We start from the raw sequence: 56,524 nt of genomic DNA on the forward strand, positions 1-56,524 counted from the left end.
AACGTACACTTGTGGCCCCCGGGAAGCGCTTCCCGGGGGCCACAAGTGTACGTTCGCGCTGGAGCGGTCCTGCACTGCGGGGCCATAAGCGGTCGGTTCGCATTTCAGCCACCGGCAGGGGACCGTCAGTGGGCGCGGTGGTCCTGGATGGTCATCCGCGGGCCGAACGTCGGTTTCCGGAAGCCGCTCAGGCCGAGCATGCGGACCACCCGCTGCCGGTGCCCCGCCCACGGTTCCAGCAGGGCCAGCATGCCGGCGTCGTCAGTGCGCCGTCCGGTCAGGGCCGCGCCCACATAGGCGGCCAGGTGGTAGTCGCCCACCGCGATGGAATCGGGGCAGCCGTGCGTCCGCTGCACCACCTCGGCTGCCGTCCACACTCCGATTCCCGGGATGGTCTGCATCTTGGCGGCTGCCTCCGCCGCCGGCAGTGCGGCCAGGCGTTCAAGCGCGACGGCGGACCGCAGGGCGCGCATGACGGTCGCCGAGCGCTGCGGGCCGACACCCGCCTTGTGCCACTCCCAGGAAGGAATGCGGAGCCAGCCCTCTGCGGTGGGCCGGACCAGCAGTCCGGGAGGTGCGATGGTACCGGCACCGGGGGCGGGCGTTCCGTGCCGGTACATGAGGTACCGGAAACCGCGCCGCGCCTCAATGACGGTGACCTTCTGCTCCAAAATGGTGGGCACGAGGGAATCAACCATCCGCCCGGTGGACGGCAGGCGGACGTCGGGGTTCCGGCGTCGGGCCTCACGCACCATGCGGGGGAGCGTCGCGGCGAAGGAAGGCTCGTCGAAAGCAGACCAGTCGTCATCGGCGCCGAGCAGCCGCGGGAGTCCTGCGAGGGCAGCGCCGGAGCCGGGACCCCAGGCCTGGGCATCGACGCAGGGGCCGCCGTCATCCGGGCCGCCGCTGCTGTCCGCCCCCGGTGAGGCGGCCCGGCCACCTGCCACGGTGAGCCGCAGCGTCACCGGGCCATCCGGCGTCGTGAAAGCCATCCACAGCCCGTCCGGCCGCAGGGAGAAGGAGGGGTCGCCGTTGCCGCGCATCAGGATCCCCAGGGTACGGCGCAGGTCATACGGGCCGCCCGGATGCCACCTCAGGGACGCGTCCGCCGCGGCAGCGAGCCGGGCGGGGGCGTCAGCAATGGTCATACAAACATCGTCCCACGCCGGACAGACAAAGCTGCCGCCGGGCCCGCGCGAGGGTTTCGCCGGGCCCTTAACCGTGGACCGTGCCGGGACTACAATCCCCAGTGTGGCGCGGGTGGGCCGCGTCCCTTCCTTCGAGTTGTAGGTGAGCGCAATGGGTGGAGTGGTGCATTTTGAAATCCCCGCAGACGACCAGGACCGGGCAAGAAACTTCTACAACCAGGCGCTCGGCTGGCGGATCGACCCCATGCCGGAGATGGACTACAACGTGGTGATCACCACGCCCATGGACGAAAAGACCGGCCGGCCCACGGAGCCGGGGGCCATCAACGGCGGCATGATGGCCAGGGCGGGGGAGCTGACCACACCCGTCATCACCGTGGACGTGGAGGACATTGACGCGACACTCAGGACGGTCGAGCAGCTTGGCGGTTCCGTGGTGAAGCCGAAGGAGACCATCCCGGGCATGGGCCACTATGCCTACTTCAAGGACACCGAGGGGAACATCCTGGGGCTCTGGGAGAACCTGCCCGCCGATGCCGGCGGTGCTGCCGGCTGAGGTCCGGGCCTTCAGCGGCTGGCGGCTGGCCCACCGGCGGCTGGCCGGACCGGCGGGGCCCGGCTACTCCCCGCCGAAGCGGCTGCGGGCCTCCACCGGGATCAGCGGTTTCTGGGCGCGGATCCTGAGTTCCTGCACGGCCCAGGTGTTCCCGTCCGGGTCGCTGAACCCGAAGAAGGTGCCGCCGTCGCGCTCGTCGAAGACGGTGATCCCGCTCGCCTCCACGCCGCGGCTGAGCAGTTCGTCGCGCGCGGCCCGGGCATCCGCCACCACAAGCTGCAGGCCCCGCATGGAGCCGGGGGCCATCTCGTTCTGCGAGGGCAGGTCGCCGATCACGATCGAACATCCCGAACCCGGAGGCGTCAGCTGCACCACGTGCATGTGCTCGTTCTGCGTGTCGTGGTCCAGATTGAAGCCGACCTTGTCCCGGTAAAACTCCACGGCACGGCCGATGTCACTCACGGGCAGCACAACAACTTCGAGGGTCCAGTCCAAGGCACAGTTCCTTTCAACGAGGCGGTGGCACCCACCCGGCGGCGGGCGCGTAGCCAGCTTGCCTTGCCCGCCCCGGCCCTGGCTAGTACTTCGCAGGCCCCGGCTGAGGCCTGTGGCCCTCAGGGCATCCCGTTGCCCAGCCAGAGCGCCAGGACCGCCAACGGAAGCGCAACCACAACCGCGACGGCTCCGGCAACCACAAAGCCGCCCCAACGCACACGGAGGTTGAGGCTCTGCAGCCGCTCGTGCCACAGCAGCGTGGCGAGGGATGCCCACGGCGAAATGAGCGGACCCAGGTTGACCCCGATCAGCAGTGCGGCCAGCCTGAGCGGGGAGCCGGCCGCGGGCTCGAGGGCCAGATAGGCGGGGAGGTTGTTGGCGACGTTGGCGGAGCCAGCGCCCAGTACCGCGAGGCGCAGCAGGTCCGGGAGACTGTCGCCGGTCCCGGCGGCTGGCGCCAGGGCCTCGGTGAGGCCATGCGAATGGAGGGTTTCCACCACCATGAACAGCCCGGCGGTGAGCATCAGCGGACGCCAGGGCAGCATCGACCAGCGCAGGGATCCCGGACGCCGCCGGAGGAACAGGGCCACCAGGAATACTGCTGCGAGTGCGGCGGGAACAACCACGGGAATCCCCGAAACCAGTGCAGGAAGCAGCACCAGGAGCGTGCCCCCCGACGCCCGCAGAAGCGTCCGGTCCCTTGGCATGTGGACCGGCTGCTTCCCGTAGCGGCCACGCAGGTCCCGGTGGAAGGCCAGCCACAGCAGCAGCGCAGGCACCAGGACGCCGACGGCGGCGGGCGCCCACATCAGTTGGGCGAATCCCAGCGGACTCAGGGATAGGTTTCCCTGCGCCAAGAGGTTGGTGAGGTTGGAAACCGGCAGGAACAGCGACGCGGTGTTGGCCAGCCACACAGTGGTCAGTGCGAATGGCAAGGGCGGGATCTTCGTGTGGACGGCGAGCAGCACCACCATGGGAGTCACCAGGACGGCGGTGGTGTCCAGCGACAGAAAGGCCGTGGCAACGAAGGACAGGGCAAGCACAAAGAGCCACAACAGAAAGACGCTGCCCCGGCCCAGCACCGCAATCCGGTCCGTCACCACATGGAACAGCGCCGCGTCATCAACCAGCTCCGTGACGACGGTCATCGCCACCACGAAGGCCAAAATGGGGACTGTGCGCCCCGCCAGCTCCCCGAACGCGGGCCACGGGAGCAGGCCCGCGGCGAGGCAGGCGGTTCCGGCCAGCAGCATGAGGCCCGGCAGCAGGTAGCCCTGCACATTCTTCGGTATCCGGAGGGGTGCCACGGCCCAATCTTCGCACCGAACGCCGCCGGGGCGTGCACGCAGCACCAAGACGGTAAGTTGGTACCCATGAAGTACGCCCAGTCAGTCCTGGACCTCATCGGCAACACCCCGCTCATCAAGCTGAACCACGTCACGGAGGGCATCAAAGCCACCGTCCTCGTGAAGCTGGAATACGTGAACCCGGGCGGATCCATCAAGGACCGCATCGCGGCAAAGATGGTCGAGGAAGCCGAACGCGACGGCAAGCTCAAGCCCGGCGGCACCATCATCGAACCCACCTCGGGGAACACCGGCGTGGGCCTGACTCTGGTGGCACAGCAAAAGGGCTACAAGTGCATCTTCGTGGTCCCGGACAAAGTGGGCGAGGACAAGCGCGCGGTCCTGGAGGCGTACGGCGCCGAAGTGGTGGTGACGCCCACCGCCGTCGAGCCTGACAGCCCGCAGAGCTACTACGGCGTGTCCGACCGCCTGGTCACCGAGATCCCCGGCGCCTACAAGCCGGACCAGTTCTCCAACCCCGCGGCGCCGCTGAGCCACTACGAGAGCACCGGCCCCGAGATCTGGCGCGACACCGACGGCAAAGTGACGCACTGCGTCATCGGTGCCGGCACCGGCGGCACCATCACCGGCACCGGCCGCTACCTCAAGGAGGTTTCGGCGGACCGTCCGGAGTCCGACGGCGGCCGGGTCAGGATCATCGGGGCCGATCCCGAAGGCTCTGTCTACTCGGGCGGCACGGGGCGCCCGTACTTCGTCGAGGGCGTGGGCGAGGACATGTGGCCCGCCAACTACGACAAGTCGGTTCCGGACGAGGTCCTCGCCGTCAGCGACGCCGACTCCTTCGCCATGACCCGGCGGCTTGCCCGCGAGGAGGGCCTGCTGGTGGGCGGCTCCTCCGGCATGGCCGTGGTGGCCGCGCTCCGCACCGCCAGGGACCTGCCCGAGGACGCGGTGGTGGTGGTGATCCTGCCCGACTCCGGCCGCGGCTACCTCGCCAAGATCTTCAACGACCAGTGGATGCGCTCCTACGGCTTCCTCTCCGGCGGCGAGGAAGCGTCCGTGGGCGAGGTCATCAAATTCAAGACGGGCGAACTGCCGGACCTGGTGCACATCCACCCGAACGAAACCGTCCGCGACGTCATCAACATCATGAACGAGTACGGCGTCAGCCACATCCCGGTCCTGTCGGCTGAGCCGCCGGTGGTGATGGGCGAGGTCCTCGGGGCCGTCGATGAACGGACCCTGACCGCCAAGCTGTTCCGCGGCGAGGCCAGGCTGACGGACAAGATCGCCGAGCACATGGGGGAGAAGCTGCCGGTGATCGGCTCGCTCGAAACCATCTCCGCCGCCCGCGAACTGCTCTCCGACGTCGACACCGTGATGGTGACGTTCGTGGGCGCACCCATCGGCATCCTGACCCGCCACGACCTCCTCGCCTACCTCAGCAACTGATCCAAGGAGCCCCCATGCCTGAAGAGAACCAAGGATTCAACACCCGCGCCGTGCACGCCGGCCAGGCTTTCGAGCCGCGCACCGGGGCCGTCGTGCCGCCCCTGCACTTCAGCTCGACATATGCCCAGGACGGCATCGGCGGGCTGCGGGACGGCTACGAATACGGCCGCGGCGGCAACCCTACGCGGGACGCCCTGCAGCAACAGCTCGCGGCGCTCGAGGGCGGCACGCATGCCTACTCCTTCAGCTCGGGACTCGCGGCCGAGGACTCGCTCATCCGCGCCCTGCTGCGCCCCGGCGACCACATCGTGCTGGGCAACGACGCCTACGGCGGGACCTACCGGCTGATCAGCCGCGTGCTCGGCGAATGGGGGATCGGCAACACCCCCGTGGACATGTCCGACCTCGCCGCCGTCGAGGCCGCCGTCACCGCCAACAGGACCCGCTTCGTCTGGGTTGAGACCCCGTCCAACCCGATGATGAAGATCACCGACATCGCGGCGCTCGCCAAGGTGGCGCACGACGCCGGGGCCCTCCTGGTCGTCGACAACACCTTCGCGTCGCCCTACCTGCAGACCCCGCTCGCCCTGGGTGCCGACGTCGTGGTCCACTCCACCACCAAGTACATCGGCGGCCACTCCGACGTGGTGGGCGGCGCGATCGTGGTCAAGGATGCCGGGCTGGCCGAAAAGATCGGCTTCGTGCAGTTCGCCGTGGGGGCGGTCTCCGGACCGATGGACGCCTTCCTCACCACTCGCGGGCTCAAGACCCTGGGCGTGCGCATGGACCGGCACAGCGACAACGCCCAGGCCGTGGCCGAATGGCTCCTGGAGCGCCCCGAAGTGGAGGCCGTCCTGTACCCGGGCCTGCCCTCGCACCCCGGCCACGAGCTTGCCAAAAAGCAGATGATGAAGTTCGGCGGCATGATCTCGGTGCAGTTCAAGGGCGGCGAGGCCGCTGCGCGCAAGGTGGCCGAATCGACGTCGGTCTTCACCCTGGCGGAATCGCTGGGCGGCATTGAGTCGCTGATGAACTACCCGTCCGAGATGACCCACGCCTCGGTCAAGGGCACCGAACTGGCCGTCCCCGTGAACCTGATCCGGCTCTCCTGCGGCATCGAGGACGTCGAGGACCTCATCGCCGACCTTGAGCAAGCCTTCACGCACATCCAGTGACGGCCTCCCCGCAGACGCAGGAAGGCGCCGGCGCCCGGCAGGAACCCCGCAGTCCTGCTAACGCGCATCGTGTCCTCGGGTGGCTGGCGACGGCCGGCGGTGCTGCCGCACTCGTCGTCGCCCTGGCATGGCTGTACGCGCAATACGCGCCGGTCATGAACGACTTCGAGGTCTACTACTACGGCGGCACCAAGGTGCTGCAGACCGGCGAAGCAGGCATCAACGAGCTGTATGCGCCCCGGGACGGCCTGCCGTTCACCTATCCGCCGTTCGCTGCGCTGCTGTTCGCCGGCCTGGCCACCATGACCCTCGGCCAAAGTGGGCAGCTGTTCATCTGGGCCGCGCTGGGCGGGGCTGCCGTGGTTTCCGCATGGCTCGCCCGGCACTACTTCGGGATGACCCGCTGGCGCGATGCCTTTGCCGACTGGCGGTTCCGGACCGTTGCCCTGGCAGGGACAGGGGCCATCGTCCTGCTGGGGCCGTGGCGGGACACCTTCGTGTTCGGGCAGATCAACATCATCCTGATGGGCCTGATCCTGGCCGACTTCGCGCTGCACGGAAAATCCCGGGCGGGTGAGATCCGCTGGCCTGCCGGGCTGCTGATCGGCCTCGCTGCCGGCATTAAGCTGACTCCGCTGGCGTTCGGCCTGTACTTCCTGGTGCGCCGGGATTTCAAGGCCCTGGCGTGGATGGCCGCAGGCTTCCTCGGCTCCATCGCCATGGCCTGGGCAGTGCTGCCCCAGGCATCGGCGATGTTCTGGACCAGGATCCTGCCCAACACCGGGCGCATCGGCGATCCGGGGTACGTGGACAACCTGTCGCTGAAGGGGCTGCTGCTCCACTTGGGACTGCCTGACTCAGGGTTCACCAGCCTGATCTGGCTGGTGCTCGCGCTGGGCCTCGCCGGCCTCACTGCACTGGTGATCCGGTGGGCGGTGGCGGTGGAGGAAAACTTCGTGGCCGTGTCCGCGACCGCCGTGCTCATGCTCCTGGTCAGCCCGGTCTCGTGGTCGCACCACTGGGTGTGGATCGCGGTGGCGCTGCCGTCCATGGCCTTCGCCATGCACCGGGTTCCCTCCCGGACCGGCCTGATGCGGCTGGGCGGCTGGGTGGTGGTGGCGGCGTCGGCCGTGGCCTTCTACCTGGCGCCCAAGGACCTCGCGATGGCGGCCGGGGCCGAGGTGTGGGGCGTGAATCCGCGGACGCAGTGGCCGCTGATGGTCTCCAGCCTGGGCGTGGTCTCCGGGATGGCGCTCCTGGTCTACTGGGCTGCCGCGTACCGGCCCTCGCGGACCGCGATCCGCCCGCCACGCTGAGGAGCTAGCTTTCTTCAAGAAAGTCAGCTACGGTCGGAGCATGGCTCTCCGCTCCGACTGGTCCCAACGCAACTGCAGCATGGCCCGCGGCCTGGACATTTTCGGCGACCCCTGGGGCATGCTGGTCCTCCGCGAGGTCTTCTTCGGCAACGGCCGCTTCGACACGATGAAAACCCGCCTCCAGGTGGCCGACTCGGTCCTCACCCGGCGCCTTGCCGCCCTCGTTGAATCCGGGCTGCTGGCCAAGCAGCCCTATGACGACGGCGGCCGCACCCGCCACGAGTACGTCCTCACCGCCAAAGGCGAGGACGCGCTGCCGGTGCTTAACGCCGTCGTGATCTGGTCCGAGAAGCACCTGCAGGCGCCGTCGGAGCGGGCCCACATGTACGTCATCCATGCAACGTGCGGGCAGCGCACGGGGTCCGCGGACAGCTGCACCGAGTGCGGGGAACAGCTCACCGCCGGGAACACCAGCTGGCACAGCCTGACGCGCAGCGAGGAGCCGGTTCCGCTGGCGACCGCCCCGAAGCACACGGACAAACCGACCAACCGCGTTCAAGGCGGCGGAGAAGAAGGAACAGCCGCATGAGCACTTCCGAGGAGCCCCGAGTTTTTGTACAGATATCGCGCCCTGAGGGGGCTTTAGAGGACGATATCTGTACAAAAACTCCAGAGGACACGCCTAAGAAGAAGCGCCGGCTGCACCCGGCCTGGACCGTAGCGGCGGTCGCGTTCCTGGCCTTGGTGGGGGCAGCCGGGTTCCGTGCCGCGCCCGGCGTGCTCATGGTGCCGCTGCAGCAGGAGTTCGGGTGGTCCACCACGGTGCTGTCGGCCGCGGTAAGCATCAACCTGGTGCTGTTCGGGCTCACGGCCCCCTTCGCCGCGGCCCTCATGGAACGGTTCGGGGTCCGGGCCGTCACCGCCGTCGCCCTGGCACTGATCGGCGCCGGCAGTGCCCTGACGGTGCTGGTCAACCAGTCCTGGCAAATCCTCCTCACCTGGGGCCTGCTCATCGGCCTGGGCACGGGATCCATGGCCCTGGTGTTCGCGGCGACCATCGCCAACACCTGGTTCACCAAGAGCCGGGGCCTGGTGATCGGCATCCTGACGGCAGGCAGCGCGGCCGGGCAGTTGGTCTTCCTGCCGTTCATCGCGGTGCTCGCCCAGGACCCGGGCTGGCGCCAGGCCTCGCTCCTCATCGCCGCCGGGGCCCTGGCCGTGGTTCCGCTGGTGCTGAAGTTCCTGAAGAACTCACCGGCCGACGTCGGGGCGTTGCCTTACGGTGCCGGGGAACCCGCCGCTGCCGCCACCGCCGGGACAGCTGCCGCCGGCAAACCGGCCGAACCCCGGCGCAACGCCGCGGTCCGGGCACTGCAGGTGCTGCGGAGCGCCAGCAAGAACCGCACGTTCTGGGCGCTGGCAGCCGGGTTCGCCATCTGCGGCGCCACGACGAACGGGCTGATCGGCACGCACTTCATCCCGTCCGCCCATGACCACGGCATGCCCGAAACCACCGCGGCCGGCCTGCTCGCCGTCGTCGGGATCTTCGACATCGTCGGCACCATCGCCTCCGGCTGGCTGACCGACCGGTTCAACCCGCGGATCCTGCTGGCCGTGTACTACCAGTTCCGCGGGATCGGGCTCCTGGTGCTCCCGCTGCTGCTGGGATCCTCCGTGCAGCCCAGCATGATCGTGTTCGTCGTGATCTACGGCCTCGACTGGGTGGCCACCGTTCCGCCTACCGCCGCGATCTGCCGCCAGGTGTTCGGCGCCGACGGCAGCGTGGTGTTCGGCTGGGTGTTCGCCGCGCACCAGCTGGGTGCCGCCGCGGCCGCCCTGGCCGCCGGGGCCATCCGGGACGCCACCGGCCACTATACCTACGCCTGGTTCGGAGCGGCCGCGATGTGCACCATCGCCGCAGTGATCAGCGCCACCATCCGCAAGCACGCCGAACGTCGGCAGCCCGCAGCGGTGGCGGCCGCTTCAGCAGACCAGGCGCTTCAGTAGACTGAGCGGGCGCCGCGGCCCGTCCCGGCGCACACTGCCGGACGACAGCTGGGGACGCAACATGGGACAGACCGCCAACAAAACCGCACTCGTGACCGGCGTCGGGCGCCTCGCCGGAATCGGTGCGGGAATCGCCCGGCAGCTGGCCGCCGATGGCTGGGACCTGGTGCTGACCTACTGGCAGGACTACGACGCCCGCATGCCCTGGGGCGTCCAGCCGGACGACGTCGGGCAGCTGTCCGCCGAATTGGAGGCCACCGGCTCCCAGGTGGTGGCCCTGCCCGCCGACTTTCAGGACCCGGGCGCCGTGGACCGGCTCATGGCTGAGGCGGCAGCGCAGGCAGGAACGTTGCACGGGATGGTCCTCAGCCACGCCGAATCCGTCGACTCGGGCATCCTGGACACCACCCTGGAAAGCTTCGAGCGGCACTTCGCCGTGAACACCCGGGCCGGCTGGCAGCTCGTCCGCGCCTTCGCGCAGCAGGCAGCGGACGACGGCGGCGCTATCGTCGCGCTGACCAGTGACCACACAGCGTTCAACCTGCCGTACGGCGCGTCCAAAGGGGCGCTGGACCGGATCGTGATCGCTGCGGCGCGTGAACTGGGACCGCTTGGCATCAGCGCCAATGTGCTGAACCCCGGGCCCGTGGACACCGGCTGGATGGATGATCAGCTCCGTAAAGGGCTGGCCCGGCAGCAGCCCGGCGGGCGGCTGGGCACGCCCGCCGACGTTGCGGGAACCGTGGCTTTCCTGCTGTCCCCGGCAGGCCGCTGGGTGTCCGGCCAGCTCATTAAGGCCGACGGCGGGTTCTCGGCTTGAGGCTTTTCGGTCGCCTGTTGCTTGCCTAGAAGGGGGTAGTGCCGCGCATCCGGCGGGGGCGGCCGTCCGGGTCCACGACAACGCGGTTTGCAGCGTCCGCCCAGAAACGCTGCAGCGGCGGCACGGGTTCTGGCGTGTGGTGCCGCACGTGTCCCTTGGGCCGGGGCGGGCGGCGGCCGGTTCTGTGCCAGTGGTCCAGGGCACCGGCGGCGGCGTTCCACAGTTCGAGCCCGGCCGCCGGGTCGCGGAGCCGGGGGTCGTCCTGGTCCAGGCCCAGGTGCTCGGCCCAGAGCTGGAGCCGCAGCCCGTGGGCCAGCCCGGAAGCGCGGGCGCTGGCAGCGGTGTCGATGACGGCGCAGGTGAGCTCGCTGTCCGTGGTCCAGGACCGGCGGTTGAAATTGTCCGATCCGCAGGTGAACCACGTGTCGTCGATGATGCAGATCTTGGCATGGACATAGATCGGAGTTCCGGCCGTGTTTTCCAGGTCAAACACCCCAACCCTGTCCGGCGCTGCGCGGCGCATCTTGCTGATGGCACGTATTTGCCCGACCCGCTTGGGCGGCCCTCCGAGAATGCCGTCAGAGTCCGGGTAGCGGGGTACGACCGCGATCACGTTCAACCGGGGGTTATGTTCGAGGGCCGCCGAGATTCCGGCGGCGACCTCTTCCGACCACAGGTACTGGTCCTCGATGTAGATCAGCGAGCGGGCCTGGGCGAAGGCTTTCGTGTAGGCACGGGCAATGCTCCGCTCACCGCCGGGTGCGAACGGGAACGGCGGATGCTTCATGCCGTAGGTGCGCAGCAACTGCACGGCGTGCGGCCCTGCAACCGGCGGGGGCGGCGCGGTGTCTGGGAGCGGTTCGGGGTGCCGGGGCATATCGGCCAGACGCTGCAGCAGCATCCGGTACGGGGTGCGGCGGTCCAAGGGGTGAGGGTCATTCCACCGTTCGGCGAACAACTCCAGCACATCCGCCACAACCGGGCCGCGCAGTTCGAGCGCGGCATCGTGCCACGGCGGCCGTTTCCCGTACCGGGAATCCATGGCCACCGCCTGCGGGTCTCCCTCGTGGTCGGCATCGTCCCGGCGGCTGTGGGAAAGGTCGATCCCGCCCACGAACGCGACGTCCAGTGAGGGGTCGTCCCGCCGGCGGATGACGAAGAGTTTCTGGTGATGGCAGCCGAAGAGGCGCACACGCTGGTCCAGCAGCACCTCCCCGCCGGCGTCGTTGATCTTGCGGCTAAGGAGCTCGTTGGACCGCCAACTCATCGGTGCCGACACGCGCTCGCCGTGGGACCGCCAAATCAGGCCGCGCACTTCCACTCCCGCCCGGGCCAACCGTGCCAGCAATTCACCGATCGCCGGTCCGTCCGCCGTCAGCTTCTCGTCGGAGTCCCCACGCCAGTCGGTGAACCACACCCGGTCTCCGGCGTGCAGGGCCGACAGCTCCTCATGGAGCCGGGCGAAGTAGGTCGCCCCATGAATCAGGGGCCGCACGAGGTTGCCCTCCGACCACGACGGCGTTCCGGCGCCGCCCGCGTGCACGTCGGTGGCTGCGTTCCCCCGTTCAGCGCCACTCAGGAACCAGGCACCGGCACTGCTGTCCACCCGGTGTTCCCCGGTCCGTCCCAAGGCCAGGGAATCGTCAGCGTCAGCCATGTGCCCAGTATGCTCCCGACAATGCGGCCGCGGCGAGGGGTAGGCCCGGGCCGTTCAGCGGAACGCGGAGAGCCCGGTGATGTGCTGGCCGAGGATGAGGGTGTGCACCTCGTCCGTCCCTTCGTAGGTGCGCACCGACTCGAGGTTGGCGGCGTGCCGCAGCGGCGGATAGTCCAGGGTGATGCCGTTGCCGCCCAGGACGGTCCGGGCTTCCCGCGCCACCTTGATCGCCTCGCGGACGTTGTTCAGCTTGGCCAGCGAGATCTGCTCTGGCCGGAGGTGGCCGGCGTCCTTAAGCCGGCCAAGGTGCAGGGCGAGCATGGTGCCCTTCTGGACCTCGAGCAGCATGTTCACGAGCTTCTCCTGCGTCAGCTGGTAACCGGCCAGCGGCTTGCCAAACTGCTGGCGCTCCAGCGCATACCGCAGCGCCGCCTCATAGGAATCGCGGGCCGCGCCCATGGCGCCCCACGCGATGCCGTACCGTGCCTCGTTGAGGCAGCTGAACGGGCCGCTTAGTCCCCGCGCACCCGGCAGCAGTGCCTCCGGACCCAGCCGGACGCCGTCGAACGTTACATCGCACTGGATGGAAGCGCGCATGGACAGTTTCTGCCCGATCGGCGTGGCGCTGACGCCCGCGGTGCCGGCCGGCACCAGGAAGCCGCGGACGCCGTCGTCGGTCCTCGCCCAGACCACCAGAACGTCGGCGACGGAGGCGAGCCCGATCCACCGTTTGGCGCCGTCCAGGATCCAGCCGGCATCCTCTCCGGTCCCGTCCTGCCGTGCAACGGTGGTCATCGATGACGGGTCCGACCCCGCCGTCGGCTCCGTCAGCGCGAAGCAGCCGATCACCTCACCGGCGGCCATCCGGGGGAGCCACTCCTGTTTCTGGTCCTCGGAGCCCCATTTGTGGATGGCGGTCATCGCCAAGGAGCCCTGGACCGAGACGAACGTGCGGATCCCGGAATCGCCGGCCTCCAGCTCCATCGCGGCCAGGCCGTACTCGACGGCGGACCGGCCCGGACAGCCGTAGCCCTCCAGGTGCATTCCCAGGACGCCCAGCTCGCCGAGCTGCGCGGGCAGGTGCAGCGGGAAGACGCCCTGCTCGTACCAGTCGGCGATGTCGGGGCGGATCTGCTGGTCGGTGAAGTCCCGGACCCGCTGCCGGAGGACCAGCTCGTCGGGAGTCAGCAGGGAATCGAGCGCCAGGACATCCGAAGGGTCCGGGAGGCCGTACTCGGCCGAGGCTTCCGCAGGATCAAGGGCGTCGTTGCTCATGCCAGCATCCTACGTGCCCCGTCTCCCGGTCAGGTCTATCGGTCAACGGGCACCCGTTTCCCGTCCCGGAAGTACCCGCGGGTGGAGGGCAGGAACCGGCACACCGCGGCGAGCACCACGCCGAGGGCCAGCAGCACCACGCCGCTGACAAAGGCCCCGCCGACGCCGAAGATCTCCGTGTTCCCGTAGCCCGGGCCCCACATCTGAGCCGCCGAGACGAAGAACCCCGCGGTCAGCAGCAGCGCCCCGAGCAGCGGGAGGACGCCGCGGAACCACAGGTTGCGGGCGGATTCCGTCAGGGTGCTCCGGAAGTACCAGGCGCAGGCGAAGCCGGTGAGGGCGTAGTAGAACGCGATGAAGAGGCTGATGGAACTGATGGAATCGGAGAGCAGGTTCTCGCTAAGGAAGCTCATGGCCACGTAGTACCCGATCGCCGCGGCGCCCATCACCTGGGTGGAGAAACCGGGGGTCTGGTTGCGCTGGTGGACCTCGCCGAACTTTGGCGGCAGGGCCCGGTGCACGCCCATGGACAGGGTGCCGCGGGCGGTGGGCAGGATGGTGGTCTGGGTGGAGGACAGCACGGATGCCAGGACCGCCACCACAATCAGCCAGCCCCACGGACCCAGCACCACGTCCTTCATCGCCAGGAACACGTCGTCCTGGTTGTCGGCGTTGGCCAGTCCGATTCCCTCCGTCCCCACCGAGGCGTACATCATCACGAGCAGCGCCACGGAAACGTAGATGGCCACCAGCACGAAGGCCGAAATCACGGCCCCGCGGCCCGGCGTGGTGGCCGGGTTTTCGGTTTCCTCGTTCACCGCCAGGCAGGTGTCCCAGCCCCAGTAGATGAACAGGGCCAGCAGGATGCCGTGGACCATCGCGCCGGGATCGGCGAACGCCCCGGCCGGGTTGAACCATTCGACGTCGAACGGCTGGCCGGCCGGCGGCTCACCGGTCAGGCCTGCGATCCGGAGGATGATCGCTACGGCGAAGATGCCCAGGGAGATGTACTGGACGTATGTCAGGGTCCGCTGCACATGCTCACCCAGCCGGATCCCGCGGTAGTTCACGAGGGTCATGAAGGCGATGAAAACGACGCCGGTGGCCGTCACCACCGCCTTGTTCCCCGCCAGGGACCCGTCGCCGATGAGGAGCCAGAGGTACTGGCCCGCCACCTGTGCCAGGTTTGCCAGGACCACGGTGCCGGCCAGGGCCACGCCCCAGCCGCCCAGCCATCCCGCCCAGGGGCCAAACGCACGGCGGGCCCAGATGAAGGTGGTGCCGCAGTCCGGCATGGCGCTGTTGAGCTCGCGGAAGGCGTAGGCGATGAAGAGCACGGGAATGAAGCCCAGGACGAGGATCAGCGGGGTGTGGGTTCCGTTGACGGCCACGATCAGGCCCAGTGTTGCGGCCAGCGAGTACACCGGGGCGGTGGAGGCCAGGCCCAGCATCACCGAGTCGCCGAGGTCCAGGATCCCGGCCCGTAGCCCCTTGCCGGGGACGGCGGCGCCGGGTTGGCCCCCGGCGCCGCCGGCCGCCGTCGTCGTTCTGGTTTTCATAGCGCAATACCTGCCTTGTGTGCGTTGGCCTGGGCCGCCTGGACGCTCAGCGGCGCCGGCGCGTCAATGGTGTTCGGGACGAAGCGGCAGAAGTAGTCGGTGACCGGGCCGTCGGACTCGCGGATGCCGCAGCCCACCGATTCGCCGTCCACCACCCACAGGCCCAGCACCGGGTGGTTGCCGTCGAAGTCCGGCAGGGAGTGGTACTGCTGGTAGCACCAGCCCTCGCGGCCGTAGCCACCGGGCTTCTCCAGGCTGATGCCCTCCGCATGGATCCGGATGTTGTCGCCCTCGCGGCCGTGCAGCGGCTTGGCCACCCACTCCCGCAGCGGGCCCGGACCATTGAGGTATGCGGGCAGCAGGTTCGGGTGGTCAGGGTAGAGGTGCCACAGCGCGGCCAGGAGCGCCTTGTTGGACAGCAGCATTTTCCAGGCCGGCTCCACCCAGCGGGGATTGTGGGCACGCTGCAGCAGGCGGTGGCCGAACGGCTCCTTCATCATCAGCTCCCACGGGTAGAGCTTGAAGATGGTGCTGATCATGAAGTTGTCCAGGTCCACGAAGCGCTTGAGGTTCGGGTCCCAGCCGATGTCGGACATGTTGATGCCAATGGTGGTCCACCCGGCCTGGCCGGCGACGTCCCGCATGTAGGCGGCGGTCATCCAGTCCTCGCCGGATTCCTCGGCCTCGGAGTGGGCCACGTGCAGGGTGCTCATCCCGGTGCGGTACTGAAGTTTCTTCCACTGCCGGATCAGTGCCTCGTGGATTCCGTTCCACTGGTCCTTCTCCGGGAAGACGTCCTGCAGCCAGAACCACTGGGCCACGGCCGCCTCGATGAGGCCGGTGGGCGTGTCCGCGTTGTACTCGAGCATCTTGGCGGCGCCGCCCTGGCCGTCGTAGATGAAGTCGAACCGGCCATAGATGTCCATGTCACCGGCCTGCAGCGACTCGGCCGCCAGTTCGAGCGCCTGCGGACCGATGCCGATGGGTCCCATCGCGCCGGTGGCCAGGAACTTCGCGGCCTCGATGCACATCCTGTGCATGTCCTCGGCCGTGACCTCCAGTGCCTCCACCTCGTCCATGGTGAATTCGTAGTAGGCGGCCTCGTTCCAGTACTCGATCGTCTTGCCGCCTGGCAGCGTGGTGGTGGAGAACACCAGGCCCTGTTCCTCGATCTTCTGCTTCCAGTCCGGCCGGGGTTCCGAGAGTAACCGCTTCACGCCTAGCCTCCCGTGCTTCCGCCCTTGGAGCTGCTGCCGAAGCCGCCCCTGCTGACCGTGCCGCCCTTGCTGCTGTAGCCCGTGGAGGTCTTGGCCCCCTGCGGCACCGTCCGGGTGAAGTTCGGATAGGCGGTCCTGTTCTGGCCAATGCCCGGCACGCTGGCCCCGCGCGCATAGAAGTACCAGGCGTAGAGGGCCCCGCCGCGCCCGGCCGAGCTGTTGCACTGCGTGTCCTCGACGCGTTCGCCCGTTTCCTCGTTGAAGCAGACCTGGGCGTAGTCGGGATCCTGCTCGTTGCTTGCCACGATGGCCGTGATGGTGCCGGCCAGGAGCGCCGTGACGCCAAGACCCACCACCACCGTGCGGCGCTGGGACCGCTTCTTCCGCGCCGCCGCATCGCGCTCACGGTCACGGGCGAAGGGGTCAAAGACTGGGCTGGGCTGGGGGAAACCGGGTTCCGGGCCCTGGGTGCCCTTGCCGGGCTTTCGCTGGCTGCCCTCGCCCGGCGTGCCGGGGGTCAGCAGTTCGGGGTGGAGTTCGGGCTTGGGCACCTGCCATGGCGGCGGCTTGGCCGGCCCGCCGGACCGGTCCCCGCCGGACCGGTCCCCGCCGGACAAGTCGTCGCCGGACAAGTCGTCGCCGCCCGACCGGTCCTTGCTCCGGCCCCCGTCAGCGTCCTTGCTCGGATCCCGTTCCGGGTCCATGCTTCCCCCTGTTGCTCCATGCTGTTTGGTACTGCTGTTGGCTGTTTGGCGGTGCTGTTGGCGGCCGGACCGCGTGGCCGCGGCCGGGCTCGCCGGGCACCCGGAAATACTGCAGCAAGCCTAGTGGCTGGAGCGTCCCGCGGTGAATAAGCTGCCGCGCGCAACGCCCGCCTGAAAAACGGTTTCCTGAAAGCATCAAACGCGCTGGTCAGGGCCAGAACCTAGACTGGTGCCATGCACACAGCCACGCTTCTTGCCGTTTGCCGGGTCCACCAGCTCCTTCCCGATGAGGGAAGCGTGGGCGTCACCGCCATCGACAAGCGTCCCGTGGACGGGCCGGTGAAGGTGCACAAGCTCGGGTTGCACGGTGACATCCAGGCCAGCCGGATCCACCACGGGGGAGAGGACCAGGCGCTGTACGCCTATTCCCAGGCTGACGCCGACTACTGGGTCGGGGAGTTGCAGCGCGAACTGCCGCCGGGGATTTTCGGGGAGAACTTCCGGGTGGCAGGGATCGAAACCACCGGCGCCGTCATTGGTGAGCGCTGGCGGATCGGGCTGGATGTTGAAGTTGAGGTCACCTCACCGCGCGTTCCGTGTGCCACCTTCCAGCGGCGCATGGACGAGCCCCAGTGGGTCAAGCGCTTCACGGAGGCGGGCCGGGTGGGAGCCTACCTCCGCGTCATCAAGACCGGCTCCGTGCAGGCCGGCGACCACATCCACCGGCTGTTCGTGCCGAAGCACGGCGTGACCATTGGCCAGTGGTTCAGCGAGCCCGACGTCGATGCCATCGAGGCCCTGCGCGACGCCGAGGCCGACGGCGAAATCCGCCTGCAGCCCGAGTACCACGAGCGGTTCGAGAAGATGCTCCGCCGGGTGGGCCGGTAGCAAGCCGCCCCTGCCGCATGTCTGCACGGCTTTAGGCAGCCTGCGGTGGACGTGAGCCCGGATCGGCGCGGGCGCAGGCCCCGGCCGGCGTGAAAACCGGCCCGGAAATGCCGGGTGTGCCCAAGCTCACCGCCTCCGCCGGTCCCCCGGTTCGTCCGCAGGCGGTGTCATGCCCTACACTGGATACATCCCCCACTCCGGAAATCCCTTATTCCTGCCCAATTTTTGAGGCAGGACTGGCAAGTGTTGGGGCCCGCAAATGTGATGCGGGCAGTTTCATAGGGAGAGCCGGCTGAAGAAAACGCTGTACAGACTGCTGGGATAGCAGCCAAGAGATGCAGTGTGAAGTCCTGCCACGGGATTGCGAAAGCGCCGGACTTCTACGTGACCGGCCGGTCAATGTATGCCCGGCGCCCACGGCACATGTACTGCGGCTCCGCTCACCTCGGGTTGTGCCGCCTGGCCCCCTATGGATGAGGAATATTTCCCTATGCCCGAAAATCACGCCGACGCCACCGAGACGGCAACCGCCGAAACCGCCAACATCGAATTCACCGAGGCTGCTGTCCCCGCAGCCGAGCCCGCCGAGGCCGCAGCCCCCGGTGAGACCGCCGCCGCCGCTGAGCCGGAAGAAGAAGGCGTCCGCTTCACCGACCTTGGCCTCGACGGCCGGGTTCTCGCCGCCCTGCAGGACGTCGGCTACGAAAAGCCCTCGCCCATCCAGGCAGCCACGATTCCGCTGCTGCTCGAAGGCCGCGATGTAGTAGGCCTGGCCCAGACGGGTACCGGTAAGACTGCAGCATTCGCAGTACCGGCACTGTCCCGGCTGGCCGAGCTCCACGACCTCAACGGCCCGTCCCGCAAGACGCAGGCCCTGGTTCTCGCGCCGACCCGTGAGCTGGCGCTCCAGGTTGCCGAGGCTTTCACCTCCTACGCCAAGCACATGGACGACTTCACTGTCCTTCCCGTTTACGGCGGATCCGCCTATGGTCCCCAGCTGGCCGGCCTGCGCCGCGGCGCCCAGGTTGTTGTCGGCACCCCCGGCCGCGTGATCGACCACATCGCCAAGGGTTCCCTGGACCTCTCCGAACTGCAGTACCTGGTGCTGGACGAGGCCGACGAAATGCTGCGCATGGGCTTCGCGGAAGACGTCGAGCAGATCTTCCAGCAGACCCCGGAATCCCGCCAGGTGGCGCTCTTCTCGGCCACCATGCCGGGCCAGATCCGCCGGATGTCCAAGCAGTACCTGAACAACCCTGCCGAGATCTCCGTGAAGTCCAAGACCTCCACGGGCACCAACATCAAGCAGCGGTACCTTCAGGTCATGGGCCCGCACAAGCTCGACGCGATGACCCGCATCCTCGAGGTGGAAGAGTTCGACGGCGTCATCGCCTTCGTCCGTACCAAGATGGCGACCGAGGATCTTGCCGACAAGCTGAAGTCCCGCGGCTTCCAGGCTGCCGCCATCAACGGCGACATCCCGCAGCAGCAGCGTGAACGCACTGTTGATGCGCTGAAGGAAGGCCGGATCGATATCCTGGTGGCCACCGATGTGGCCGCCCGCGGCCTCGACGTCGAGCGCATCAGCCACGTCGTCAACTACGACATCCCGCACGACACCGAGTCCTACGTGCACCGCATTGGCCGCACCGGCCGTGCCGGCCGCGCCGGCGATGCGATCCTGTTCATGACGCCGCGGGAGAAGTACCTGCTGCGCGCCATCGAGAAGGCAACCCGCCAGACGGTGGAGCAGATGCACCTGCCCACGGCAGAGACGGTCAACTCACTGCGCCTGGGCAAGTTCGCCGAGCGAATCACCGAGACCCTGGAGTCCGAGGACGTTGCCGTGTTCCGCGACCTCATCGCCTCCTACGAGGAAGAGCACAAGGTGCCGGCGGCAGAAATCGCCGCGGCACTGGCGGTCATGGCCCAGGGCGGCCAGCCGCTCCTGGTCAAGGAGCTGCCGGCTGCTCCGGAGTTCCAGAAGCGTGAGCGCGGCAAGGACGGCTTCGGCTCACGCGGCCCGACCCGTGCACTGACCGAGGGCAACGCGACCTACCGGATCGCCGTAGGACGCCGCCAGCGCGTCATGCCGGGTTCCATCGTGGGCGCCATCGCCAACGAGGGCGGCATCTCGTCGTCGCAGATCGGTGGCATCGACATCCGCTCGGACCACTCGCTGGTTGAGCTGCCGGCTGACCTGAGCCAGGAGCAGCTGCGCGCCCTGTCCCGCACGCGGATCGGCGGCGAGCTGATCCACCTCGAGCTGGACTCCGGAAGGCGCCCGTCAGGCGACCGCGGCGACCGCGGTGACCGGGGCGGCTACCAGGGCGGCCGCGGCGGCAACTTCAAGGGCAATGGCGGCTTCAAGAAGGAATTCCGCAAGAACGACGGCGAGCGTTCCTCCGCTGACCGCGGCGGCCGCGCGTACAGCGAGCGTTCCGAGCGCGGCTTCGGGGGCGACCGGGGCCAGTCCAGCGACTCCCGCTTCGGCGGGCACGGTGATGGCGCACGCAAGCCGCGCCACGGCAACGAAGGCGGCCACCGCGACTTCAACCGCAAGGGCAAGTGGTAACCACCCTGTCGCGATAATTCGCATGACGAATGACGCTGTGGTGAACTCCGCATCCGAATAGAAACAGGCCGGCTGATCCGCCGGCCTGTTTCTATTTAAGTCCGCCTCCATGGCCGCCGTGTATGCTTCGTCACATCGAGGCTCCAAAGTGCCCCTGGAAGCCGCTCTGAGGACGCCCACAGCCCGCTTTGGGCCCGTATTTCCGGGGTTTTTGGCCGCGGGGAACCCCGTTCGGCCGCCGATTTGTTGAGTGCCAAATCTTCCGGTAGAGTATTTACTCGTTGCCCCCCTAGCTCAGTGGTAGAGCGCGTTCTTGGTAAGAACGAGGTCACCGGATCGATTCCGGTGGGGGGCTCGGAATGAGGGCCTGTGTCAAGGCGGTCTTGACCGGCTTGACACAGGTTTTTCTCATTCGTGGCGGTGTAGCTCAGTTGGTTAGAGCGCACGACTCATAATCGTGAGGTCGGGAGATCGAGCCTCCCCACCGCTACAGAGACTGCAGGTCAGAGGCATTGAGCCCCTGGCCTGCTTTTGTTTTTAGACTTGAGAGCGCCCAGGCCGTCGCGGGGCGCTTTGGGGCTGTCGGCGTCGTAATAACGACGGAGGTCGGCGTGTCCCGTGCCAAAGTGCCCCAGTTTGGACTGGCCCTAAAGCCTGGCTTAGACCTTGGTGACGCTGAGGCGCACGTTCGGGCAGGAGTCTGCGTAGCGGATCAGGGCCGCCTTCTCGGCGCTGTCCACCCGCAGGCCCCAGCGGATCTTCACCGCGATCCAGTTGCCGACGTACTCGCAGCGGTTGGCCGGCGGCATCCACGCCTCCGGGCCTTTGGCCTGCTTGGCAGAGTTCAGAGCCGCCGTCTGCGCGTTCAGGGAGCGGGTGTCGCCGAGGTCGTTGTAGAACGCCACACGGCGCGCCTGCGACCAGTAGCGGGCACCTGAGCCCCACGCCTCGTGGACGGGAACGGTGTGGTCGATCTCCACAGCCGACGCCAGGGTGTGCGTGCGGTTGTCCCACCGGGTCACCCAGCGGGCCGCACGCACGGTGCAGTGGCGCGCAGTGGTGTACGTCGCGGCTGCCTTTGCCTCCTGGAGCAGGACCTCGGCCCGGGTGTTCTGGCAGTCACGGTTGGTGTCCAGCCAGGTGCCGAAATAGCGGTCCCTGTCGTAGCCGGCGTTGTTCTCCGCGGCCACCGGAAGGGCGCGGGCTGCGGTGCGCAGCGGCGCGGAGTAGTAGGTGGCTGCCTCGGCTGGCACAGCCAGCCCGGTGAACAGCAGGCCGGCGGCCACGGCGGCAGCGGACAGCGATTTGACCCAGAGGCCGGACGTGACCGACGCAGCGGCGGCGGCCACCCGGCGTCGGGCGTGATTGAACGTGCCTGGCGGCATGATTCCCCCATGATGATTCCTGGAACGGTACGGATTGCTTGATGCGTCAATCAGCATGTCAGCCGGAACAGGGGAGAACCGGAACCTTGACCAGGTCTTGATCCAATCCTTGCGCAACGCTGCGAATGCCACCCGAAACAGCGGAAACGTTGCCATCAGACCGGCGTGAACCTAGGGTCGGACTGCACGAGTAAGGCAAACAGGCAGGCGGACAACAGGAGCCGGCAATGGCCAGACTGATCTACGCGGGGCTCATGTCCCTCGACGGATATATCGCGGACCGGGACGGCAACTTTAACTGGGCTGAGCCGGATGCCGAGGTGCATTCCTTCGTCAACGAGCTGCAGCGGCAGGCGGGAACCTATCTGCTCGGCCGCCGGATGTACGAGGTGCTGGCCGTCTGGGATCATCCCGAAGAATTCGGCGAGATTCCCGACTACGTCCGGGACTATGCCGAGCTGTGGAGGGCATCGGACAAGGTGGTCTTCTCCCGCACACTGCAGGACGTGACCACAACCAGGACACGGATCGAACGGGAGTTCAGCGCCGGCGCCGTCGGGCGGCTCAAGGCGGACGCCGGCCGGGACCTGACAATCGGCGGTGCCGAGCTCGCCGCGGAGGCCATCCGGGCGGGGCTGGTGGACGAGTTCCAGATGTTCCTCACCCCGGTGGCGGTGGGCGGCGGCAAAAGCTTCCTCCCGGACAATATCCGCCTACAGCTGGAACTGCTCGAGGAACGGCGGTTCGGCAACGGCACCGTCTTCCTCCGCTACGCCAACCGGACGGCCTGACCGGACGGAACGGGCGGTCTGGGACACAATGGGGGCATGACCCGCATCGCAATCATCGGCGGCCACGGCAAGGTGGCCCTGCAACTGTCCGCCCTCCTGACGGAACAGGGACACAGCGTCACGTCCTTCATCCGCAACCCGGACCACGCGGCGGACGTCGCCGCCACGGGCGCATCACCGTCGGTCCTTGACATTGAAAATTCGACGACGGCGGACATCGCCGCGGCGCTCCGGAACCACGATGCCGTGGTCTGGTCAGCCGGGGCCGGGGGAGGGAACCCGGCCCGCACGTACGCGGTGGACCGCGATGCCGCCATCCGCTCCATGGACGCGGCGGCGGAGGCCGGCGTCCGGCGGTATGTGATGGTGTCCTACTTCGGTGCCGGCCCGGACCACGGGATTCCGGAGGGGCACAGCTTCCGCCCGTACGCCGAGGCCAAGGCCGCCGCAGACGAGTACCTCCGCGGTACCACGCTCGACTGGACCATTCTGGGGCCGGGCACTTTGACCGCGGGGCCGGGCAACGGGCTGATCGACGTGAACCCCGCTGACACCAGCGCCGGAACACAGACGTCCCGCGCCAACGTGGCCATCGTGGCCGCCGCGGTACTGGACCTGCCGGGAACTGCCCGGCAGACGATCGAATTCCGCGACGGCACCCAGCCGGTGGCGGCCGCGCTGGACACCCCGCAGTAGCCGGCAGGGATCAGTGCAGCCGCCTGGCCTGGCGCCCGGCTGGTGCAGGAGGCCGGGGCTCAGGCCGGGACGTTGAGCTCCAGATCCAGGCTGTTCGTTTCCACGTAGTCCAGGGCCCGCCGGACGGCGCCCACGGTCACGATTGAATCGCCCAGCGGCGAAACCGCCACACGCGGCGGGGTGGCCGTAAACTCCGGCAGCCGGGCGGCAATCGGCTCGAGCAGGACCCCTGCAGAATTGGCGACGGCGCCGCCGATCACCACGAGTTCGGGGTTGACCATGGTGGCCAAGGATCCGATCACCCGGGCCATCCTGTCGGCCAGCCGGTCCAGGATTTGCAGCGCCACAGCGTCACCCGCGGCGGCCGCGGCAAAGACGTGCTCCGCCTCTGCCCCCGTGGCAGCGTGTTCGCGAAGGGACGTCTCAGCAGAACCTTCCAGCGCCTCCGCGGCCCAGTTCCGCGCCAGCATGGCGATGCCGTAGGTGTCGCCGACGCCTTCCACCAGATCCAGGTACGCGAGTTCCCCCGCGCCGCCGCCGCTGCCGTGCAGCAGGCGGCCGCCTTCAATGACGCCCGAACCGAAGCGTTCACTGGCCAGGATCACGACGACGTCGTCCACGCCCGCCGCCGCACCCCGCCACCGGTCCCCAAGCGCGGCGAGGTTGGCGTCGTTCTCCAGCAGCACCGTCCAGCCGTGCAAGTCGTCCAGCGCGGACTTGAGGCCGACGTCGAACAGCCCCCAGAAGTGCTGCGACGCCAGCACGTTGCCCTTCCTGTCCACCGGCGCGGCGATGCCGGCGCACACGGCCAGTACGGAGCCGGGGGAGGCTCCCACGCTGTCCAGGGCCAACCCGGCGGCCCGGTCGATGACCGCCACGCGTTCCCCGGCGGACATGTCCTCTATCTCAAAGGGCTGGCTGGCCCTGCCAAGGGCTTTGCCGCGGAGATCCGAGACCACCACCGTCGCCTTGGAGAAGCCCACGTCCATGCCCAGGACGTAGCCTGCCCGCTCGTTGAGTTCGAACCTCCGGGCGGGGCGCCCCTTCTGGTAGCCGCCAAACGCGCGCTGGTTCTCCAGCTCGGTGATCCACCCGCGCTGCATGAGGTCCTCGCACACGGAGATGGCGGTGGCCCGCGTCAGGCCGGTGGCCTGGATGACATCGGTAACCGTCACCGCACCCGAGGCGCGCATGAAGTCCAGGACCGCCCCGGCACTCACGCGGCGCAGCAGCTGGGGCGTCGCCGCCGTCATCTCGGACATGGTGTTGACCTCCTTGTGCTCTGCCCCACATAATACTTGAGGAACTAAATTTAGATTCCATATAAACTCGCCGCGTGGACCGGACGGCCGCCGGCCCAGCGGATCTTCCTTCCAGCTTTTTCCTCAGCCCTTTTGCAAAGGAGCAACTGTGAACAGCCCTTCGTCTTGCCTCTTCCGTGTCCCGCAGGGACCGGCCATCCGCCTGCACCCGGCCCCTGCCTCCGCACTGTGAACGCAACTTCGCTTACCCGCCGCGCGCTGTTCAGGGCCGCCGGCCTTGCGGGCGCGGCCGCTGTCCTTCCGCTGGCCGGCTGCGGTTCCGTGCCCGGTAGTTCCGTGCCCGGCAGCCAGGACGGCGTCACCACGCTGCGCTTCATGCAGAACAAGCCCGAGGTGGTGGCCTACTTCAACCAGGTGATCAAGGACTTCGAGGCGCTCAACCCGGATATCCGCGTCATCCAGGACTTCAACGAGGGCAACTTCGTGCCCGGCCTGGTCCGCAACGACCCGCCCGACGTCGTGACCCGCGGCTTCGCCCAGGCCACCGCCGACTTCGTCCGCAAGGGCGTCTTCGCGGACCTCTCGGACCTGCCCGCGGCGGCCACCATCGACCCCAAGGTCCAGGATCTGGTCAGCTCCTGGGGCCAGTACAACGGGCACGAAACCAGCGCCCTGCCGTTCTCCCTGGCCGCCGCCGGGGTCATCTACAACCGCGACATCTTCGAAGCCCAGGGCGTGCAGGTTCCCGCAACCTGGGACGATTTCGTCGCCGCCTGCGGGAAATTCAAGGCTGCCGGCATCACCCCGATTTACGGCACCTTCAAGGACAACTGGACCCTGGGGCAGGGCATGTTCGACTACGCTGCCGGCGGCTCCCTGGACGTCGCGGATTTCTTCGCCAGGCTCACCGCCAAGGGCGCCGCCATCCGCGCGGACGCCAAGGAGTCGTTCGCCAGCAACTTCGGCCCGGTGCTGCCCAAGATGCTTGAGCTGGCTGCCTTTTCGCAGAAGGGCGCCACCAGCAAGAACTACTCGGACGGCAATGCGGCGTTCGCCAAGGGCCAGGCCGCCATGTACCTGCAGGGCCCGTGGGCGCTGTCCCAGCTGGTGGCGGCGAACAAGGACATCAGGCTCGGCAGCTTCCCGCTGCCGGTCACCAACAACGCTGCCGACACCAAAGTCCGGGTCAACGTGGATATGGCCCTGTCCATCACGCGCAATACGCCCAACATGGCTGCGGCACGGCGGTTCGTCAGCTACCTGCTGGACCCCACCGTTGTGAACGCCTACAACGAAAAGAACGCGGCGTTCTCGCCGCTCAAGGGGGCACCCGCCGTCGACAACCCCCAGATCACCGGCCTCGCCGCCTCTGTGCGGGAGGGCCGGTACTACCAGGGCGCCACCACCTACTTCCCGCCGTCGGTACCGCTGTACAACTACGTGCAGTCCTTTGTGTACGGCAAGAACGGCCAGCAGTTCCTTTCCGCCCTCGACGACGAATGGCGCCGGGTCGCCGAGCGCACCGCGGTCTGACCCCCAGAATCCAGGAGCCCCCATGACTACAACCTCAGAGCTGCCGCAGGCAGCCCCGCCCGCCGCCGCAACAGTTCCGCCGAAAGCCCCGCTGCGGGCCGGCAGGTCCAAGAACAAGATCGATCCCACCTACTACTGGATGGTGGTGCCGGTCCTGGCACTGTTCGCCTTCTTCATCACGCTGCCCGCACTCGTGGGCGTGTTCTTCAGCCTCACGAACTACGCCGGCTACGGTGACTGGGAGTTCATCGGACTGTCCAACTACGTCAACATCTTCCGCGACCCGGCCATCCTGCAGTCCTACATCTTCACGTTCGTCTTCGCACTGACCACCACCGTGGTGGTCAACATCGTGGCACTCGCGATCGCCCTGGGCCTCAACGCCAAAATCAAGTGGCGCACCGGCATCCGCACCGTCTTCTTCATCCCCATGGTGCTCTCGGCCCTGGTGGTGTCCTTCGTGTTCAACTACCTGTTCTCCAACACCCTGCCCGTGCTGGCGGACCGCTTCGGCGTGACGCCGCTGGCCACCAGCATCCTGGCCAACGAGAACCTCGCCTGGCTGGCGATCGTGCTGGTCACGGTCTGGCAGGCGGCCCCCGGCGCCACCATCATCTACCTGGCCGGGCTGCAGAGCGTCCCGTCCGAGGTGTACGAAGCGGCGGACCTCGACGGCGCCGGCAGCTTCCGGCAGTTCGTGAGCCTGACCCTGCCGCTCATCCTCGGATATCTGGTCATCAACGTGATCCTTGGCTTCAAGGGCTTCCTCGGCACGTACGAAATCATCGTGGGCCTCACCGGCGGCGGGCCCGGCATGGCCACCCAGTCCGTGGCCATGCGCATCTTCTCCGGCTTCACCGGCGGGGACTACTCCTACCAGATGGCGAACGCGGTCATCTACTTCCTGATCACCCTGCTGATCTCCGTCATCCAGCTGCGCCTCATCCAGCGCCGGGGGGTTTCACTCTAATGACTGCTTTTCCGCTGACAGGCCGCCCCAGCTCCAACGCAACCCGCCCAGCCGCCCCGGTCCGCCGCAAGAACCGCGCCGGCCGGGAGGGCTACAGGGTCAACTGGTGGCTCACCGCGCTGATGCTGGTGGCCTCCCTGACCGTGCTGCTCCCGCTCTACTTCACCGTGGCCATGGCACTGAAGTCCCCGGACCAGATCGGAACCGGCACGGGCCTGGCCTGGCCCAGCCCCGTGAACTGGGAAAACTTCGGCGCCGCCTATGTGGCAACGAACTTCCCGCGGGCGTTCATGTCGACGGCGTTCGTCACCGTGCTGAGCGTCCTCGGTTCGCTGGCGTGCAGCTCGCTGGTGGCCTACGCCATCGCCAGGAACTGGAACCGGAAATTCTTCCGGGGCTCCTTCGTGTACCTGCTCTCCGCCATGTTCATCCCGTTCCCGGTGATCATCCTGCCCCTGATCAAGCAGACGGCCCTCCTCGGCCTGGACAACCCCGGCGGCGTGGTGTTCCTGCACGTGCTGGGCGGGATCTCCTTCAACACGCTGCTGTACATCGCCTTCGTCCGCTCCATTCCGGTGGAGCTCGAGGAATCAGCCAGGCTCGACGGCGCCACCACCTGGCAGGTGTTCCGTAAGATCATCTTCCCGCTGCTGGCCCCGATGAATGCCACCGTAGGCATCTTCGCCTTCCTCGGCTCGTGGAACGACTTCCTGCTGCCGCAGATGATGATCGCCGACCCTTCGCTGCAGACCCTTCCAGTGGTGCAGATGCTCTTCCAAGGGGAGTTCAACACCAACTACAGCCTCGCGTTCGCGTCGTACCTGATGGCCATGGCACCCACTTTGGTGGTTTACATCCTGGCCCAGCGCTGGGTACTGTCCGGAGTGATGCGCGGGGCCGTTAAGTAGACCCATCAAAACCAGTCCAGCAACAACCCCAACCACAAGAAAAGGATCATCCCTTTGTCCACCACCGCCACGCTGGCAACCCTGTCCGATTCCGACCACATGGCCGATCCGAACTGGTGGCGCCAGGCGTCCGTCTACCAGATCTACCCCCGCAGCTTCTCCGACTCCAACGGGGACGGCCTGGGCGACATCAAGGGCATCACGGCCAAGGTCCCGTACCTGAAGAGGCTCGGAATCGACGCCGTCTGGCTCAGCCCGTTCTACCCGTCGGCGCTCGCCGACGGCGGCTACGACGTGGATGACTACCGCAACGTGGACCCGAAGCTCGGCACCCTCGAGGACTTCGACGAGATGGCGGCCGCCCTCCACGCCGCCGGCATCAAGCTGATCGCGGACATCGTCCCGAACCACTCCTCGGACCGGCACGAATGGTTCAGGGAAGCCCTCGCCTCCCCGAAGGGCTCCCCGGCGCGGGACCGCTACATCTTCCGCGACGGCAACGGCCCCAACGGCGAGTTCCCGCCGTCGGACTGGGACTCCGTGTTCGGCGGACCCGCCTGGGAGCGCATCACGGAACCGGACGGCACCCCCGGCCAGTGGTACATGCACATCTTCGCCAAGGAGCAGCCGGACCTGAACTGGGCCAACCGGGAGATCCGCGACGACTTCCTCAAGACCCTGCGCTTCTGGTCGGACCGCGGCGTGGACGGCTTCCGCGTTGACGTGGCGCACGCGCTCACCAAGGACCTCACCGAGCCGCTGCTCTCCAAACTGGAGCTGAGCGCCGCCAATACCGGCACGGACGGATTCGACGACGGGTCGCACCCGTTCTGGGACCGCGACGAGGTGCACGAGGTTTACGCCGAGTGGCGCGAGGTGTTCAACGAGTACAACCCGCCGCGCACCGCCGTCGCCGAGGCCTGGGTGCACGCCACCCGCCGTGCCCGCTACGCCAGCCCCGAGGGCCTGGGCCAGGCGTTCAACTTCGACCTGCTGCAGGCCGACTTCGACGCCGAGGAGTTCCACGAGATCATCACCCGCAACCTGGCCGAGGCCGCCGCCACCGGTGCCTCCTCCACCTGGGTTTTCTCCAACCACGACGTCGTCCGGCACGCCACCCGCTACGGACTGCCCAAGGGGTCCGGGGGCAAGCACGCCAAGGGCCAGGACGGCAAGGCCTGGCTGCTGGCCGGCGGTCCCAAGGAGGAACTCGACGTCGAGCTCGGCAAGCGCCGCGCCCGCGCCGCCACCCTCCTCATGCTTGCGCTGCCCGGCTCCGCGTACCTGTACCAGGGCGAGGAACTGGGCCTGCAGGAAGTCGCGGACATCCCGGAGTCCGAGCGCCAGGACCCGTCGTTCTTCCGCAACAGGGGAGTGGAAGTGGGCCGCGACGGCTGCCGCGTGCCGCTGCCGTGGCTGGTGGAGGGCACGTCCTTCGGGTTCGGCGACGGCGGTGCACACCTGCCCCAGCCCGACTGGTTCAGCGGCTACGCCGTCGAAGCCCAGGACGGCACCCAGGGCTCCACGCTGGAGCTCTACCGCACCGCACTGAAGCTCCGCGGCGAGCTGCAGGCCGCCGAAGAGCTGGAATGGATCGAAACCGGAAACCCGGACGTCCTGCACTTCAGCCGCCCGGGCGGCTGGCAGGCCGTCACGAACTTCGGGGCCACCGCCGTCGACCTTCCCGCCGGCACGGTGCTGGTGAGCAGCGGACCGCTGGACGGCGGCAAGCTGCCGGCCAACACCACGGCCTGGCTGCGCTGAGCACTGACTGAATAACACGCCGCTGGCGGGCCCTGGTCTTGACGGACCGGGCTCCGCCAGTGCCCGTTTAACCATGAAAGAGTGAAGCCATGACTGAACAGACTGCAGCACCCTACGGCCGGCTGCTTTACGGATGCATGGGCCTGGGCGGGGACTGGTCCGCGGAACCGCACGAGATCGCCGACGTGGAGGCTGCCGCAGCCGCCGTCGAGGCCGCGCTGGACATCGGCGTCACGCTGTTCGACCACGCCGACATCTACCGGCACGGAAAATCCGAGGCCGTGTTCGGGGAGGTCCTGGCCGGCACCAGCGGTCTGCGGGAGCGCATCCAGCTGCAGACCAAGTGCGGGATCCGCCTCAACGAGCGGGGCCTGGAGACCCACTACGACCTGAGTTCGGACGCCATCATCGAGCGGGTGAACGGCAGCCTCGAACGGCTGCGCACCGACTATGTGGACATCCTGCTGCTGCACCGCCCGGACCCCCTGATGGACCCCGCGGAGGTGGCAGCCGCCGTCGGGAAGCTGATGGCGGAGGGGAAGGTGCGGGCTCTGGGCGTGTCCAACATGTCCGCGGCCCAGATCGAATTCCTGCAGGACAGCCTCGAGACGCCGGTGGTGGCCAACCAGCTGGAGCTCAGCCTGCTCAAGCGCGACTGGCTGGAGAGCACCGTCCTGGTGAACCACCCCGATGCCCACAGCTACAGCTTCCCGCACGGGACGGTCGAGTACTGTGCAAGGCGGGGGATCACCCTGCAGGCCTATGGCGCCCTGGCCCGCGGCCACTACACCGGCAACCCGCCCGAGCGGCCCACACCGGCCGAGAGCGCGACGGCGGCGCTGTTGGCGGAGATGGCGCGGGAGCGGGACACCACCGTGGAGGCGGTGCTGCTGGGTTGGCTCATGAAGCACCCGGCCGGGATCGCTCCGGTCATCGGTTCGGCCAACCCGGACCGGATCCGCGCCTGCGCCGGGGCCGCCCGCGTGGCCGAGACCATGACCCGGCCCGAGTGGTACCGGCTGTGGGTCACGGCCCGGGGCAGCAACATCCCTTAAACCCGATTGGGTCGCAGTTGTTGCGGTTATGAACGTTCAAAACCGCAACAACTGCGACCCGGTTTGGGCTGGACAACCCTACAGCGGGGCGATCTCCGAGTACGTGGAGGCATCACCCTTCAGGGCCTGGCTCTGCTTGCCGTCCACGCCCACCGGGATGTCGCCGGCGATGGTGACGCGGTTGAGCTTGCGCGGCTGGCCGTCGTAGTTGTCCGGCGCGTAGTGCTGCGTGATCCGGTTGTCGAACAGCACCAGCTGGTTCGGCTCCCAGTTCACGCGGACCACGTTCTCGGGCCGGGTGACGTAGGCCTGGAGCAGGCGGATGATGTCCTTGGATTCAGTGTTGGACAGGCCCACGATCCGCAGGCGCTGTGCGAAGCCGCCAATGAACAGTCCGCGCTCGCCGGTCAGCGGGTGGACGCGCACCACAGGGTGGGCCGTCTCGAACTTCAGCCGGGTGAACTCCTTGCGGCGCTCTTCGGAGTTGGCGTGCTCAAGGTTCTTGGGCACGGAGTAGTCGTAGTCGTTGGTGTGGATGGCCCACAGGGTGTCGGCGAAGTTGCGCAGCTCGTCCGGCAGGTCGCTGTAGGCACCGGCGGAGGAGGCGATCAGGGTCTCGCCGCCGTAGGCCGGCAGGTCGATGCTGCGCAGGGTGGAGGCCTGCGGCGGGTTGACCACGAACGTGACATCGGTGTGCCAGTTGTTGGCCGACCCGTTTTCGCTGTCCACGGGCAGGACGTTCTCCTCGCCTTCAACGGACGCCACGGTGGGGTGGGCCTTGGTGAGCGGGCCGAAGTGGCTGGCGAACTTCACCTGTGCCTCGTCCGAGAGGATGTTGGCTTCACGGAACACGAGGGCCTTGTGCTCGTTGAGGGCCGCGCGGATCCCGGCAACGGTCCCGGCGGAGAGGTCCCCGCTGAGGTCCAGGCCGCGGATCTCGGCGCCGATGCGGGAGCCCAGCTTGGAGAATTCGAGCTTTGTTTCGGTAATGACGGTCATCGTACTTTCCTCACTTCGTGCTGTGGTTGTTTTGAATCGGGCGGTTACTTGGTGCTGGTTTACTTCGAACCCGTCAGGAGTCCGTTGAACTCGTTGGTGTACAGGCTCTTGGCGTCCAGGCCGGACTTGATGATGCCGGCGGACTTCAGGTACTCCTCCCAGCGGGTGAAGTCCTCGTCCTTGATTTCGCCCTTGGCCGGGACGCCGACGCTCTTCCAGTACTGCAGGGCTGCGGGGTTCTCGTTGCGGCCGCGCTCCTGCAGGATCTTTGTGAGCCGGGCAATGACGTCCTTGCGTGGCGTGGTCCGCTCCCACTCGATGGCCTTGGCCACGCCAGTGGTGAAGGTCCGGACCGTGTTGGGGTTCTGGGCGATGAAGTCTTCGCGGAAGACGTAGGGTCCGCCGGCGAAGGTGCCGAACAGCTTGTAGTCGCTGAAGACGGAGCGCAGCCCGCCGTTGGCGACGGCCTTGTCCTGCAGGATGCCGCCCAGCGAGCCGGCGTCAACCTGGCCGCGGCGGATGGCTTCCTCCGTGTCGTTCGGCGGCACCACCACGAGCTGGACCTGCTTGATCTCCTCGGCGCTCAGGCCGTTCTTGCGGAGGTAGGTGTTGATGACGGCCTCGGAATGTGCGCCGAGGGTGTTCACGGCGATCTTCTTGCCGATGAAGTCCCGGGCGGTCTTGATCGGGCTGTCTTCCTTCACGTAGTAGCCGTTGAAGGTCTTGCTGTCCTCGCCGTAGTAGTTGATGACGGCCTTCACTGGCGCGCCGGCTTCCTTGAGCTTGACGACGGCGCCCGCGAACGCGCCGCCGAAGTCCGTCTGGCCGGTCGCTGCCGACTGGATGTCCTGCGGGCCGCTGATGGTGTTGCCTACCCAGTTCAGCTTGACGTCGCCCAGGTAGCCGAGGTCCTGCGCCAGCTCGGGAAGGGTGACGTTGTTGGCCCAGCCCTGGTAGCGGAGCTCTTTGACTTCGCTGGCGCCGGAGGCTCCGGTGCCCGCCACCGAGGGGCCGCCGCAGCCGGACACCGTCAGGGCGATGACGACGGCGGCCGCAGCACTCAGGATGGTCAGGTGTCGTTTCATTGGGGGTTCCTTCGGGGGATTGGTTGGCCGGTGAGCCAGGATCGTGGCGGCCGCTGCAACGGCCGATGGATCGATGTAAGCGCACCCGGACAGCGCAGGAAAGTGCGCTGGTCACGGCGGGAAACCGTTGGAAATCCGCGGAAATACGGCGCAACAGCAGGTCATGAGGCGCCCCGTTGCGGCGGGTGTTGCCCCGTGACGGAGGGCAGCGGCGATCCGCGGCCGAGGCGTTACACTGTGGCTTTTGTTCGTATTGGTCTGCCCTGCGGAGCTGATCTGCGTCGCGCATACGGGCGTGCGCCCGATACGGTAGAAGCATGACGTCTATTTCCACCGCCGAGATCACCCGGCAAGAACGCAACATCCCCGCCGAGATCGCCCGGTCGTGGCTGCTCGTCAACGCAATGAAGACCGAGCTTTTCGACCAGTCTGCCGTGTCCCGCGCGGACTCGATCATCCTGGACATTGAAGACGCCGTGGACCCCTCGCAAAAGGACGTCGCCCGCGAGAACGTCGTCAACTGGCTCGCCGGCGGCGGCCAGGCCTGGGTGCGCATCAACGACGCCACCAGCAAGTTCTGGGCTGATGACCTCGCCGGCCTGCGCGGCACCCCCGGGCTGCTCGGCGTCATGCTGGCCAAGACGGAGTCCGCTGACCAGGTCACCGAGTCCTTCCACCGCATGGACGGCAAGACGCCCGTCATCCCGCTCGTGGAATCCGCGCTCGGCATCGAGGAGGCCAACCACATCGCCCGGGCCCAGGGTGCATTCCGCCTCGCGTTCGGCTCCGGCGATTTCCGCCGCGACACCGGCATGGCAAACACCCAGGAGGCCATGGCCTACCCGCGCGCCAAGCTCGTCGTCGCCAGCCGCGTGGGCAACCTGCCGGGCCCCATCGACGGACCCACCGTCGGCACCAACCACCCGATCCTGCGCGAGCAGACCGGCGTCACGGTGATGATGGGCATGACTGGCAAGCTGTGCCTGGCCATCGACCAGACCAGCGTCATCAACGAGGTCATCAGCCCCACGCCGTCGGACGTCGCCTGGGCCACCGACTTCATGTCCGACTTCGAGGCCAACGGCCGCGTCATCCGCGACGGCTCGGACCTGCCGCGCCTGGGCCGCGCCGAGAAGATCATGAAGCTCGCGGTAGCTTTTGGCGTGCAGCCCGCCCCGTAACCGGCACCAGCACTACCAGGAGGCCCCGTGACCGATACCCGCTATCTGGTGCACGGGGTCTTTTGGGATGGGCCGCCGGCCCTTTCCGCAGCGTCCGACGGCGGCCGTCCGGTTCTGCGCCTCCAGCACCTTTCCGGCGGGTTCACTGAGATGACGCTCGACGCCGGCACCCGGCTCGGGTTCCGGGTAGCGGACGGCGCCAAGCACTGCCTCGGGCACACCAGGGTTTTCTCCGCCGCCGAACGCCGGCACTTTCCGTGCCCGGACAGTGCCGGCGCCGTCCGCGGGAGCCAGTGTGAGACCTGCCAGCTGGCCGACGATACCCGGCTGATCCACGACTTCCACCGCGGCGGCCGGGTCCCGGCGGGCCTGCGGGACTACCTGATGCAGCCGCACTGGCTCTATGTGGCCACGTTCGCCAACGGTGCCAGCAAGATCGGCACCGCGTCGCAGCCGCGCAAGTGGAACCGGCTGGCCGAGCAGGGCGCCGTCGTTGCCCGCTACGTGGCCCTGGCCGGGGACGGGCGGGTGGTGCGCATCCTGGAGGATCTGGCCACGGGCGAGCTGGGGTTTGCCCAGCAGGTGCGCGGGGCGGCAAAGGCCGCAGCCCTCACGGACCCGGGTCCCGGCGTCGAGCTTGACCTCCTCAACCGGCGCCGCGCGGAGGACGTCCGGACCCTCTTGGCGAGAACCGCCGTCGGGGGTTTTGCCGTTGTGGACGAGCAGTGGATCCGCCCGGCCCAGGCCGCGCCGTTATGCGCGGGCGCTGCCCGGCACGCTTACCCGCACGGGATGGTCGGCGGAAGCCACGGCTTCACCCTCGGTGCCCTGTGTGGCAGCCATGGACTGGCGCGCCTGGATGGCTCGGAGCTGGACTTCGTGGTGAACCTGGGGCTGCTGAAGGGCCGGCTGGTGGAGCCGGGGGAGTACAGTTCCCAGGTGCCCGCGGTCCAGGAAGCACTCTTCTGAGGAAGCGCTGTTCTGAGGAAGCCCTGTTCTCAGAGGGGCGGCCGCGACTGGGTAAACTGGACCGGTGCTGCACGAATTCTGGGTCACCGCGCCCACGTCCTACAAAATCCTGGTCTTCACGGCGATGGGCCTCATCGCCGTCGGGCTCATCCTCACCATCGCAGGTAACGCCGCCGGCAACCCGGGCCTGATGGTCGCCGCGTTGCCCGTCATCGGCCTGGGCCTGGTGCTGCACATCGTCGGCCTGGTGGTCCGCGGGCAGAGTATCCGGAAGAACCTCCGCAAATAACGACACGAATCCGGCCCGCACGCCGGCCCCGATAGGCTTGAACCCATGACTATCAATCCGGACCTGCAGGGACGCAGCTACCCTGCCGCAGAGGTGTATGACGTCGGCCGCGAGAAAATCCGCGAGTTCGCCCGCGCCGTCAAGGCCACCCACCCCGCCCACTTCGACGTCGACGCCGCCCAGGGCCTGGGCCACCCCGATCTGGTGGCACCGCCCACGTTCGCGATCATCATCGCGCAGCGCGCCGACGCCCAGCTGATCGAGGATCCGGAGGCCGGTATCGACTTCTCCCGCGTCGTCCACGCCGACCAGCGCTTCACCCACCACCGCCCCATCTTCGCCGGCGACCGGCTCGTGGCCGAACTGCACGTCGACGGCGTGCGCGCGATGGGCGGCGGCGCCATGATCACCACGCGCAGCGAGATTTTCGCGCTCACGGACGGGGACGGGCGCGAGCCGGTATCCACCACCAAGTCATCCATCCTGGTCCGCGGAGAGGGACAGTAGCCATGAGCCCCACATTCGAAGAACTCAGCGTCGGCCAGGAGATCGGAACCCGCAGCATCGAGGTGACCCGGCAGGACCTGGTCAAGTACGCCGGCGCCTCGGGCGACTTCAACCCCATCCACTGGAATGAGGCCTTCGCCACGGGCGTTGAGCTTCCCGGCGTCATCGCGCATGGCATGTTCACCATGGGCGCCGCCGTGCAGCTGGTCAGCGACTGGGCCGGCGACCCGGCCGCCGTCGTCGACTACCAGACCCGCTTCACCAAGCCGGTGCTGGTCACCGACACCACGGGAACCGGCGACGCCGGTGCCGTGATCGACGTCAGCGGTGCTGTCGGTGCGCTGGATGCCGACGCGCGGACGGCGCGCGTGGACCTTTCTGTGGTGTTCGACGGCCAGAAGGTCCTCATGAAGGCCCAGGCCCTCGTCCGGTTGGCGTGACGTGATGCTGTCTTGAGTTCTGCCGCCGTCCAGGCGCGGGAAGTCACGCTCTGGCGGAACGCCGTCGTGGTGGCCTACGCCGCCAGCGGGCTCGCGTTCGCGTCCTGGGTGTCCCGGCTGCCCGCGATCCGCGACGGCCTGGACCTTACGCCCGGCACGGTCGGCCTGCTGCTTCTGTGCATGACGGCGGGGTCTTTCCTGTCCGTGTCCGCGTCGGGGCTGATTGTGCTCCGGCTCGGTTCCCGGCGGACCATCCGGACCGGGAGCATCATGGTGGGCTGCGGGCTGGTCCTGGCCGGCTTCGGCACCTCGGTCCTGTCCAGCCCCGTGGCGGTTGCCGCGGGCCTGGCGGTTGTTGGCCTGGGAACCGCCAGCTGGAACATCGCGTCCAACGTGGAGGGCGCCGCCGTCGAACGGGCCATGGGCCGGCACATCATGCCCCGGCTGCACGGCTCGTTCAGCCTGGGCACGGTTGCCGGCGCCGGGCTGGGTGCCTGGGCCGCAGGTGCTGGCGTGCCGGTCCTCTGGCACCTGGCCGCCGCCGGGCTCGTGGTGGCCGGTTCGGTCACGACGGCGGCACGCTGGTTCCGTGCCGACGCCACCCCCGTGGAACGCTCGGCTCCGTACCGGCCGGACAACTTCGAGGACCCCTCCACCGGGCCGATCCCCGTCATCCGGGCAGGCAGTGACGGCGGCGAGGCCCCGCTGGACAACAAGCGCAAGATCGCCCAGGCCTGGCGGGACCGGCGGACGCTGCTGCTGGGCGTCATGGTGCTGGGCCTGGCGCTGGCCGAAGGCGCGGCGGGGGACTGGGTGGCCCTGGCCCTGGCCGACGGGCACCACCAATCGGACGCTGCCGGAGCCGCCGGGTATGGACTGTTCGTCACCTTCATGACCATCGGCCGGTTCGCCGGGACGGTGGTGCTGGACCGGTTCGGGAGGGTTCCCGTGATGCGCTGGTGCTCGGCCATGGCGGTCCTGGGGCTGGCATTGTTCGTGTTCGCCCCGGTCCCGTGGCTGGCCTATGCTGCGCTGGCCGTCTGGGGGCTCGGCGCCTCGCTGGGCTTCCCCGTTGGCATGTCCGCCGCGGCTGACGATCCCGCGTTGGCCGCCGCCCGGGTGTCCGTGGTGTCCACCATTGGGTACGCAGCCTTCCTGTGCGGCCCGCCGCTGCTGGGGCTGCTCGCCGAGCACATCGGAATCCTGCACTCGCTGCTGGCCGTCATGGCGGTGCTGGCGGTGAGCTTCCTGCTGTCCCCGGTGGCCTGCAAGCTGCCCTGACTTTCCGCTGCTTCCCCAACTTCCCCTACGCTGGACTGGTGACCCCTCCAATGCTTTCCGATCTGACCACGGCCGCCGTCGGCGGTCCCGCCGGCAATTACGTCGAGGCCCGCACCGAGGCCGAGATCATCGAGGCGGTGCGTACCGCTGATGCGGCCGGCGAGCAGCTGCTGATCATCGGCGGAGGCTCCAACCTCCTGATTTCCGACGACGGGTTCCCCGGAACCGTCCTGAAGATCGCCTCCCAGGGGTTCACCGTCAACGCCGAAGACTCCTGCGGCGGCGTATCCGTGGTGGTCCAGGCCGGCCACAACTGGGACGCGCTGGTGGAACATGCCGTGCTCCACGCCTGGTCCGGCATCGAGGCGCTGTCCGGGATCCCCGGCGCCACCGGCGCCACCCCCGTGCAGAACGTCGGCGCTTACGGGGCTGACGTCTCACAGACCATCGCCGCGGTGCGCACCTGGGACCGGGAGCGCAACGCGGTGCAGACCTTCACCAACTCGGAGCTGAAGTTCGGGTACCGGGATTCGATCCTCAAGCAGACCACGGTCAACGGCTCGCCGCGCTACGTTGTACTGACCGTCGAATTCCAGCTGCCGCTGGGCCGCATGAGCGCACCCATCCGCTACGTTGAGCTGGCGCGGGTCCTCGGCGTCGAGCAGGGCCAGCGTGCCTACTCGAACGACGTGCGCCGGGAGGTGCTGCGGCTGCGCGCGTCCAAGGGCATGGTGCTGGACCCTGACGACCGCGACACCTACTCCACGGGCTCGTTCTTCACCAACCCGATCGTCCCCGCCGACGTGGCCGAAGGCCTTCCGGAATCGGCACCCCGGTACCCCGGCGGCTCCGATGGCAAGGTCAAGCTGTCCGCGGCCTGGCTGATCGACCACGCCGGCTTCGGCAAGGGCTTCGGGCTGGAGGCCGGGAGCGTCTCCGGCGGCCGGGCCTCGCTGTCCACGAAGCACACGCTGGCCATTACCAACCGCGGCGCAGCCCGCGCCGCCGACATGGTGGCGATCGCGCGCGAGGTGCGCGCCGGCGTCGTCGGGCGTTTTGGCATTGAACTGCACCCCGAACCGCTGCTGATCGGGCTCACACTCTAGGGAGCCTCTTGTCGGCCCTAGGATGGGGCCATGGGAGCAGCAACGGCAGTGCGGATCTCGTCCAAGGTGATGGGCCGGCTGAGGCTTGCCTCGCAGGGACTGCTCGGACCCGGGTTCGACGGCGTGCCGGAGGCCGTCCGTGCGATGACGGCGATGCAGGCCCAGGATCTCCAGGCAGCGCTGTGGGCGGTGGGCGTCCGCGTTCCCGGCGCGGGCCTGAGCGATGTCCGGCGGGCTCTGGATGAGGGCTGCGTTGTCCGGTCGTGGCCGATGCGGGGCACGCTGCACCTGCTGGCTCCCGAGGACCTGCGCTGGATCCTGAACATCACCACTGCCCGGATGATCCAGGGAACGGCCGGCAGGCACCGGCAGCTGGAGATCACCGGCGGCGACGTGGAGGTCAGCCGCCAGGCAGCCCTTGGCCTGGTTGACGGCGGCCGGTCCGCCAGCCGGGAGGAGCTGTTCGCCGCGTTCGAAGCGGCCGGGCAGGCTACCAAGGCGCAGCGCGGGATCCATTTGCTGTGGATGCTGTGCCAGGGCGCCTCCCTGGTGCCCGGACCGCTGGACGGCAACCAGCAGAAGTTCGTTGAGTTCGGCCACTGGATCACCTCCTCGCGTGACCTCAGCCGTGAGGAGGGCATCGCCGAGCTGCTGCTGAGATACCTGCGCGGCCACGGGCCGGCCACGCTGCGCGACTTTTCCTGGTGGTCCAGCATTCCCCTGACCGAGGTGCGGCGGGCCCTGCCCCCGGTGAGCGGCTGCCTTGTGGAACTGGAGCATGACGGGACCCAGTACTGGCTGTCACCGGAGACCGCCGCCCTGCTGGACGACGGCGTGCCCGGGCAGCGCACGGTCCTTGCGCTTCCGGGCTTCGACGAGTTCATCCTCGGCTACACGGACCGGAGCATCGTGCTGCCGCCCGAGCACGCGCAAAAGATCGTCCCGGGCGGCAACGGGGTGTTCAAGAAGGCCATCGTGGCCGGCGGCGAGGTGACCGGCACCTGGGCGCGGCAGGGGAGCGGGCGGGCGGCCGCCGTCGTGCCCGTCCCGTTCGACGACGCGAAGCCCCTCGGCCCGGTAGCCTTGGCAGGTTTCCGCCGGGCGGCCGAAAGGTACGAACGCTTCCTCGCCTCCTGACCCGCGGCCCCCTGGTCCTGGGGATGCAACGCTTCCTCAGGTTTCGTCGCCTTTTTTGGCACGCTTCCTCAGGTTTCGTCGCCTTTTTTGGCACGCTTCCTCAGGTCCTGCGGCCGAAGAGAAAACGCGTCGGCAACTCTTGAGGAAGCGTTGGGTTGGGACCGGCGGGAGGTGAGGAAGCGTTGGGTTGGGACCGGCGGGAGGTGAGGAAGCGTTGGGTTGGAACCGGCGGGAGGTGAGGAAGCGTTGGGTTGGAACCGGCGGGAGGTGAGGAAGCGTTGGGTCAACCCGCCAGGAGGTGAGCCGTACGTGCCCGGGCGCAGACGCAAACCGGCCCCGCGCCGCATGGGCGGCCCTGCCCTTGAAATAGAGGGCGGGGCCGGCTGTGCGGGGCAGGGCCGGTTGAGGGAAAAGCAGGTTACAGCGTGCCGGTGGCGATGTTGAGCATGCGGCGCAGCGGCTCGGCGGCGCCCCACAGGAGCTGGTCGCCGACGGTGAAGGCGCTGATGTACTGCGGGCCCATCTCGAGCTTGCGGATGCGTCCCACCGGGATGGTCAGCGTGCCTGAAGCCGCAACGGGGGTCAGGTCGGACATGGAGGCTTCCTTGGAGTTGGGCACCACCTTGGCCCACTCGTTGTCCTCGTCGAGCAGCTTCTCGATCTCGGCAACGGAGAGGTCCTCGCGCAGCTTCAGGGTGAGCGCCTGCGAGTGGGAGCGCATGGCGCCGATCCGCACGCAGAGGCCGTCCATGATCACGTGGTTCTCGTCCGAGGTGCCCAGGATCTTGTTGGTCTCGACGCCGGCCTTCCACTCTTCCTTGGACTGGCCGTTGCCGAGGTCGGCGTCGATCCACGGGATCAGGGAGCCGGCCAGCGGCACACCGAACTGGGTGGCGTCGACGCCGTTGCGCTGGTGGGCCAGCACCTTGCGGTCGATGTCCAGAATGGCCGACGCAGGGTCGTTCAGTTCCGTGCTGACCTCGGCGTTGAGGGTACCGAACTGGCTGAGCAGCTCGCGCATGTGCCGCGCGCCGCCGCCGGAGGCGGCCTGGTAGGTCATGGACGTGCCCCACTCGACGAGGCCGTTCTTGAAGAGGCCGCCGAGGCCCATGAGCATGCACGAGACGGTGCAGTTGCCGCCGATGAAGTCCTTGACGCCGTTGGCGATGCCCTTGTCGATGACGTCGCGGTTGATGGGGTCAAGGACGATGATGGAGTCATCGTTCATGCGCAGGGTGGAGGCGGCGTCGATCCAGAGGCCGTCCCAGCCCCGGCTGCGCAGCTCGCCGTGGACCTGCTTGGTGTAGTCCCCGCCCTGGGCGGTAACGATAATCGGCAGCTTCGCCAGGGTCTCGACGTCGAACGCGTCCTCGAGCTTACCGGCCCCATCAGCGAAGGATGGGGCGGCACCTCCCGCGTTTGAGGTGGAGAAGAAGACCGGGTTGATGCTGGCGAAGTCGCCTTCTTCCTGCATGCGCTGCATCAGGACGGAGCCGACCATGCCGCGCCAACCGACCAGTCCAACGGACGGAGTAGCTGCTGTAGTCATCTAGCCAGTTTATCTTTGGATTTGGCAGGCTGCAGTCGGTTACGTCACTGCCGCGACGGGAGTGGGTGCAGGACCTCAGTCGACGGGCCGCGGAAGGTTGCGGGCTTTGCGCAGCTTCTCGGCCCGCCGTTCCCTGAAATAACCGGACCAGCCGGCGAAGAGGGGTATCAGGACCAATAGGTACATCCACCAAACCTCACCCAGAATGTGCCACTGGTCGGTGAGCGCCATTTGAAGGATTCCGTAGAGCATCCCGCCAAAGAAGATGCTGATGAGGATGGCGAGGAAGAGCAGGCCGCCCGAGCTGTTGACCGGCTTCACCAGGCTGCCGCGGTCATCCTTGCGTACCCCGTATTCGGCCCGGGTGTAGCCGACCATCTCACCGTTCTCGGCCTGGCGGTAGATCAGTTGCTCAGCGGAAGGCTCGGACGGCACATAGCCCGGGTCCTGGGGGACGTCCTTACTACGCCTCGCCACGGGCATCCTCGATCGCCGCCAGCAGCCCGGCGTCGTCCAGGCCTCCGCTTTCCGCAACCTCGTCCTTGTCGAAATCGGGAACGCCGGTGGTCCAGGAGGACTCCTCTCGGCGGATCAGCAGGTGCTGCTCGGACCCCAGGGTCTTGAAGACCAGGTACGCGGAGCCGCCCTGGTTCTGCTCGACGTGCTGCCGCACCAGGCGGAGGGTCGCCTCCGCCGAGGAGATGGCGGGATCCTGGGCAAAGACGAACCACGTCCCCAGCAACCGTGGCTGGAGCATCAGGGAAACCCCGGGCGCCTCCAGCAGGGCCACGTTGTCCATTGCCTCACCGGTCAGGAGCGAGATCTCGGTCCACCGGGTTGCCTTGCCCAGGGCGGTGGCGACGGCTGCTGCCACGCCCTTGACGCCGAGGTCGCCGTCGTCGTCAACTGCGGCGAGGTCCCTCGCGAGCAATGAGGACGCGCCGGCGGTGGACAGGGTGACGTCGTCGATCATCTCCTCGGCACGGAAGACGCTGACGGAACGGTCCCTGGCCGGGCCCTCGAAAACGTTGAGCAGGTAGGCGAACTCGCCCACGCCGAAACCTATGACATCGACGCCGAGGCGGGGCTCCTGCTGGGTTGGGTCCTGAACGGTCATGCGCGTCTCCTAATCGCCGAATCCAAAGAACTTGCCCACGGACTTGCCGGCGTCCACCAGCGTATCCTTCGTGTCGCTGACGAACTTGCCGGGGTCCTTCACGGCGTTGACCACGCCTTCGCCGATGTTCTTCCCGATGCTGCTGATGGTGTCCCAGTTCTCGTACACGGCGATACCGACGCTGGCGACCTGGCACACCGTCCCGGCCGGCGGCGGGAGGAAGCAGCCGACGCCGAGGGCCGCCTTGCCGGCACCCATCAGTCCGCCCTTGATGTCGCCGTCGGCAAAGCTTTTGACGGAGTCGTAGGCGCTGAAGCCGACGCCGGCCCAGCCAAGTCCCCGGGCGAGGCCCGATTTGCCCAGCCATTCGAGCTTGGTTCCGGCGCCTAGCCAGGCCTTCTCCTCCAGGACCGGGCCGAACTTGGACAGCACGCCAACGTGCTTGTTCAGGTTCTTAAGTGACGCAATGTCGGTGACCTTGTCGATCAGGCCGAGCCCGCGGTGGGCGGAGGCGGAGCCCTTCAGCAGGTCGTCCAAAGCTGAGTTCCCCAGGAGCCGGTGTGCGGCAAAGCCGGGGCCGCCAAGGCGGTGGCTTCCCTGCAGGAACGACTTGATGAAATCAGCGCGCTGGTTTTTCAGAACCCAGCCGTACTGCCCAAGGTGCTTGGCGAGGGTAAGCGGGGCCTTGATGAACTTCTGCAGGGTCAGGCCCGCCTTGAGCGCGCCGACGCCGCCGAGCAGCACACCGCCCAGCACTCCCGGCCAGGAAGTTCCGGGTTCACCCAGGGTGATGGGACCGCCGCCGGAGCCCGGCGCAGCGTCGCTGGCCTTCTCCTGCTCGTTGGCATTGTCCAGCAGCTTGCGGGATTCGTCCTTGAGGGCGCGCGCCGTCCGCTGGATGAGCGCGCGGTGGTTGCCGTTCCAGTCCGAACGGAACTGGGTGGCGTCGTTGCCCTTCCAGGAGGGGTTGTTGTTGATCTGGTTGGTCAGCTGCGATGACGTCTGCAGCAGGGTGTCGGAGACCTTCCCGAACTGCTGGGCGAGTGTGCGAAGCTGCGCGACGTCGGCGCCCCACAAGTTACCTGTCACTGCGGCATCATCCCCCAAATCCTGGCCGCCCCGAATGGAGACGGTTGCTGCTAAGTCCAGCCATCACTCTAGTTCGGGCCGCGGGCCGTCGCGATGGGCAGCACTACCCATCCGGACGCTACCGGCCGTCCGGCTCCTCCAGCAGCGCATTCTTGCGGGCGCGCAAGGCAAAGAACGCACCGAAGGCGAACAGCTGCGTCACCACCACCAGCACGATGATGCCGGCGATCTTGTTGCCGCCCAGGATCATGGTCAGGCCCACGATCGCGGACAGCAGGGCAAACAGCGGCAGCAGCATGTAGCCGAGCACAAAGAGGGTTTCGGGTTTACGCAGCATCTTCTAACCTTCCGAGCGGTTCCACGTGGTGAACCGGTAACGCGTGCCGTTGGCCGCCGTCAGCCAGCCTTCGGCGGGGACGGAAGTCCCTGCCACCCAGCCGTCGCCGAGCTCCGGGGCGTACGTGTCGCCGTCGGCGTCCACGTCGATGGTGGTGACCACGGCAACGTTGGCCAGGTCCGTGGATTCCTTGAAAATTTCCCCGCCGCCTACTATCCAGACCGACTCGAAGCCCGGGGCGAACTGGGATTCCAGCAGGGCATCGTCGAGGGATTTAACGACGACGGCGCCCTCCGCTTCGGGCGTGCCGGCCCAGTTTTCCTGCCGGGTGATGACGATGTTGGTCCGGTTGGGCAGCGGCCGGTACTTCGCCGGGAAGGACAGCCAGGTCTTGCGGCCCATGATGACGGGATGGCCCGTGGTGACCCTGGTGAAGTGCTTCATGTCCTCGGGCAGGTTCCACGGCATGTCCCCGTCCTTGCCGATGACGCCCGACGGCGTTTGTGCCCAGACGAGCCCGATCCCCGTCACGTTTGCGGCGATGTCCTCGCTGAAAGCCTGCCCGTCCATAGTGCCCTCCGTGCTCATACGGCGATCGGCGCCTTGATCGTGGGGTGGTGCTTGTAGCCCACCACTTCGAAGTCGTCCAGGGTGTAGTCGAAGATCGACTCCGGCTTGCGGGTGATCTTCAGCTGCGGGTACTCATACGGTTCCCGGTCCAGCTGCTTCAGGACCTGGTCCATGTGGTTGTCGTAGATGTGCACGTCGCCGCCGGTCCAGACGAATTCGCCGGGCTCGAGGCCGGTCTGCTGCGCCAGCATGCAGGTAAGCAGCGAGTAGGAGGCGATGTTGAAGGGCACGCCCAGGAACATGTCCGCGGAGCGCTGGTACAGCTGGCAGGAGAGCTTGCCGTCGGCGACGTAAAACTGGAAGAACGCATGGCAGGGCGGCAGCGCCATGTCCTTGAGCTCGCTCACGTTCCAGGCCGAGACGATGTGCCGGCGTGAGTCGGGGTTCTTCTTCAGGCTCTCCACGAGCTCGGCGATCTGGTCGATGTGGCCGCCGTCCGGGGTGGGCCAGCTCCGCCACTGGACGCCGTAGACCGGCCCGAGTTCACCCTCGGCATCGGCCCATTCATTCCAGATAGTCACGCCCTGGTCCTGCATCCATTTCACGTTGGAGTCGCCGCGGAGGAACCAGAGCAGCTCGACGGCAACGGACTTGAAGTGCACCCGCTTGGTGGTGATCAGCGGAAAGCTTTCGCCCAGATCGAAGCGGATTTGCCGGCCGAAAACGCTGCTGGTTCCGGTGCCGGTGCGGTCTGATTTGTGCGTGCCGTTGGCCATGACGTCGCGCAGAAGGTCTTCATAGGGCGTTGGGGTGCTCACCCGTCCAGTCTATTCGAATCGCCGTCTTGGCCGCGGCGCCGGGCAAGCGAGCCGCGGAGCAACTGAATGAGCTCATCATCAGGAAGCCCGGCTTTTGCCGCCGCCTGGATGAGATGGTCGACGGCGGCACCCAGTTCCGCTGCGGCCGCACCGGAATCGGACGCCTGGGGGCCGGATGCCCCGGCGTCCGGCGCGCTGTTGGCCGGAAGCCCGACGACGACCGTTCCGTTCCGGCGGCGGGTTTCAATCAGCCCGGACTGCTCAAGTTCCTTGTACGCCCTGGCGACGGTTCCGGCAGCAAGCCCCAGGTCTGCAGCCAGGCTGCGGACTGCCGGCAGCCTCGTTCCGGCCGGGAGCCCGCCGGCGGCGATGAGCGCGCTGATCTGCAGCCGGATCTGCTCGTACGGGGGAGTGGGGGACCCGACATCCACCGAAATGCCGGCGGTCATCGGGCAGGTTCCACCGGCGCGCGTCGGGGAACCGGCCTGGCCCTCGCAGCGAAAACGCTCACGGGAATCATGGACAGTACGGCGGCGGCGGCCACCAGCACCGACCCGGCGCCCACTGCCGTGGCTTCCCATATCACTGCGATGTCCGTTTGCACACCGACCAATGCTGGCCACACCTGGTTCGCGGATATCAGCAGGCCGCCCGTCTGTGCCAGCAGGAAAGCGGCCACAATCCGCACGATCCTGTTCAGCGTGACGGCGCGGAGCGCCGCGTCCAGACCGTCATCAGGGGCGACGATCCCGCGGCGGCGGCGCGCGGCCAGGACGGCAGGCACGGCAGTGACAGCAACGACGGCCGTTGACACCGCCGCCGGAATCCATCCGGACGGTGCCGGCGCCCCATCGGCCCGAAGTGCCGCTTCCCCGAGAAGCGTCATCACAACCACGGCTGCCAGCAGCACCAGGGCAACGATCGCAGCGGTGAGCAGGGCAGGCGCAACCGGCTGGACCGGCCAGCGGCGGGCTGCGGAGGAAGAGCCGTAATTCCGCTGGAGAAGGAGCTCACCCCCCAGAATGGCCAGCAGGACGCAGGCGGCCATGATGGCGGGCACCACGGCGATCCGCGCGGGATTCGACGTCCCCGAAAGGAACAGGGCAGCCATCCCCGGCGCAACAGCGGCCAGCCCGAGGAGGGCACCCAGCGAGACGATCAGCTCCGCGGCGGGATGCTTCTCGATGCGGAGGTCCCGGATGCTTTTCCGGCCGGCGGACCACGCCCGACGGCTGCGGATTTTGCCCGCCAGGAGGCTGTCCAGCTGCGGCGGCTTCCAGATCCACATGACGAACAGCACCACGGCGGCGCAGAGGGCGGTGGGGTTGGTCCATGAGGTGGCAGTGGTGGGTTCCGGACGGGAAGCAAAGTCGCCGGCAATGGCCGCTAGCCCGGCGGCGACGGTGGAAACGGTCCGGAGCAGCCGGTTCATCGCAATCGTGCGGAGGAGGATGTTGTCGCCGGCATCCAGTGCTTCGAGCTGCCGGCGGCGCGCAATCAGCCACAGCACAAGGACGGTCCCGGCCGTCAGCAGCAGCAGGGCGGCGCCAAGGCACGCTGCGAGTTCGGTGCCGGGAATCCGTCCGTCATGGAAGAAGCTGGGGCCGGACACGCCGTCCTGCGGAGTGCTGGGCGGCAGTGGACGGTATGCCGGTTGCAGAGCCGCCCACGCGATGGTGCCGGCCGAGGCAGCGCAGATGCCGAGGGTGGTCCAGGCGAGCCCGCGCGGAAGAAAGTCCCGGATGCGCCGGACGGACAGGGAGGCCAGCCGCCGCGATCCGCGGGGACCCGGGTAGCTGAGCTGGCCCAGCGCATGGACCCCGAGGCAGCCGAGCACCGGCCAGGCCAGCGCCTGCAGGATGTCGGCAGGCTGCTGCAGCGAGGGTGTCTGCGGGCTGGAGTGGATGATGCCCGCGTTGGCGGCCCCCTGCAGGGTGCTCGCCAGCCATCCGATGACGCCGACCCAGAGCGCGTGATCGGAAATCGACTGTGGTGAGGTACCGCCGCCCGGCGCCCACACCACCCAGCGCAACAAGCCGTAAATGCCCACTGCGGCCAGCAGCGGTCCCAGCAGTGCCATGGGCGGCAACTCAAACTGCAGTGGCATCAGATCCCCCAGTGATCCCCAAGGCGCGTAGTCCCGAACGCCATCTTTGTACCAAGTATTTGATACAAAGATGGCGTGGTCAATATTGGGATGGGGGACCTAGTCGTCGAAGGGTTTGAACTGCTCCACGGACACGATCCTGCTCTTGCTGCCGTGAGCCACGTGGCAGATGATCATTTCGCCCGGCGCGAGGTACGGGTCAGCGACCGGAAGCAGGCCCTTGAGCCGCGGGGTCATGTAGCCGGCAAGCTGGCCCAGCACGGTAGGAAGGGCCGGCCGGTGGGTGCACAGCACCACAGCGCGCTGCTTGTCGAACAACGCATCGACGGCGGCCGCGGTCTTCTTGGGGTTGCGGGCGTGCCGGTGCTCGGTGAGCGCGTCGACCAGTTTGACCTTGGCGTCCGAGGACTTGGCATAAGGGGCGATGGTGGCCACACAGCGCAGCCACGGGCTGCTGACAACCCGCAGCGGCTGCCACGATTTCAGCAGCCGGTGCACGGCCTGCGCCTGGCGGATGCCGGTGGCGGCCAGGGGGCGTTCGCCTTCGGCCTTGGTCCACGAGGAGCGCGGCTTGGCCTTGGCATGGCGGACGATGACCAGCGGCCAGGTCTGCAGTTCCTTGCGGGCATGCGCGGCCGCGAGGTATTCCAGCGGCACCCGGTCCGTCGGGTTGGACAGCAGCGAGGCGGCGCGTTCCGGCGAGCACCACATGACACTGTCCACTTCCTTGCCGTCGGGGCGCAGGGAGTTGCCCGTGACCTCAACGGCCCAGTAATGCACAACCTTCAGCCCGGCGTTGACGTGGTAGTGGATGGGCGGAAGCGGGATGCCCAGTGGCGCCACAAGGCCGATCTCCTCTTCCACCTCGCGGACGGCGCACTCGGGCACCGTTTCGCCGGGGTCAAGCTTGCCCTTTGGCCAGGACCAATCGTCGTACCGCGGACGGTGGATCAGGAGGACCTCCAGCTGGTCCTTCTTAACGCGCCACGGCAGGGCGCCGGCGGCCGTGACGGCGACCGGCTCGCCCGGGTGGTCGGTCTGATCCGCTATAGGTGAGTCGCTGCTCTTCAAAGGCCGGGTTCCTACCGCCGTGCGACGGCGCGCTGACGGGAGCGTGATGCCAGGAGCCAGGACTGGACATCGTCAAGCTTGCTGCCGTCGTCGCCGATGTGGTGCCGGGTCCATTCGCCGTCACTGTCCAGGTGCCAGCTGGACGTCTCGGGGTCCATGTACCGCCGCATCAGGTCCAGGACGTAGGCAGTGTCTTCGCCGCCGGACAGCTGTACCAGCGCCTCCACGCGGCGGTCCAGGTTGCGGTGCATCATGTCCGCCGAGCCGATGTACACCACGGGGTCGCCGCCGTTGCCGAAGGCGAAAACCCGCGAGTGCTCAAGGAAGCGGCCCAGGATGGAACGGACGGTGATGTTCTCGCTCAGTCCGGGGATGCCGGGGCGCAGCGAGCAGATGCCGCGGACGATCACATCCACCTTCACGCCGGCCTGCGAAGCGCGGTACAGGGAATCGATGATGGACTCATCCACCATGGAGTTGACCTTGATCTGCACACGCGCGGGGATGCCCGCGCGGGCGTTCCGGATCTCACCCTCGATCCTGTCGATCAGGCCGGAGCGCACGGACCGGGGTGCCACCAGGAGCCGCTTGAAGGTTGACTTGGGGGCGTACCCGGACAGCTGGTTGAACAGCTTGGACAGGTCCTCGCCCACCTGGTCGTTGGCGGTCAGGAGGCCGAGGTCCTCGTAGTACCGTGCAGTCCGTGGGTGGTAGTTGCCCGTACCGATGTGGCAGTACCGGCGCAGCCCGTCCACCTCCTGGCGGACCACGAGGGAGAGCTTGCAGTGGGTCTTCAGGCCCACGATGCCGTAGACCACGTGGACGCCGGCCTGCTCCAGCTTGCGGGCCCAGGAGATGTTGGCCTGCTCGTCAAAGCGGGCCTTGATCTCCACGAGGGCCAGTACCTGCTTGCCCGCCTCGGCGGCGTCAATGAGGGCGTCGACGATGGGGGAGTCACCCGAGGTGCGGTACAGGGTCTGCTTGATGGCCTGCACCTTGGGGTCGGCCGCCGCCTGTTCCAGGAATGCCTGGACGGAGGTGGAGAAGGAATCGTAGGGGTGGTGCAGCAGGATGTCCCGGCGGCGCATGGCGGCGAAGACGTTTGCGGCCTTGGACGTCTCGGATTCGTTCAGGTACCGCGAGGTGTGGGGCACGTGCTTGGGGTAGTGCAGGTCGGCGCGGTCAATGTTGCCGATCACGGACAAACCGCGCAGGTCCAGCGGCGCCGGAACGGAGTAGACCTCCGACTCCTCCACGCCGAGCTCGCGGATGAGCAGCGCGCGGATGTTCGGGTTGATGTCGTTGGTGACCTCCAGCCGGACGGGCGGACCGAACCGGCGGCGCAGCAGTTCCTTCTCGAGCGCCTGCAGGAGGTTCTCGGCGTCGTCCTCTTCCACCTCGACGTCCTCGTTGCGGGTCACGCGGAAGGTGTGGTGCTCCAGGACCTCCATGCCGGCAAAGAGCTGGTCCAGGTGGACGGCGATGACTTCCTCGAGGGCGATGAACCGTGCCACCCGGCCGGGCACGGAGCCAGCCCGGGGGCCGTCGATGGAGATCAGGCGGGGCAGCTGGTCCGGCACCTTGACGCGGGCGAAGAGTTCCTTGTCGCTGACCGGGTTCCGGACCACCACGGCCAGGTTCAGGGAAAGGCCGGAGATGTACGGGAAGGGGTGTGCTGGGTCCACGGCCAGCGGGGTGAGGATGGGGAAGACCTTCTCCGCGAACATGGCGCTGAGCCGGTGCCGGGCTTCGTCGTCGAGCTCGTCCCAGTGCATGAGGTGGATGTGCTCATAGGCGAGGGCCGGCCGGATCTGGTCGGCGTAGACCTGGGCGTGCCGCTGCTGCAGGCGGTGGGCCGCCTCGCCGATCTGCTCCAGTACCTGGACGGGGCTCAGTCCGGCGGGGGAGGGGACGGCCAGTCCGGTGGCGATGCGGCGCTTCAGGCCGGCCACACGGACCATGAAGAATTCGTCGAGGTTGGAGGCGAAGATCGAGAGGAAGTTGACGCGTTCCAGCAGGTATAGGTCGGGGTCTTCAGCGAGCTCGAGGACCCGGGCGTTGAACGCGAGCCAGCTCAGTTCGCGGTCCAGGAACCGGTCCGGGCTGATCTCACCCTCGGGTTCCAGGATGGCCGCAAACTCAGGGATGTCGATCCGGTCCTGCGTGGCGCGGGCCGCCGGCACTTCGGAGGAGCCGAACCGGGCGCGCACGGGGGCCGCCTTGATTTCGGTGGTTGCTGTTCCGGCGGATTCCGGTTGCATGCGCTCTCCTTGAGTACTGGCGGGTTTAGTTTCAACCTTACAAGCATTCACCGGCCCGGGACCCGAAGATTTCACGGCCGGCGGCAACAAGCCGGAGGGTGCGATCAGCGCCCCTCCAGCGGGCCGTACATGACGTCCATGTCCCAGCGTGTGAAGCCCAGCCGCCGGTACAGGGAGACGGCCGGAGTGTTGTCGGCATCGGTGTAGAGCATCACGGCGTGCAGGCCCTGCTGCTGGAGGTGGCGGATGCCGGCCACGGTCAGCGCCTTGCCCAGGCCCATGCCCTGGGCGGCGGGGGTGACACCCACGACGTACACCTCGCCGATGGCCGGGTGGGTTCCGTGCCGCGGATGCACTTTGGTCCAGTGGTAGCCCAGGAGCTGCCCGTCCCTGTCCTCGGCCAGCAGGAACCCGGCCGGGTCGAACCATGATTCGTCCATCCGGGCCTGGAGGTCGGCCCTGGTCAGCGAGCCCTGCTCCGGGTGGTGCGCGAAAGCCGCGCGGTTGGCTGCGAGCCAGGCGTCTTCATCCTTGCCCGGGACGAAGGCGCGGATCGAGACTCCGTCCGGAAGGCCGACGTCGGGCAGGTCAGCGGCGGCGGTCATGAGCCGCATCTTCCACAGCTCCCGGACCGGACCGTAGCCGTACCGGGCGGCGAGGTCCGCGGCGGCCTCGTGGTTGCCGTGCGACCATGCCTTGAGCCCGTCCAGGCCGCGGGAGGACTTGAGCGTGCCAACCAGCCGGTCCGCGACGCCCTGGTTCCGGTAGCTGGGATGCACGGCGATTTCCGCCACGCCTGTCCCGTCCGGTTCCTCGACCACCACCGCGAATCCGGCCAGATCCTGTGCCGTGGCGGGGTCCGACTGCTCGTCGGGGGCGTACAGGGCAAGGGTCAGCAGCGTGTGCGGGCCCGTGTCCGCAGCGCGCATGGTCACGAGGGTCTGTTCCGAGACGGGGGGATTGCCGTCCGATTCCTCGGCGGCGGCCAGCAGGGCGCGGACATCCCGCAGCAGGTCTTCATCCACTCCGCCCTTGATGACAAGGACTGGCCATTTCTCCGGGTGCGCAGGACTCATGGTGCAAGGCTATACGGACCCGGCCGGGCGCACCCGATTTGGAACAGGCCGTGGCGGCCCGTATAGTCGTTACCTCAGCCGGCATTCATGGCGGTTGTGAGGGGGATCCACCACTGGGGTGGCCTCGATACGTTCGACCCGTATGTCCTCCACTTTTCAGTTCAAATGCAGAACGGCCCGGCTCTGGTGAGCCGGGCCGTTCTGCATTTCCGGGCCGTTTCTGGCCTGTGTTGTTCTGGCCGGTTTGGAGGCCTATGCCTCGGTGAGTTCGTCCTCCTGCTGGCGCATGAGGGTGAGCCGGTAGCCCACGTTGCGCACGGTGCTGATGAGGTTCTCGTGGTCGGCGCCCAGCTTGGCGCGCAGCCTTCGGACGTGGACGTCCACGGTCCGGGTGCCGCCATAGTAGTCGTAGCCCCAGACCTCGGTGAGGAGCTGCTGCCGGGTGAAAACCCGGCCGGGGTGCTGCGCGAGGTACTTCAGGAGTTCGAATTCCTTGAAGGTCAGGTTCAGTGCCGCGCCGTTGACGCGCGCCGTGTAGCTCGCCTCGTCAATAACGACGCCGGCCGCCCGGATTTCGGAGGGAGCCTCCTCCTGCTCCGGTACAGCCCGTGCAACCGAAAGCCGGATCCGTGCCTCCACTTCGGCGGGGCCGGCCGAGTCGAGCACGATGTCATCGACGGACCAGGCCGAGGAAACCGCCGCCATGCCGCCCTCGGTAAGGATCAGCACCAGGGGCGCGCTGAGGCCGGTGGCCTTCAGGAGCTGGGTGAGGGAGCGGGCGCCCACGAGGTCTTTGCGCGCGTCCAGGAGGACGATGTCGCAGGGGTCTGTCTCGAGCAACGCCGTGGGTTCGGCCGGGAGGATGTGCACCCGGTGGTTCAGGAGCTCCAGGGCAGGCAGAATGTCCACCGATGACCCGGTGCTGTTGGTCAGTAACAGGATGTGCGACATTATTCCTCCAAGGGGCTGTCCGCGCATCGTCGGGCGACTGAGCTGATGTTTGAGTATACCCAACGGCTCCCGGAGGGGCACTGACAGGCCGCACCCGCGCGCCTTGTTTACGACATATGGCGGTCACATAGGGCAGGATTGAAACCGTCAGGGGGCCGAGCCCTGCCCGTCAACGGCACAGCCAGGATGAGGTCGCAGCGATTTGAGTGCAGAGTCCGAGATGAGTACGCCACGGCCTGCCCCCGGGGTGAGCGCTCCGGCCGCTGCCGGCAGGACGCTCCAGTCATGGAGCATTGGAGTCGTCGGCCTGGCGGGCCTTGCGACGCTGGTGGCCAGCGTCTTCCGGACCCCGGACGTTCTCCTTGCGGTGGCCGTGCTTTTTGCCCTGGGCATCGGCATCGGCTGGCCGCATTACCTGGGAATCCCGGCCAAGAAAACCCTCGCCGCGGTGATCGGACTCACCGGGGCCGGCTCGGCCGTGGCTGCCTCCTTCGCCGCCGCCCCCGGCTACCTCAACTGGACGCCCGGATTCATCGCCCTGGGCGTCACGGCCGTGTTCCTCGTCCAGGTGGTCCGCGGCACGGGCCAGGCGCAGCGGCTCGAATCCACGCTCGGCTGCTGCGTGGGCGTCCTCCTTTCCTGCCTTGGCTCGGGGTGGATCGCCGGCGCCAGGTTCAACGGCGTCAAGGAGATGGTGCTGGTGGCCGGCATCAGCGCCGCCGTCGCACTGCTCGCCGGCCTTATCCGCTGGCCGGACCGGATCATTGCGCCCCTTGGCATCACCCTCGCCGGGCTGGCGGGGCCGCTCGCCGGCCTGGTCTTCTCCGACATCGCCGTTTTGCCCGCCGCTGTCTTCGGCGTGGTGGTTGGGGCGGTGCTGGTCAGCTTCCGCCGGCTGGTGACGCTCAGGGGTGCTCCGCTGAACTTTCCCGCTGCCCTGGGCATGGGCCTGGCGCCTATTGCGGCGGTCGGTTCGCTGGCCTACTTCATAGACAAACTACTCATCTCCTGACGGGTTAGGATGGCATCATGTCCGTACTTGCATTTGAAATCTTCTTCCTTGTCCTGCTCGGTGTTGCCAGCCTCTCCATGGCTTGGTTTGCCGGTTTTGTTGTCTACCGGCTGTTCAAGGGACAGAAGTAGAACCCCTGCTTAGCGGTTTCGAGAGGTAGCGGCTGTGCCTATTGAAATTCCTACAGACCTGACCCCTGAACTGGTTCCCCTCTCCTGGCTCATCGGCGAGTGGGAGGGTCGCGGCAGGCTCGGGGCAGGTGATGAAAGTTCAGAGCACTTCCTGCAGCATGTGTCCTTCACGCACAACGGCCTGCCGTACCTGCAGTACCGTGCGGAAAGCTGGCTGACCGACGAGGACGGCACCAAGCTCCGGCCACTCACTGTTGAGACCGGATTTTGGGCCCTGGAACGGAAACAGCTGGAGGCCGACAGTGGCCCCGGACTGGTTCCCGGGGACATCGTGCCCGTGCTGAAAAGCGCTGATGAGGTCGAGGCGCTCCGTAACAAGGACGGCGGCTTCGACATCTCGGTGTCGATCAGCCATCCCGGCGGCATTTCGGAGCTGTACTACGGGCAGATCAAGGGCCCGCAGATCCAGCTCAGCACCGACATGGTGATGCGGGGCAGCCACTCCAAGGACTACAGCGCAGCCACCCGGATCTTCGGGCTCGTCGAGGGCAACCTGCTCTGGCGCTGGGACGTTGCCACCGGCAGTCCGTCGGCAACCGGCAAGGCTGCCGAACCGGGCTCCGCAGCAAGCAACGGCCTCGAGGCCCACGCCTCGGCGTACCTTAAAAAGGTCTCCTAGGCGCAGCCGCCCTGCTGTTCCCCATCCCCGCTGTTCAAAACCCTGTTCGCGGGCGCTCCCTTCGGCTACCTTGGCCTCAGGTCTTCCGGCCTGAGTCCACAGCAACCCGATGGAGCGTCCGATGGATGAATCCCAGCCCCCGGCTGACTACAGCGACCTCAAAGCCGTGTACTTCAACGGCACGCTCAAGCGGTCGCCGGAGAAGAGCAACACCGAGGGCCTGATCACGGTGAGCCGGCTGATCATGGAGAAGCAGGGGGTGGCCACACGCGTCATCCGGACCGTCGACCACGACATCGCCAGCGGCGTGTACCCGGACATGCGCGAGCATGGCTGGGCCACCGATGAATGGCCCGAGCTTTACCCGGCCGTCAAAGAGGCTGACATCGTGGTGGTGGCCGGACCCATCTGGCTCGGGGACAACTCCTCGCAGACCAAGAAGCTCATCGAGCGGTTGTACGCCCATTCGGGTCAGCTCAACGAGAAGGGCCAGTGGGCTTTCTATCCCAAAGTGGGCGGCTGCCTGATCACCGGCAACGAGGACGGCATCAAGCACTGTTCCATGAACGTCCTCTACAGCCTGCAGCACATCGGGTTCAGCATCCCGCCGCAGGCCGACGCGGGCTGGATCGGTCCCGTCGGGCCGGGACCCAGTTACCTGGATGAGGGCTCGGGCGGTCCGGAGAGCGACTTTACGAACCGGAACACCACCTTCATGACGTGGAACCTCCTGCACCTGGCCCGGACGCTCAAGGACGCGGGCGGGATTCCCGCCTACGGCAACCTTCCGGAAGAATGGAAGGCCGGAACCAAGTTCGGTTTCGAAAACCCGGAATACCGCTAGGTGGCCGGAATACCCTCCCAGCCAAGGACGTTCCCTTTCATATGACTACCAAGAGCCCTCTGTTGTCGCGCCCCGGCGCCGTTGAAGCGGGCGGCGCCGACGCCGGCGTCGCATCCCACTACGGCGAGCCCCTGCGGGAGCAGCGCGCGCTGGCGGCCGGAACCGCCGTCGTCGATCTTTCCCACCGCGGCGTGGTGACGGTCTCCGGACCGGACCGCCTGAGCTGGCTCAACACGCTGTCCTCCCAGCAGGTCACCAACCTCCAGCCCGGTGAGTCCAGCGAGCTGCTGCTCCTGAGTATCCAGGGCCGCATCGAGTTTGATGCGCGCGTAGTGGACGACGGCGGGACCACCTGGCTGATCGTCGAGGCCGCCGAAGCCGGTCCGCTGGCCGAGTGGCTGACCCGGATGAAGTTCATGCTCCGGGTTGAGGTCACGGATGTCTCGGGCGACTGGGCAGTGGTAGGGTCCACCAAGGCAGTGCCCGAATGGTCCGGCCTGCTGGTGTGGCAGGACCCCTGGCCGCACGTCGGCGCCGGCGGCTACTCCTATGCCGTGGTCCCGGAGGACACCCACCCCGGCGCAGAGCGGCCGTGGTTCGAGTACCTGGTGCCGGCCGCGGAGCTCGAGCAGACGGTGGGGGACCGCAAACTCGCCGGCGTCCTCTCCGCCGAGGCCCTGCGGGTTGCCGCCTGGCGGCCGCGGCTCGGCGCCGAAACGGACGACAAGACCATTCCGCATGAACTGGACCTGCTCCGCACCGCCGTGCACCTGGCCAAGGGCTGCTACAAGGGCCAGGAAACCATCGCCCGGGTGCACAACCTGGGGCACCCGCCGCGGCGGCTCGTGTTCCTGCAGCTCGACGGTTCGCAGCACACCATGCCGGCCGCCGGCAGCGAAGTCCGGGTGGGGGAGCGCAAGGTGGGCACCGTGACGTCCGTGGCCCAGCACTACGAGATGGGGCCCATCGCGCTGGCAGTCATCAAGCGTTCGGTCGCGCCGGATGAAATACTGACGGTTATGGACGGTGACGAACCGTACACAGCCGCGCAGGAAGTGATCGTGGCGCCCGACGCCGGCCAGGTCGTCGGAAGGCAGACAGGATTCCTGAGGGGGACCCACAGATGACAGACTCCACCGCGCCCGCAGCCGGCGCTTCAGAGCAGCCCGCTTCGCAGCAGCCCGACGAGGAGACCCTCGAGTTGGCGCGTACCCTCCTGGACGCCGCCCGCAAGGGCGACACCGAAATGCTGCGCAGCTACCTCAACGCCGGTGCCCCGGCCACGCTGACCAACCACGCCGGCGACTCGCTGGTGATGCTCGCCGCGTACCACGGCCACGCCGAAACCGTGCAGCTCATCCTGCACCACGGCGGCGACGCCAACGCAGCCAACGACCGTGGCC

Annotated in this window: 54 protein-coding genes and 2 tRNA genes (1 of these 56 cut by a window edge); 31 read left to right on the forward strand and 25 right to left on the reverse strand. The window is 67.7% G+C overall.

From position 1 onward, the window contains the following. Positions 1-125: 125 nt before the first annotated feature. On the reverse strand, positions 126-1,148 hold the full coding sequence (locus tag ACFRAH_RS13945) for a DNA-3-methyladenine glycosylase family protein (RefSeq protein ID WP_377991483.1): 1,023 nt from the start codon (positions 1,146-1,148) through the stop codon (positions 126-128). A gap of 151 nt (positions 1,149-1,299) precedes the next feature. Here ACFRAH_RS13945 and ACFRAH_RS13950 point away from each other — a divergent pair, with 151 nt between their 5' ends. Then, complete coding sequence (locus ACFRAH_RS13950; RefSeq protein ID WP_377991642.1) at positions 1,300-1,704, forward strand: VOC family protein; 405 nt, start codon at positions 1,300-1,302, stop codon at positions 1,702-1,704. Between the two features lie 63 nt (positions 1,705-1,767). On the opposite strand, the gene ACFRAH_RS13955 is transcribed toward ACFRAH_RS13950, so the two are convergent. Beyond that, positions 1,768-2,199: a VOC family protein gene (locus ACFRAH_RS13955; protein ID WP_377991484.1), complete on the reverse strand. Its 432-nt coding sequence runs from the start codon at positions 2,197-2,199 to the stop codon at positions 1,768-1,770. 119 nt (positions 2,200-2,318) lie between these two features. Beyond that, entirely contained in the window at positions 2,319-3,452 is a 1,134-nt protein-coding gene (locus ACFRAH_RS13960) for an SLC13 family permease (RefSeq protein ID WP_377991643.1), read from the reverse strand. A gap of 120 nt (positions 3,453-3,572) precedes the next feature. On the opposite strand from ACFRAH_RS13960, the gene ACFRAH_RS13965 reads away from it, so the two are divergent. From ACFRAH_RS13965 to ACFRAH_RS13990, 6 genes are all read left to right on the forward strand, one after another. Further along, on the forward strand, positions 3,573-4,958 hold the full coding sequence (locus ACFRAH_RS13965) for a cystathionine beta-synthase (RefSeq protein ID WP_377991485.1): 1,386 nt from the start codon (positions 3,573-3,575) through the stop codon (positions 4,956-4,958). A 14-nt stretch (positions 4,959-4,972) separates the two neighbouring features. Then, on the forward strand, positions 4,973-6,133 hold the full coding sequence (locus ACFRAH_RS13970; RefSeq protein ID WP_377991486.1) for a cystathionine gamma-synthase: 1,161 nt from the start codon (positions 4,973-4,975) through the stop codon (positions 6,131-6,133). Beyond that, positions 6,130-7,449: a glycosyltransferase 87 family protein gene (locus ACFRAH_RS13975; RefSeq protein ID WP_377991487.1), complete on the forward strand. Its 1,320-nt coding sequence runs from the start codon at positions 6,130-6,132 to the stop codon at positions 7,447-7,449. The genes ACFRAH_RS13970 and ACFRAH_RS13975 overlap by 4 nt, the downstream gene beginning before the upstream one ends. A gap of 40 nt (positions 7,450-7,489) precedes the next feature. After that, positions 7,490-8,038, forward strand: coding sequence for a winged helix-turn-helix transcriptional regulator (locus ACFRAH_RS13980; RefSeq protein ID WP_377991488.1), 549 nt, complete (start codon positions 7,490-7,492; stop codon positions 8,036-8,038). After that, positions 8,035-9,456 (forward strand): MFS transporter, encoded by a 1,422-nt coding sequence (locus tag ACFRAH_RS13985; protein WP_377991489.1) that lies wholly within the window; start codon positions 8,035-8,037, stop codon positions 9,454-9,456. Before ACFRAH_RS13980 ends, ACFRAH_RS13985 begins: the two co-directional genes overlap by 4 nt. A gap of 61 nt (positions 9,457-9,517) precedes the next feature. Continuing rightward, positions 9,518-10,276 (forward strand): SDR family oxidoreductase, encoded by a 759-nt coding sequence (locus ACFRAH_RS13990; protein ID WP_377991490.1) that lies wholly within the window; start codon positions 9,518-9,520, stop codon positions 10,274-10,276. A gap of 25 nt (positions 10,277-10,301) precedes the next feature. Here the strand turns inward: ACFRAH_RS13990 and ACFRAH_RS13995 are convergent, their stop codons facing one another. From ACFRAH_RS13995 to ACFRAH_RS14015, 5 genes are read right to left on the reverse strand one after another with little or no spacing between them, the layout of a single operon-like run. Beyond that, positions 10,302-11,933 carry a phospholipase D family protein gene (locus ACFRAH_RS13995; protein ID WP_377991491.1) on the reverse strand — a complete coding sequence of 544 codons (1,632 nt, stop codon included), beginning with the start codon at positions 11,931-11,933 and terminating at the stop codon, positions 10,302-10,304. A gap of 54 nt (positions 11,934-11,987) precedes the next feature. After that, the gene (locus tag ACFRAH_RS14000; RefSeq protein WP_377991492.1) at positions 11,988-13,208 is read right to left on the reverse strand and encodes an acyl-CoA dehydrogenase family protein; all 1,221 of its coding nucleotides are present in this window, start codon (positions 13,206-13,208) and stop codon (positions 11,988-11,990) included. A 35-nt stretch (positions 13,209-13,243) separates the two neighbouring features. Then, positions 13,244-14,767 carry an APC family permease gene (locus ACFRAH_RS14005; protein ID WP_377991494.1) on the reverse strand — a complete coding sequence of 508 codons (1,524 nt, stop codon included), beginning with the start codon at positions 14,765-14,767 and terminating at the stop codon, positions 13,244-13,246. After that, positions 14,764-15,984 (reverse strand): glutathionylspermidine synthase family protein, encoded by a 1,221-nt coding sequence (locus tag ACFRAH_RS14010; protein WP_377991495.1) that lies wholly within the window; start codon positions 15,982-15,984, stop codon positions 14,764-14,766. Before ACFRAH_RS14010 ends, ACFRAH_RS14005 begins: the two co-directional genes overlap by 4 nt. Before the next feature lie 2 nt (positions 15,985-15,986). Next, a complete protein-coding gene (locus ACFRAH_RS14015) occupies positions 15,987-16,688 on the reverse strand; it encodes a Tat pathway signal protein (protein WP_377991496.1) in 702 nt (233 codons plus the stop codon). Positions 16,689-16,922: 234 nt separating this feature from the next. On the opposite strand from ACFRAH_RS14015, the gene ACFRAH_RS14020 reads away from it, so the two are divergent. The 4 genes from ACFRAH_RS14020 (at position 16,923) to ACFRAH_RS14035 (ending at position 20,641) form a co-directional block, all read left to right on the forward strand. Beyond that, a complete protein-coding gene (locus ACFRAH_RS14020; protein ID WP_377991497.1) occupies positions 16,923-17,576 on the forward strand; it encodes an MOSC domain-containing protein in 654 nt (217 codons plus the stop codon). Positions 17,577-18,066: 490 nt separating this feature from the next. Beyond that, on the forward strand, positions 18,067-20,151 hold the full coding sequence (locus ACFRAH_RS14025; RefSeq protein ID WP_377991498.1) for a DEAD/DEAH box helicase: 2,085 nt from the start codon (positions 18,067-18,069) through the stop codon (positions 20,149-20,151). 283 nt (positions 20,152-20,434) lie between these two features. Beyond that, positions 20,435-20,506, forward strand: a tRNA-Thr gene (locus ACFRAH_RS14030). Between the two features lie 61 nt (positions 20,507-20,567). Next, a tRNA-Met gene (locus ACFRAH_RS14035) sits at positions 20,568-20,641 on the forward strand. Between the two features lie 169 nt (positions 20,642-20,810). Here ACFRAH_RS14035 and ACFRAH_RS14040 read toward each other — a convergent pair. Beyond that, positions 20,811-21,536 carry an HNH endonuclease family protein gene (locus ACFRAH_RS14040; RefSeq protein ID WP_377991499.1) on the reverse strand — a complete coding sequence of 242 codons (726 nt, stop codon included), beginning with the start codon at positions 21,534-21,536 and terminating at the stop codon, positions 20,811-20,813. Between the two features lie 227 nt (positions 21,537-21,763). Here ACFRAH_RS14040 and ACFRAH_RS14045 point away from each other — a divergent pair, with 227 nt between their 5' ends. Both ACFRAH_RS14045 and ACFRAH_RS14050 read left to right on the forward strand, forming a co-directional pair. After that, positions 21,764-22,327 (forward strand): dihydrofolate reductase family protein, encoded by a 564-nt coding sequence (locus ACFRAH_RS14045; protein WP_377991500.1) that lies wholly within the window; start codon positions 21,764-21,766, stop codon positions 22,325-22,327. Between the two features lie 36 nt (positions 22,328-22,363). Then, a complete protein-coding gene (locus ACFRAH_RS14050) occupies positions 22,364-23,023 on the forward strand; it encodes an SDR family oxidoreductase (RefSeq protein ID WP_377991501.1) in 660 nt (219 codons plus the stop codon). Between the two features lie 59 nt (positions 23,024-23,082). Here ACFRAH_RS14050 and ACFRAH_RS14055 read toward each other — a convergent pair whose 3' ends face one another. Next, entirely contained in the window at positions 23,083-24,285 is a 1,203-nt protein-coding gene (locus ACFRAH_RS14055) for an ROK family protein (protein ID WP_377991502.1), read from the reverse strand. Positions 24,286-24,513: 228 nt separating this feature from the next. Between ACFRAH_RS14055 and ACFRAH_RS14060 the strand changes: the two genes are divergently transcribed. The 5 genes from ACFRAH_RS14060 (at position 24,514) to ACFRAH_RS14080 (ending at position 30,515) form a co-directional block, all read left to right on the forward strand. Continuing rightward, on the forward strand, positions 24,514-25,818 hold the full coding sequence (locus tag ACFRAH_RS14060) for an ABC transporter substrate-binding protein (RefSeq protein WP_377991504.1): 1,305 nt from the start codon (positions 24,514-24,516) through the stop codon (positions 25,816-25,818). 22 nt (positions 25,819-25,840) lie between these two features. After that, positions 25,841-26,788, forward strand: a complete 948-nt coding sequence (locus tag ACFRAH_RS14065; protein ID WP_377991505.1) for a carbohydrate ABC transporter permease — start codon at positions 25,841-25,843, stop codon at positions 26,786-26,788. Beyond that, complete coding sequence (locus tag ACFRAH_RS14070; protein ID WP_377991506.1) at positions 26,788-27,696, forward strand: carbohydrate ABC transporter permease; 909 nt, start codon at positions 26,788-26,790, stop codon at positions 27,694-27,696. The genes ACFRAH_RS14065 and ACFRAH_RS14070 overlap by 1 nt, the downstream gene beginning before the upstream one ends. Positions 27,697-27,750: 54 nt before the next feature. Further along, a complete protein-coding gene (locus ACFRAH_RS14075; RefSeq protein ID WP_377991507.1) occupies positions 27,751-29,460 on the forward strand; it encodes a glycoside hydrolase family 13 protein in 1,710 nt (569 codons plus the stop codon). Between the two features lie 89 nt (positions 29,461-29,549). Continuing rightward, positions 29,550-30,515 carry an aldo/keto reductase family oxidoreductase gene (locus ACFRAH_RS14080; RefSeq protein ID WP_377991508.1) on the forward strand — a complete coding sequence of 322 codons (966 nt, stop codon included), beginning with the start codon at positions 29,550-29,552 and terminating at the stop codon, positions 30,513-30,515. 78 nt (positions 30,516-30,593) lie between these two features. Here the strand turns inward: ACFRAH_RS14080 and ACFRAH_RS14085 are convergent, their stop codons facing one another. Beyond that, complete coding sequence (locus ACFRAH_RS14085) at positions 30,594-31,514, reverse strand: TauD/TfdA dioxygenase family protein (RefSeq protein WP_377991509.1); 921 nt, start codon at positions 31,512-31,514, stop codon at positions 30,594-30,596. A gap of 59 nt (positions 31,515-31,573) precedes the next feature. Then, positions 31,574-32,599 (reverse strand): ABC transporter substrate-binding protein, encoded by a 1,026-nt coding sequence (locus ACFRAH_RS14090; RefSeq protein WP_377991510.1) that lies wholly within the window; start codon positions 32,597-32,599, stop codon positions 31,574-31,576. Positions 32,600-32,916: 317 nt separating this feature from the next. On the opposite strand from ACFRAH_RS14090, the gene ACFRAH_RS14095 reads away from it, so the two are divergent. From ACFRAH_RS14095 to ACFRAH_RS14130, 8 genes are all read left to right on the forward strand, one after another. Beyond that, complete coding sequence (locus tag ACFRAH_RS14095; protein ID WP_377991511.1) at positions 32,917-33,780, forward strand: HpcH/HpaI aldolase/citrate lyase family protein; 864 nt, start codon at positions 32,917-32,919, stop codon at positions 33,778-33,780. Positions 33,781-33,807: 27 nt separating this feature from the next. After that, positions 33,808-34,749 carry a DUF2797 domain-containing protein gene (locus tag ACFRAH_RS14100; RefSeq protein ID WP_377991512.1) on the forward strand — a complete coding sequence of 314 codons (942 nt, stop codon included), beginning with the start codon at positions 33,808-33,810 and terminating at the stop codon, positions 34,747-34,749. A 64-nt stretch (positions 34,750-34,813) separates the two neighbouring features. After that, on the forward strand, positions 34,814-35,038 hold the full coding sequence (locus ACFRAH_RS14105; protein WP_377991513.1) for a DUF3188 domain-containing protein: 225 nt from the start codon (positions 34,814-34,816) through the stop codon (positions 35,036-35,038). Positions 35,039-35,083: 45 nt separating this feature from the next. After that, positions 35,084-35,545 (forward strand): MaoC family dehydratase N-terminal domain-containing protein, encoded by a 462-nt coding sequence (locus tag ACFRAH_RS14110; RefSeq protein ID WP_003803911.1) that lies wholly within the window; start codon positions 35,084-35,086, stop codon positions 35,543-35,545. A 2-nt stretch (positions 35,546-35,547) separates the two neighbouring features. Continuing rightward, the gene (locus ACFRAH_RS14115) at positions 35,548-35,985 is read left to right on the forward strand and encodes a MaoC family dehydratase (protein WP_377991514.1); all 438 of its coding nucleotides are present in this window, start codon (positions 35,548-35,550) and stop codon (positions 35,983-35,985) included. Between the two features lie 12 nt (positions 35,986-35,997). Beyond that, on the forward strand, positions 35,998-37,266 hold the full coding sequence (locus ACFRAH_RS14120) for an MFS transporter (RefSeq protein ID WP_377991516.1): 1,269 nt from the start codon (positions 35,998-36,000) through the stop codon (positions 37,264-37,266). A gap of 38 nt (positions 37,267-37,304) precedes the next feature. Beyond that, complete coding sequence (locus tag ACFRAH_RS14125; protein ID WP_377991517.1) at positions 37,305-38,372, forward strand: UDP-N-acetylmuramate dehydrogenase; 1,068 nt, start codon at positions 37,305-37,307, stop codon at positions 38,370-38,372. A 30-nt stretch (positions 38,373-38,402) separates the two neighbouring features. Continuing rightward, positions 38,403-39,509 carry a winged helix DNA-binding domain-containing protein gene (locus ACFRAH_RS14130; protein WP_377991518.1) on the forward strand — a complete coding sequence of 369 codons (1,107 nt, stop codon included), beginning with the start codon at positions 38,403-38,405 and terminating at the stop codon, positions 39,507-39,509. A gap of 418 nt (positions 39,510-39,927) precedes the next feature. On the opposite strand, the gene asd is transcribed toward ACFRAH_RS14130, so the two are convergent. The 13 genes from asd to ACFRAH_RS14195 all read right to left on the reverse strand — a co-directional run bounded on the left by asd (position 39,928) and on the right by ACFRAH_RS14195 (position 52,455). Beyond that, positions 39,928-41,058 (reverse strand): aspartate-semialdehyde dehydrogenase, encoded by a 1,131-nt coding sequence (asd, locus tag ACFRAH_RS14135; protein WP_377991519.1) that lies wholly within the window; start codon positions 41,056-41,058, stop codon positions 39,928-39,930. A 75-nt stretch (positions 41,059-41,133) separates the two neighbouring features. Next, positions 41,134-41,535 (reverse strand): hypothetical protein, encoded by a 402-nt coding sequence (locus ACFRAH_RS14140; protein WP_377991520.1) that lies wholly within the window; start codon positions 41,533-41,535, stop codon positions 41,134-41,136. Next, positions 41,522-42,175 (reverse strand): hypothetical protein, encoded by a 654-nt coding sequence (locus tag ACFRAH_RS14145; RefSeq protein ID WP_377991521.1) that lies wholly within the window; start codon positions 42,173-42,175, stop codon positions 41,522-41,524. Before ACFRAH_RS14145 ends, ACFRAH_RS14140 begins: the two co-directional genes overlap by 14 nt. 9 nt (positions 42,176-42,184) lie before the next feature. Further along, on the reverse strand, positions 42,185-43,264 hold the full coding sequence (locus tag ACFRAH_RS14150; RefSeq protein ID WP_377991523.1) for a WXG100 family type VII secretion target: 1,080 nt from the start codon (positions 43,262-43,264) through the stop codon (positions 42,185-42,187). A 118-nt stretch (positions 43,265-43,382) separates the two neighbouring features. Beyond that, the gene (locus tag ACFRAH_RS14155; protein ID WP_377991524.1) at positions 43,383-43,601 is read right to left on the reverse strand and encodes an NF038396 family protein; all 219 of its coding nucleotides are present in this window, start codon (positions 43,599-43,601) and stop codon (positions 43,383-43,385) included. A 3-nt stretch (positions 43,602-43,604) separates the two neighbouring features. Beyond that, positions 43,605-44,189 (reverse strand): dihydrofolate reductase, encoded by a 585-nt coding sequence (locus ACFRAH_RS14160; RefSeq protein WP_377991526.1) that lies wholly within the window; start codon positions 44,187-44,189, stop codon positions 43,605-43,607. Beyond that, positions 44,186-44,989 (reverse strand): thymidylate synthase, encoded by an 804-nt coding sequence (locus ACFRAH_RS14165; RefSeq protein WP_377991528.1) that lies wholly within the window; start codon positions 44,987-44,989, stop codon positions 44,186-44,188. Before ACFRAH_RS14165 ends, ACFRAH_RS14160 begins: the two co-directional genes overlap by 4 nt. Then, the gene (locus tag ACFRAH_RS14170) at positions 44,986-45,438 is read right to left on the reverse strand and encodes a GntR family transcriptional regulator (RefSeq protein ID WP_377991530.1); all 453 of its coding nucleotides are present in this window, start codon (positions 45,436-45,438) and stop codon (positions 44,986-44,988) included. Before ACFRAH_RS14170 ends, ACFRAH_RS14165 begins: the two co-directional genes overlap by 4 nt. Continuing rightward, positions 45,435-47,096: a hypothetical protein gene (locus ACFRAH_RS14175; protein WP_377991531.1), complete on the reverse strand. Its 1,662-nt coding sequence runs from the start codon at positions 47,094-47,096 to the stop codon at positions 45,435-45,437. Before ACFRAH_RS14175 ends, ACFRAH_RS14170 begins: the two co-directional genes overlap by 4 nt. Before the next feature lie 99 nt (positions 47,097-47,195). Next, positions 47,196-48,167: an NUDIX domain-containing protein gene (locus tag ACFRAH_RS14180; protein WP_377991533.1), complete on the reverse strand. Its 972-nt coding sequence runs from the start codon at positions 48,165-48,167 to the stop codon at positions 47,196-47,198. Between the two features lie 11 nt (positions 48,168-48,178). After that, complete coding sequence (locus ACFRAH_RS14185) at positions 48,179-50,428, reverse strand: RNA degradosome polyphosphate kinase (protein WP_377991536.1); 2,250 nt, start codon at positions 50,426-50,428, stop codon at positions 48,179-48,181. Between the two features lie 104 nt (positions 50,429-50,532). Then, positions 50,533-51,504 (reverse strand): mycothiol synthase, encoded by a 972-nt coding sequence (gene mshD / locus ACFRAH_RS14190; RefSeq protein WP_377991538.1) that lies wholly within the window; start codon positions 51,502-51,504, stop codon positions 50,533-50,535. A 252-nt stretch (positions 51,505-51,756) separates the two neighbouring features. Continuing rightward, complete coding sequence (locus tag ACFRAH_RS14195; protein WP_377991539.1) at positions 51,757-52,455, reverse strand: winged-helix domain-containing protein; 699 nt, start codon at positions 52,453-52,455, stop codon at positions 51,757-51,759. A gap of 220 nt (positions 52,456-52,675) precedes the next feature. Between ACFRAH_RS14195 and ACFRAH_RS14200 the strand changes: the two genes are divergently transcribed. From ACFRAH_RS14200 to ACFRAH_RS14220, 5 genes are all read left to right on the forward strand, one after another. Then, positions 52,676-53,467 (forward strand): permease, encoded by a 792-nt coding sequence (locus tag ACFRAH_RS14200; protein ID WP_377991541.1) that lies wholly within the window; start codon positions 52,676-52,678, stop codon positions 53,465-53,467. 165 nt (positions 53,468-53,632) lie between these two features. Beyond that, entirely contained in the window at positions 53,633-54,277 is a 645-nt protein-coding gene (locus ACFRAH_RS14205; protein WP_377991542.1) for an FABP family protein, read from the forward strand. Between the two features lie 121 nt (positions 54,278-54,398). After that, positions 54,399-55,121, forward strand: coding sequence for a flavodoxin family protein (locus ACFRAH_RS14210; RefSeq protein WP_377991543.1), 723 nt, complete (start codon positions 54,399-54,401; stop codon positions 55,119-55,121). Between the two features lie 41 nt (positions 55,122-55,162). Then, positions 55,163-56,248 (forward strand): YgfZ/GcvT domain-containing protein, encoded by a 1,086-nt coding sequence (locus ACFRAH_RS14215; RefSeq protein WP_377991544.1) that lies wholly within the window; start codon positions 55,163-55,165, stop codon positions 56,246-56,248. Continuing rightward, positions 56,245-56,524: the 5' portion of an ankyrin repeat domain-containing protein gene (locus tag ACFRAH_RS14220; RefSeq protein ID WP_377991545.1), read on the forward strand. It continues 152 nt past the right edge of the window; 280 of the gene's 432 nt are visible here — the first part of the coding sequence; the start codon lies at positions 56,245-56,247; its stop codon lies beyond the right edge, outside the window. Before ACFRAH_RS14215 ends, ACFRAH_RS14220 begins: the two co-directional genes overlap by 4 nt.

The sequence above is a fragment of the Arthrobacter sp. NPDC056727 genome, from assembly GCF_042790555.1.
In the GTDB taxonomy this organism is placed as follows: Bacteria; Actinomycetota; Actinomycetes; order Actinomycetales; family Micrococcaceae; genus Arthrobacter.

Coding starts and splice junctions, on each gene's coding strand:
- ACFRAH_RS13945 (WP_377991483.1), bottom strand. CDS start 1,148: ATGACCATTGCTGACGCCCCCGCCCGGCTCGCTGCCGCGGCGGACGCG.
- ACFRAH_RS13950 (WP_377991642.1), top strand. CDS start 1,300: ATGGGTGGAGTGGTGCATTTTGAAATCCCCGCAGACGACCAGGACCGG.
- ACFRAH_RS13960 (WP_377991643.1), bottom strand. CDS start 3,452: ATGCTGCTGGCCGGAACCGCCTGCCTCGCCGCGGGCCTGCTCCCGTGG.
- ACFRAH_RS13965 (WP_377991485.1), top strand. CDS start 3,573: ATGAAGTACGCCCAGTCAGTCCTGGACCTCATCGGCAACACCCCGCTC.
- ACFRAH_RS13970 (WP_377991486.1), top strand. CDS start 4,973: ATGCCTGAAGAGAACCAAGGATTCAACACCCGCGCCGTGCACGCCGGC.
- ACFRAH_RS13980 (WP_377991488.1), top strand. CDS start 7,490: ATGGCTCTCCGCTCCGACTGGTCCCAACGCAACTGCAGCATGGCCCGC.
- ACFRAH_RS13985 (WP_377991489.1), top strand. CDS start 8,035: ATGAGCACTTCCGAGGAGCCCCGAGTTTTTGTACAGATATCGCGCCCT.
- ACFRAH_RS13990 (WP_377991490.1), top strand. CDS start 9,518: ATGGGACAGACCGCCAACAAAACCGCACTCGTGACCGGCGTCGGGCGC.
- ACFRAH_RS13995 (WP_377991491.1), bottom strand. CDS start 11,933: ATGGCTGACGCTGACGATTCCCTGGCCTTGGGACGGACCGGGGAACAC.
- ACFRAH_RS14000 (WP_377991492.1), bottom strand. CDS start 13,208: ATGAGCAACGACGCCCTTGATCCTGCGGAAGCCTCGGCCGAGTACGGC.
- ACFRAH_RS14005 (WP_377991494.1), bottom strand. CDS start 14,767: ATGAAAACCAGAACGACGACGGCGGCCGGCGGCGCCGGGGGCCAACCC.
- ACFRAH_RS14015 (WP_377991496.1), bottom strand. CDS start 16,688: ATGGACCCGGAACGGGATCCGAGCAAGGACGCTGACGGGGGCCGGAGC.
- ACFRAH_RS14020 (WP_377991497.1), top strand. CDS start 16,923: ATGCACACAGCCACGCTTCTTGCCGTTTGCCGGGTCCACCAGCTCCTT.
- ACFRAH_RS14025 (WP_377991498.1), top strand. CDS start 18,067: ATGCCCGAAAATCACGCCGACGCCACCGAGACGGCAACCGCCGAAACC.
- ACFRAH_RS14040 (WP_377991499.1), bottom strand. CDS start 21,536: ATGCCGCCAGGCACGTTCAATCACGCCCGACGCCGGGTGGCCGCCGCC.
- ACFRAH_RS14045 (WP_377991500.1), top strand. CDS start 21,764: ATGGCCAGACTGATCTACGCGGGGCTCATGTCCCTCGACGGATATATC.
- ACFRAH_RS14050 (WP_377991501.1), top strand. CDS start 22,364: ATGACCCGCATCGCAATCATCGGCGGCCACGGCAAGGTGGCCCTGCAA.
- ACFRAH_RS14055 (WP_377991502.1), bottom strand. CDS start 24,285: ATGTCCGAGATGACGGCGGCGACGCCCCAGCTGCTGCGCCGCGTGAGT.
- ACFRAH_RS14065 (WP_377991505.1), top strand. CDS start 25,841: ATGACTACAACCTCAGAGCTGCCGCAGGCAGCCCCGCCCGCCGCCGCA.
- ACFRAH_RS14070 (WP_377991506.1), top strand. CDS start 26,788: ATGACTGCTTTTCCGCTGACAGGCCGCCCCAGCTCCAACGCAACCCGC.
- ACFRAH_RS14080 (WP_377991508.1), top strand. CDS start 29,550: ATGACTGAACAGACTGCAGCACCCTACGGCCGGCTGCTTTACGGATGC.
- ACFRAH_RS14085 (WP_377991509.1), bottom strand. CDS start 31,514: ATGACCGTCATTACCGAAACAAAGCTCGAATTCTCCAAGCTGGGCTCC.
- ACFRAH_RS14090 (WP_377991510.1), bottom strand. CDS start 32,599: ATGAAACGACACCTGACCATCCTGAGTGCTGCGGCCGCCGTCGTCATC.
- ACFRAH_RS14095 (WP_377991511.1), top strand. CDS start 32,917: ATGACGTCTATTTCCACCGCCGAGATCACCCGGCAAGAACGCAACATC.
- ACFRAH_RS14110 (WP_003803911.1), top strand. CDS start 35,084: ATGACTATCAATCCGGACCTGCAGGGACGCAGCTACCCTGCCGCAGAG.
- ACFRAH_RS14115 (WP_377991514.1), top strand. CDS start 35,548: ATGAGCCCCACATTCGAAGAACTCAGCGTCGGCCAGGAGATCGGAACC.
- ACFRAH_RS14130 (WP_377991518.1), top strand. CDS start 38,403: ATGGGAGCAGCAACGGCAGTGCGGATCTCGTCCAAGGTGATGGGCCGG.
- asd (WP_377991519.1), bottom strand. CDS start 41,058: ATGACTACAGCAGCTACTCCGTCCGTTGGACTGGTCGGTTGGCGCGGC.
- ACFRAH_RS14145 (WP_377991521.1), bottom strand. CDS start 42,175: ATGACCGTTCAGGACCCAACCCAGCAGGAGCCCCGCCTCGGCGTCGAT.
- ACFRAH_RS14155 (WP_377991524.1), bottom strand. CDS start 43,601: ATGCTGCGTAAACCCGAAACCCTCTTTGTGCTCGGCTACATGCTGCTG.
- ACFRAH_RS14160 (WP_377991526.1), bottom strand. CDS start 44,189: ATGAGCACGGAGGGCACTATGGACGGGCAGGCTTTCAGCGAGGACATC.
- ACFRAH_RS14170 (WP_377991530.1), bottom strand. CDS start 45,438: ATGACCGCCGGCATTTCGGTGGATGTCGGGTCCCCCACTCCCCCGTAC.
- ACFRAH_RS14175 (WP_377991531.1), bottom strand. CDS start 47,096: ATGCCACTGCAGTTTGAGTTGCCGCCCATGGCACTGCTGGGACCGCTG.
- ACFRAH_RS14185 (WP_377991536.1), bottom strand. CDS start 50,428: ATGCAACCGGAATCCGCCGGAACAGCAACCACCGAAATCAAGGCGGCC.
- mshD (WP_377991538.1), bottom strand. CDS start 51,504: ATGAGTCCTGCGCACCCGGAGAAATGGCCAGTCCTTGTCATCAAGGGC.
- ACFRAH_RS14195 (WP_377991539.1), bottom strand. CDS start 52,455: ATGTCGCACATCCTGTTACTGACCAACAGCACCGGGTCATCGGTGGAC.
- ACFRAH_RS14200 (WP_377991541.1), top strand. CDS start 52,676: ATGAGTACGCCACGGCCTGCCCCCGGGGTGAGCGCTCCGGCCGCTGCC.
- ACFRAH_RS14210 (WP_377991543.1), top strand. CDS start 54,399: ATGGATGAATCCCAGCCCCCGGCTGACTACAGCGACCTCAAAGCCGTG.
- ACFRAH_RS14215 (WP_377991544.1), top strand. CDS start 55,163: ATGACTACCAAGAGCCCTCTGTTGTCGCGCCCCGGCGCCGTTGAAGCG.